The sequence below is a fragment of the Prochlorococcus marinus CUG1433 genome (genome assembly GCA_017644425.1).
Lineage (GTDB): Bacteria > Cyanobacteriota > Cyanobacteriia > PCC-6307 > Cyanobiaceae > Prochlorococcus_A > Prochlorococcus_A marinus_U.
In genome coordinates, this window is the sequence record JAEPLN010000001.1 from 1,087,594 (window position 1) to 1,144,396 (window position 56,803).

Consider the following 56,803-nt stretch of genomic DNA (forward strand, 5'->3'; position numbering starts at 1 on the left):
AGCTAGTTTATTAATGAATGCACAAAGAAAATTTTTTTAAATAAATTAAAAATCAAAAATTTTCGGAACCATAATAGTTTTGAAATTGACCTAAAAGAGCAAAGATTAATTGTTCTTGGTTCTAATGGTATTGGCAAATCAAATTTACTTGAATCAGTTGAATTTTTAAGTCAATTAAAATCTAATAGAGCATTGAGTGATAAAGATTTAATACAAAACAATAGTGATATGGCTGTAGTTTTAGGACAAATAGATTTTAGAGATGAATTAAAGTTGAATTTATTTCGAAAAGGTCCTAAAAAGATTTATGTCAATGAATCCATCTTAAAAAAGCAAAGTGAAATAAAAAATTACATTAGGAGTGTATGTTTTTGTTCTAATGATATTGATATTGTTAAAAGTGAACCCAGTTATCGGAGAATATGGATTGATAAAGTGGTTTCTCAGCTTGAACCAGTATATCAAGACTTGATAAATAGATTTAACAGGCTTTTAAAACAAAGAAGCCATTTTTGGCGTTCAGAAAGTTTCTTAAAAACTCAATCCTCAGATATTGTTGAAAGTTTTGACATCCAAATGTCAATAATAAGTACAAGAATTTTTAGGCGCAGAAGAAGGGCTTTATTAAAAATAAAACCATATGTTGAATATTGGCATAATCATTTGAGTAAATCTAAAGAGCAAATAGGCATAAATTATCTTTCTGGGATACAAAATATTAGTCCAGAAGAAGAGGAAGAGGAGGTTATTAGTAAGAAAATAGCAGAACAACTATTAAACCAGCGTTCTACCGAAGCATTGACGGGTAAATGTAATTTCGGACCTCATCGTGATGATATTGAGTTTTTAATTAATAATATTTCTGTAAGAAAATATGGTTCTTCAGGGCAGCAAAGAACTTTTATCTTGGCTTTAAAGATGGCTGAATTAGATTTATTAAATAAAACACTCAATGTCCCCCCAATACTTATATTGGATGATGTTTTGGCTGAATTAGATATAACTAGACAAAATTTGTTACTTAATTCTGTTGGCAAAGATAGTCAATGTTTTATAAGTGCGACACATCTGGATAAATTTAATCAATCTTTCTTAGGCTCTTCGCAAATAATTTATTTATAGTTTTAAAAGTAATGATTTTTAGCTAATCTTATACTCATATAAATTTCTTTAATGGTAGTTCCCAAAAAAAATCAAGTTTTACATTCGTTTAGTAATGATGAGAAATTAATTCATCAAAGTAAACACCTTTTGTTAGAACTTTATAGATGTGATTGCCAAAAATTAAATGATGAATCCTTTTTGCGCTGTACACTAAACAGGGCCGCGAAATTGGCAAAGGCAACAGTTTTGAATCTGATAAGCAATAAGTTTGAACCTCAAGGTGTGACAGCAATCGCATTACTCGCAGAATCCCATATTTCAATACATACTTGGCCTGAATCTAATTATTCTGCAGTCGATATCTTCACCTGTGGTCAAAATATGATGCCTGAACTGGCAAGTCAATACTTAATTGAATCTTTGAGAGCTGAAGAATATTCTTTGCGTATTATCGAGCGGAATCCGCCTGGAGGCGTGTTTAATGAGATTAGATCTTTTGTTTAACTTGCAGTAATTATCTATTTAATTTTCCGCTTATTAGGCCTTCAAGATCTAAACTTGTGCAATTAAAACCTAAAAGAGAAAAATATTCAACTAATTCACTAAAATTAAACTCGTTAAAAAAATTCTTTAATTCATTTTTGGGAATTTCTATTCTCGCTGTTGAGCCTTGGCATCTAACTCTAACCTCCGATAATCCACCCTCTTTCAGATATTCTTCTGCTTTTTCAACCATTTTTAGTCTCTCACTGGTTATCTCGTGACCATAAGGAAACCTTGATGATAAGCAAGGTTGAGCAGGTTTATCCCACCAAGGAAACCCTAATGCTCTGGATACATCTCTAATATCTTGTTTCGAGAATCTAAATTCTGCAAGTGGAGATACAACTCCTGCGTTTTTTGAGGCTTGTATACCTGGTCTGAAGTCTTTAAGATCATCCACATTTACTCCATCTAAAACAATCTTGTAATTCAGTTTTTTAGATAAGTAAGTTGTGTGTTTGTGAAGCTCCTTTTTGCATGCAAAGCATCTGTTCTTGGGATTTTTACTGTAACTTTGTTGGTCTAATTCTGATGTTTTAATTTCTAAATGCTTCACTCCGATCCATTTCGCTTGACTTCTCGCTTCTTCACGAAGAGTATTCGCTAATGCAGGAGAAATACCAGTAATTGCAATTGCTTTGCTACCTAATTGCTCAAATGCTAATGATGCTACCAATGTACTGTCTACACCTCCTGAATAAGCAATGCAAACACCATCAAGATTCTTAATGTATTTTCTAATTTTATAAAGCTTTTCACTTTGTTCATCAGAGAGGATTTCTAGTTGATTGAACATGCTAATTACTTTAAAATTCAAATTACCTATGAATAGGTTGAATTTATTATTAAATTTTTAATAATATTCTAATCTATATCTTAGATTAAATTTAATAACTTTGTTCAATTGACGAATACAAGTAGAAATAGAGGAATTGGAATTGTCACAGCAAGTGACAGCCAAGAGAGATCTAAAGGTCAATTACATATTTATGACGGAGAAGGTAAGGGTAAAAGTCAAGCTGCTTTAGGAGTAGTTCTTAGGACAATAGGTTTAGGAATATGTGAAAAAAGACAGTCAAGAGTTTTACTTCTAAGATTTTTAAAAGGTCCTGAGAGGTCATATGATGAGGATTCGGCCATAGAGGCTTTGCAAAGAGGCTTTCCACACTTAATTGACCACGTAAGGACAGGAAGATCTGAATTCTTTACTGCTGATGAAGTGACAAGATTTGATATTGGTGAGGCTGAGAGAGGTTGGAATATTGCCAAAGGAGCAATTGCCAGTTCTCTTTATTCTGTAGTTGTACTAGATGAGTTGAACCCAGTGCTTGATTTAGGAATGCTTGATATCGAGGAAGTAGTTGATTCTCTGCAAAGTCGTCCAGATGGATTAGAAATAATTATTACTGGAAGGGCAGCCCCTCCTTCTTTGGTGAGAATTTCGCAACTCCATTCGGAAATGAGACCACGTTTGACAGGAGACCTATCAAAATCAACTAAACAAAGTAGTTCTAGTGGTGGAATTGAGATATATACAGGTGAGGGAAAAGGTAAATCCACAAGTGCACTTGGGAAGGCTCTTCAAGCTATTGGCAAAGGAATATCTCAAGATAAAAGTCATAGAGTTTTAATATTGCAGTGGTTAAAAGGTGGGAATGGTTATACCGAAGATGCTGCCATAGAAGCTTTGAGAGAAAGTTATCCACATTTAGTAGATCATTTGCGCTCAGGCAGAGATGCGATCGTATGGAGAGGTCAGCAACAACCTATTGATTATGTTGAAGCTGAAAGAGCATGGGAAATTGCTAAAGCCGCTATTTTGTCTGGTTTGTACAAAACAATTATTTTGGATGAATTAAATCCAACTGTTGATTTAGAGCTGCTACCTATGGAATCAATACATCAAACGCTTTTAAAAAAACCAGCAGAAACCGAAGTTGTTATTACTGGGAGATGTAAAAATGAACCTTCGTACTTTGAACTAGCTAATGTTTACTCTGAAATGGTTTGTCATAAGCACTATGCAAATGTTGGAGTTGATTTAAAAAGAGGTGTAGATTACTAAATATTTTTAAAATTATTAATTGGACAATATTTTCTTTATCTTTTCAATTCCGCCTTCAATAGATCTTGACTGAATTTTAAATTGAGACAAGATTCTTGACGCTTTTTTAGAACGTTTCCCCGATTTACATATAGTGAAAACATCTTTACTTAAACTTTCTTTTTGAATAAATTTTAAGTCAGAATCTCTGTTCAACCTGCTTAAGGGAATTGATATAGATCCCTCTATTGCAGAAGTAGAAAATTCTTCATTTTCTCTAACATCAATTAAAAGAATTTTGTTTGGTTTTGCTTTGTATAAACTATAAAAGTCATTAGCATTAATAATTTTGATTTCATTATTTTTCTCACAATATTCATTGTTACTATAAAAGCCCTCAAACTGAGACAGATGTTTTATTTGTCTATTTAAAGGATCACATTTGAGATGTAATTTTTTCATGTTCATATTCAATAGATCAAAAATTAAAATCTTCCCATCTAAAATTTCACCTTTTTTCAAAATGATTTTGATAATTTCATTAACTTGAAGAATTCCTATTAAACCTGTTGAAACGCCTACAACCCCGTATTCTGCGCAACTAGGTGCAGCATTTTTTGACGGTGATTCAGGAAGTAAATCCCTCAAATTAGGACTATTTTTATTTAAATTAAAAACGCTAACTTGCCCTTCAAAGCCTTGGACACTTCCAAAGACTAGGGGTTTATTTAATATCAAGCATGAATCATTTATTAAATATCTTGTACCAAAGTTATCCGAGCAATCACAAATGACATCAAACCCCTTTATTGTTCCAAGAGCATTTTGAGGATTTATTCTCTCTGAAAAAGTTAATATTTCACAATTAGGGTTGAATTTTTTAATTCTTTCCCTGGCAGAATCAATTTTAAGATTGCCAATAGTATTTGTTTCATGAATAATCTGCCTTTGGAGATTAGACTTTTCCACTTGATCGTTATCAATTATTCCAATTCTCCCAATTCCTGCTGCTGCTAGATAAAGTAAAACTGAAGAACCAAGCCCACCTGCTCCAATGCATAATACTGAGCTGTTTTTAAGATTTAGTTGCCCCTCATAACCTATCTCTTTGAGATTGAAATGTTTTTGATATCTTTCTTCTTCATCAGAGTTTAAGAAATTAAATTTGATATCTTTGGACATTTCGATCCTTTAATTTTTGCAAGCTAAACTATGAAATCATAATAATTAAAATAAAAATTTTTAGCCTTTTAAAATTTTTTTATTACTGAGATTTATTAATGTTTTTGTTAGAACTAGATGATATTGTGAAGTTTTTATAAATCAATTTTAAGTTTAAATATCTTCAGAAACCATATATACCAAAGCTTCTAAAAAAATACAAAATGTTTCGGTTCGGAACTTTGCACAACAAAAAGGTAGTCAACAGACGTTTTTTCCGATACTGTCTGGTTCATATATTAAGTTTACTGAATTCATGAGTGATAACACTCCAGAGTCAAACCAAGACTCCGGCTCCGATACAAGCTCAGAAACCAAAAGTTTTTCAGAGAAGTACTCTGATGTTATGGGAAAAGTCAACGAAACCCTTGGTAATGTTGATTGGACTCAAATGGGTAAGTACGGCAAGGCGGCAGGCATAATTGCTGTTGTCGTGATAGCTCAGATTATAATTAAAGTTGTCATTGACACGATAAACTTTTTCCCAATTCTTCCTGGTTTACTAGAACTACTAGGCGTCATTGTCGTCGGTCAATGGAGCTGGCAAAATCTTCGTACCAGTGAAAATCGTGAAGCTGTTCTAGATAAGGTACAAAATCTTAAGAAGACATATTTAGGTTAGTTAAAATTACATATTAAGAATTGCTTTTACGTAATCTTGAACTTGTTTTAAGTACCCTCCTCCAAACATATTGGCGTGATTCAATATGTGATAAAAATTATAAATAATAATTCTTTTTTCAAATCCGTTTTTTATAGGAAAAATTCTATGATATTCTTCATAAAATTCTTTTCTAAAACCTCCAAATAGTTTTGTCATAGCTATATCTACTTCATTATCTGCCCACCAAGATGCAGGGTCAAATATAACCCCCTTTCCATTTTTGTCCATTCCTGCATTTCCTGACCATAAATCACCATGAACTAGTGCATTAATTGGTTTGTGATTTAGTAATTCTGATTTAATTTTTTCTTTAACTTTATTTATGATTTCTTTATCTAAAGTCTTTGATTTAAGACTTAATAATTGAGGTATTATCCTTAAGTTTAAAAAACAATCTACCCAATTATCTTCCAAGCCTTTTTTCTGACCTGTTGTACCGATAAAACCCTCAACTGGAAACCCAAACATTTTGGGATTAGATTCAGCTGATTTTAAGTGCAATTCACCTAAACCTTTTCCAAGCTTTTTTTGGTCAAAGTTATGCATATCTATCCATTCAATTAAAAGAATCTCTATATTTTTTATATTTTTATATGCAATAACTTCAGGAATAACTAAATTTTCTTGATTAATATATTTTCTCAAATTTTGAAGACAATATTTTTCAAATTCAAGAAATTTTTTGTTTCTTATGTTTCTTTTAAGAAATAACTTTTTGTTTGAAAAATCTATTCGCCAGGAACTATGAATATCACCACCATGGACTTGTTCAATACTTTTTGGATAGGTTTCACCTAATTCTTCACAAATTTCGTTAATTTCAATAGGTGATAATTTTTGCATTTTAATGAGAAAGTCTGAAGTTATTGTTGTAGGCGCTGGTATAGCAGGACTAACTTCTGCAGCGATTTTATCAAAGCAAGGCGTATCAGTGACTTTAATCGAATCTCATACTCAAGCCGGAGGATGTGCAGGTACTTTTAAAAGAAAGAATTATATTTTTGATGTTGGTGCAACTCAGGTTGCGGGTTTAGAGAAGGGAGGAATACATTCTAGAATTTTTGATTTTTTAGATATTCCATCCCCAGAAGCGACAATTTTAGATCCTGCTTGCATCGTTGATTTGAATGATGGTAGTAATCCTATAACTATTTGGTATGAAAAAAGTAAATGGATAGCTGAACGAGAAATGCAGTTTCCGGGGAGTCAAAGGTTTTGGAAACTTTGTACCCTCATACATGAAAGTAATTGGATATTTGCTAATAATAATCCTGTGTTACCAATCAGGAATTTTTGGGATTTTTCTCAACTTTTTAAAGCACTAGCACCTTCAAACCTTGTTACGGGTATTTTACTTAAATCTACTATTTATGATTTATTGCGGATATGTGGATTATCTAAGAATGAGCGCTTGATTAAATTCTTAAATCTTCAACTTAAACTTTATTCTCAAGAGGATGTTTATAATACAGCAGCATTATATGGATCTACTGTTCTTCAGATGTGTCAACAGCCACATGGTCTGTGGCATCTTAAAAAATCTATGCAGTCTTTAAGTGAATCATTAGAAAGTTCATTAATTAAAACTGGAGTAAATATAATTTTTGGACAAGAAGTTAATTCTATAACTTTTGACGATGTAAAAATGTGTTGGCAAGTATCTGCTAATTCGAAAAATAAATCATTTATTTACCAAGCAAAAGATGTGATTTATACCGCGCCTCCACAATCTTTGCTCAAGCATTTAAAACATCCTTTAGAGAGAAAAAAAAATTATAAAAATCGACTTAATAATTTGCCTGATCCAAGTGGAGCTGTAGTTTTTTATTCAGCTTTAAAAAAGGAACATATTCAAAAAACATTCTCCAATCATTATCAATTTGTTTCGAAAGAATTTTGTTCTTTATTTGTATCAATTAGTGATGATGGTGATGGAAGAGCGCCAGAAGGTGAGGTTACTTTAATTGCGAGTATCTTTACTAAGACTAAAGATTGGTTTGATCTAGATAAACAAACTTATTTAAAGAAGAAAAATGATTTCATGAAAAAAATATCGCTTGAATTGGAAAGTCAATTTGATATTGATCCTGAAAAATGGCTACATAGGGAATTAGCAACTCCATTGGGCTTTGAAAGATGGACAAAAAGACCTAATGGAATAGTAGGTGGGCTTGGTCAAAATCCAGATATTTTTGGTTTATTTGGATTATCAAGTAGGACACCTTTTGAAGGTTTATGGTTATGTGGAGATTCGATTTATCCAGGAGAGGGAACTGCAGGTGTTAGTCAGTCTGCATTAATGGTTTCAAGGCAAATTTTAGCTTCCAAAGGTATAGAAAATTTTAGTTTATAAAATTTTGTCTGTTCTCTTTTGCTTCAGCAAGTTTGTTAGAAAGTAACTCCCAATTATTTTCTTTAATAAGAGATTCCAATATATTCAGCTTATTTTTAAAACTATTTATGGAATTTAAAATATTAATTTGATTATTAATAGCTAAATCTAAGCCTAGTTGTTCATTGCCTCCGCCAACTCTCGAAGTGTCAGCAAATCCTGTAGCAGCTAATTTTTGCGTGAGATCTAATAAAGATTGATTATTTTTTGTTTGCGCAGTTTCAATGAGGGCAGAAGCTAAAAATATAGGCAAATGAGAAATTAGAGATACTGCTTCATCATGCTCTTTTGGCGAAGCTTGGCAAATTTCACAATCCATTGATTTTATGAGCTCGGAAATAGTTCTGATTGAATTTAAATCACTATTTTGTGTCGGGGTAATAATCCATTTTGCATTTTTAAAAAGACCTTCAAAACCTGAATCAACTCCTTTTTTTTCTGTCCCTGCCATTGGATGAGATCCAATAAATAGAGGATGTAAATTTTCCCATGTACTTACAATTGGTTCTTTTACAGAGCCTACATCAGTTAATATTGTTTCTTGAGGTATTGAAGCTACTAATTCTTTAGAAGGACTGATCAAATCTTTTAAAGGCAATGCCAAAATTATTAGCTCACATTTTTTTAATAAGCTCAGATCGCAGCTAACAAAATTTGCAAGTTTTTTATCCTTAGCTTTTTTTTCATTAAATTCATTATTTGCTATTCCATAAATTGTATGATTTAGAGTCTGGAGTTTTAATCCTAATGAACCGCCAATTAAACCTAATCCTACTATTCCAATTTTCATAGATTGATTAATTCAAGACCCTGTTATATTGATATCAATTTTTTTGTATATTAGGTTCATAAATTTTGTATTTATTAGATATTAAATTAATTATAAATGCTTGAAATTTTAAGTCATCAATATTTGAAAAATTTTTTGAGAGATCAAAGTATTAGTTGGGAGCACATATATTCTTTTGGGAGAATAATTTCTAAATGTATTGAAAATGATTCTACATATTTAATTAATTCAGAAATTTTCTCTAGCTATGATTGGTTACCTCCAATTTTGATTTCTTTATTTTTAAAGGAAGAAGATTCAACTTTTATTTTATCTAAAGAAAAAATTCAATTTATAAACCAATTTCAGATTGATTTATTGAGAAATTTAGGTTTTAATTTTATTTTGAAAAATGACCAATTTATTTTTGCTAATCATCATGTTCGTTTGATAACAATCCAAAATTTACTTAATGATCCTAATTCTCTTAATCTTAGAAATCATCGTATAGTTTATTCTGGAATTGAGGATATAAAAAAAGATTTAAAAGATCATTTTAGGATTTCTTTATTTAAAAAGGATTGGACAAAAGATTTTCAAGAATTTGAACTAATCAATCAAAAATTTATAAAAGTATATGATTCGTTGAAGAAAAAGTTCTTGATGAGAAAGGTATTAGGAAATAGTTATATCAATTTAAATGAAAATGAAATTAGTTTTTTTTCAAACTTTTTTCATGAAAATTCTTTTTTTTCGGATAAATTTTTAAGCGTTAACAAAGCATTATCTAAAGGTTGGGCATGCTGGGTAAAGTTAAACGATACAAATTTAGATTGGAACTTATATTTGCAGCCAATAGATGAACTTTCTCAAATTAAGGAATTTTTTTCAAATAATAAATTTGCTTTTTTATCAGCATTGAGAAAAGATAATTTTTTCCAAATGTATTTTAAAAAGCATAGTTTAAATATTGACTTGGTTATTAATTTTAAAAGTAATTTTGAAGAGAAAAAGATTTCATTATATATACCCTCTAAACAGTTGCTTCCAAATAATCCTCTTTATACCAGTTCAATCTTGGATAAATGCAAAAAGTTAATACTTTTTAGAAAGGGTTTAACTTTAGTTTTGTCTGATGATATTGATTTAAAAACTAACATTGCTACAGAGTTAGCTTCTGAGTACGGGAAGAGGGTATTACTAGAGACAATTCCTTCTGGTAAAAATGAAATTCTTTGCTCTAGTTATGACTGGTGGATTATTAATTCTTATTTAATTCAAATTCCAGAACAAATTATCATTCCTTTACTTCCGATTCCAAATTTGTCAGAACCTATTAATGCAATTACAGTCTCTCACAAAAAAAAGCTTTCTCAAGATTGGTTTAGAGACTTCCTTCTTCCTCAAGCTAGAATTAAACTTGAAAGATCTATTTCTCCTTTAAGAAGAAATTCCGGTAAATTAATAATTCTAGATGGAAGAGCAAATAAAAGAAACTGGGGAAGATTACTTTTGCAAAACATTCAACCCTCAAAACAAATTAACTATATGCTACCTTTTGATTAGGTTATGATTTTGTAAATAACTAAAGAAATATGGGAGAAGCAAAAAGACGAAAAACACTTGGGTTGCCTCCAAAAAAAAATAATACTAAAACTAACATTGATGACTCTCCAAAATTATTTGAATGGCTTCCCTTTACAGTCAATCAAAGAGATAACCTAATTAAATTAAGTATTAAGGCCAGTTGGTTTGGCATCGGAGGGTTAGTAATCTTATGGATTGTAGTGAGATTTATAGGCCCTGCTGCTGGGTGGTGGACTTTAGCTGATTCTTTATAAATCTAGGCTACTGTTTTTATATCATTAACAGCGATTGTATTAGCAGGATTGCTATTTAGAGCTTTCATTGAATTAGAACTGACTTCAGTCCCTTCTGTTAATTTATCTTTAACTATTGATTCTACTTTGTTCCTGATTTCTAAGTTTTGATCAAGCCAAATAATTGTATTATCTCTTCCTTGCCCAATATTTTCTCCTTCATAACTATACCAAGCCCCTCTCCTTATTATGATATTTGTCTCTTCTGCTAAATCTAATAAACATCCTGTTGTACTAATACCTTTTCCGAAGAGAATATCAAATTCTGCAATTCTAAATGGTGGTGCAACTTTGTTTTTTGCTACTTTCACTTTTGCTCTTATGCCATATTCTTCAGTACCTCTTTTAAGAGTTTGAATTCTTCTGATATCAAGTCTCACTGAGGCGTAAAATTTTAATGCATTACCTCCTGTGGTTGTTTCTGGATTGCCATATGTAACGCCAATTTTTAGGCGTAATTGGTTTAGGAATATTACCGTACATCCAGATTTGCCAATATTTCCTGTTATTTTCCTCATTGCTTGGCTCATTAGCCTTGCTTGGCTTCCAATTACATGATCTCCCATCTCTCCTTCTATCTCGGCTCTCGGGGTTAATGCCGCGACTGAGTCGACAACTACAAGATCTACTGCACTCGATCTTATAAGTTGATCAACTATTTCTAGCGCCATTTCACCTGTATCTGGTTGTGAAACCAACAAATTTTCAACATCAACTCCTAAAGAGGCTGCATAAACTGGATCGAGTGCATGCTCAGCATCCACAAATGCTGCTACTCCTCCATTCTTTTGGACTTCCGCAATCGCGTGAAGCGTTAATGTAGTTTTCCCTGAACTTTCTGGCCCGTAAACTTCTACTACTCTTCCTTTTGGATAGCCTCCTCCTAGCGCTAAATCTAAGGTGAGCGCTCCAGTAGATATTGTTTCTACTTTCATTCTTGAGGCGTCACCAAGTCTCATTATTGATCCTCGTCCAAAATTTCTTTCTATTTGACCTAAGACGAGACTCAGTGCCTTATCTTTTTCTTTTGATTCAGTTTTTTTCTTTTCTTCAAGGCTCATTGTTTAATTTATCGGTTAAAGTTCTTGTAGTTATTCTAAATTTGGAAATTTTTATTTAAACCAAACTTCATAAATACAAACTATAGTACATCTGTACTCTAGCTGATTATCTTTAAATTGCAACTAATTCTTCAAGGTTACATAATTTCAATAATTTGATTTCATTACTTAAATTATACTTATCTGTTTCTTTTAAATATCCCCAATCAGCTAGGAAGCATGGAATGTGAGAAGTTAATGAATTTTGTTTGATATCTATTAGAGTTTTTTTTCTATCTTCTATAAAGCCTAAAATTTCATAAGTTTCTGCAAGATTTTCAGCTATTTTGACTTTTGTCCCAGATTCATAACCGAAAGTGAATTCTGGAAAAATATTTAATTGTTGAAGAATTTTTTCTGCAAATATTTTACCTTTAGTTGTTATAACTCCAGTTTTTATTTCTCTTTTCTTTAATTCTTTCAAAAAATTTATAACTTCAAAAAATGGATTATGTAAATTTACCCACGATTTAAAATCTTTATCAATTTGGTACTTGCGAGACTTATCTAATATTTTTTGTAAATCTTCGGCAATCCATGAATTTTCATTTAATATCCTCTGGCAATTTTGATGATAATTATTAATGAAAATATCTTTATTATCATGTTTTAATGGATTTTCTGTTTTTATAATTTCGTGCACAATTAGAATCATTTCCCAACCGTATTTAACCCAAGGCCTAATTTCTTTGAAAGAAAATGGTACTGTTTTATAATGTTTTTGATCAACAGAGATGTAGGGTGAATTTAAATATTTTTCACAGGCTAATAAAGAACTATGCCAATATTCTTGCATTCCATCAACTATTACTCCATCAAAATCAAATAGAAATATTTTTTGAGAAGACACCGATTGATTATTAGAACTGGGCCGCTAGGATTCGAACCTAGGAATGTCGAGACCAAAACCCGATGCCTTACCACTTGGCGACGGCCCATTGATTTTTTATTTTAATACATGAAAAGATTTTTTTCTATCAAAAAAATTACAAAGTTTGTATAAACACGGGCATGTCTTTAAAAATAAAAAATTATTTGAATGAGCTCGATTTCCATGGCTCTAGAAATTTCTTAGCTTTTTTAATTGCTAAAGCCATTCTTTCAGGATACTCATAGAGTTTTTTGTTATTTTTGTGAGCAAATTCAATAAGGGGTTGCATAATTTTTCTTGCTGCACTTCCAAATGCTATTCCGTCTGGAAGATTTTTTGAATTCAAAAATTCATGAGTTTTTTCATTTGTTCCTCCTGCTAATTGAATTAATCCTGGAGGAAGATCTGAACCGATTTTTTCGAACAATTTAACAGCATCTCTACTTGTTGTAGGAGCAAGATCTCCAGACATTGGCCTTCCATCTAGCTGCCAAATAATTGGAATATCTAGCTCATTCAGAATTTCATATCTTTCCCAAAGTGCTTTCAAAAGATCTTCGGGCTCTTGTGCTTTTTTTAAAGATTGATTTAATCCACAACTAATAGATATCTTGTCTAATTTAATTCCAGAACTTTTAAGAATATTGACAACTTTTGTAAAAGAATCTAGGCGATTGATTTCTGTATGAATTTCTACTGCATCAGGCCTTATTTTTTGAAGTGTTGATGCTAAATCATTTTTTGATAAATTATATTCATATTCACTAATTAGATTCAGAGGACAACTATTTAAACATCTTCCACATCCATAACATTTACTCTCTTTAACTCCGAAATTATCAATTGCAAAGGTGGGGCATACCTTTTCGCATGGTCTTGGACAACTAGGTGGACATTTCAACGGATCAAATTCTGCTTTTCGAAAGTGGATATCATTACCATCACTAATACTTATCATTAATCCAGGGGAATTTTTAAAACCTTTTTTTGCCCAATCGATTCCTTTTTTTGCTGCATGCACTATAGATTCTTCTGCTGCAACATCTATGTAGTCGACACCAGCAGCAGTATAAATTGCACATAAATCTTCAATGGCAACAATATCTTCATTACTGGCACCACAAATTAACTTAATCCATTTATCTTTTTTATTCTTGGTTTTAATCAAAAAATTTAACTTTCAAATTCATCCAAAATATAATTACTCAATGGTTTCCATTCAAGTTTTCTTGAACCCCCCATTTCAACAACTATTGTTAGTTTATTATCGTTAGTGCAAATTTCTATTAAGCTCTCCAATTCAGATTGAGACAATACTTGACCTTCTAATAACCAAAGTAATTTATTTTTATCATTTTCATTAAATAACTCGGAAGCTTGTGGGATTACTTGTTGAACTTCCCCAAGGGCTCCGTTTCTTCCTACACTTTGATGACCAAGGTGAGGTGGCCTAACGCCATGCAATTTGAGCAAGAAAACTTCTGGATCTCCAAGCCCTCTTGCTGAAGTTATAAAAGTTTTAAAGCCTTTTGCCCTCATTCTCCTCAAGAGACGAGTTTCATAACCACCTTCAAGAGGAGCAAAGATTGCGAGACATTTGTTAGTTTTTAAATCGTTATGAAACTTTTTCCCTGTGAGAAGTAATGGCATAAAAATTTCCTTTATTTATATTTTATTTTATTTTATGGTACTTGATGATGTACAATTGTAACTCAGTGAATTTTTAAGCTTGCAAGCTAGCCTAGCCTCTGAAAAATTTCACATTTTTTAGCGTTTCGTTAAAAAACTCAGGTGGGTTTATCCCGAGAGAAACTATCTATTTTTTCAGATAAGTCTCGACCTAACTAATTGTTTTTTATTAACTTCACCTTAATAACTAAAGGGTTTAGATAATTGAAAAATTATTACGAGCTAGCCTAACTTAGTCTTATGTCTATCGGAATTTTAGGAAAGAAATTGGGCATGTCCCAACTTTTCGATGATAAAGGTAATTCTGTACCAGTTACTCTTATAGAGGCTGGACCGTGCCGTGTCACTCAATTGAAAACAACTGCTTTGGATGGTTATACAGCCGTTCAGATAGGTTATGGCTTGTCCAAAGAGAAGCATATAAGCAAGCCTGAAAAGGGACATTTGTTGAAATCAGGTGAAGAACTTTTAAAGCATTTGAAAGAATATAGGGTTGAAGAAACTTCATCTTATGAAATCGGAAAACAAATAACTGTAAATAACTTTGAGGTTGGTCAAAAAGTTGATATCAGTGGCAAATCTATGGGTAGAGGTTTTGCAGGTTACCAGAAGAGACATGGTTTTAGCAGAGGTCCTATGAGTCATGGTTCAAAAAATCATAGAGCACCAGGATCTACAGGAGCAGGAACAACTCCGGGCAGAATTTATCCAGGGAAAAGAATGGCAGGAAGATATGGAGGAAAACAGATAACTACCAAAGGATTGTTAGTTCTAAAAATTGATGATCAGAAAAATTTGCTTGTAGTAAAGGGTTCTGTCCCAGGTAAGCCCGGTTCAATTGTCAACATTAAGCCAAATAATGTTGTAGGCAAAAAAGGAGGTGAAAAATCATGACAACACTCGAAACTCTAAAGTGGGATGGTAAAAAATCAGGCAAAGTTACTCTTGATTTAGCAGTTGCTAAAGAAACTTCTTCGGCAGACTTAATGCATAGAGCAGTCCTTAGACAGCTAGCAAATAAAAGACAAGGGACAGCATCAACTTTGACAAGATCTGAAGTGCGCGGCGGCGGAAGAAAACCATACAAACAAAAAGGTACAGGAAGAGCTCGTCAAGGATCAATAAGGACACCCTTAAGACCTGGTGGCGGAATTATTTTTGGACCGAAGCCACGTTCTTACAATCTTGATATGAATCGTAAGGAACGTAGATTAGCTCTTAGAACAGCACTCATGTCAAGAGTTTCTGATATGAAGGCTGTTGAAGACTTTGGATCTACTTTAAAGCAGCCTAAAACAAGTGACATCATTAATGGTCTTGCTCGATTAGGTATACAAAAAACTGAAAAAGTTTTGGTTATTCTTGATAGTCCTTCCGATATTATAAAAAAATCCATTAATAATATCGAGAAAGTAAAATTAATCGCCGCCGATCAATTAAATGTATTTGATATTCTCAATGCCAATAAATTGGTAATAGGTCAATCAGCGATAGATAAAATTCAGGAGGTTTATGCATCATGAGTAAATTATTCGATTCTCGTTTAGCCGATGTAATTCGAAAGCCTGTTATTACTGAGAAAGCTACGAATGCACTAGATCTTAACCAATATACTTTTGAAGTAGATCATAGAGCGGCTAAACCACAAATAAAGGCAGCTATTGAAGCCTTGTTCAGTGTTAAAGTCATTGGAGTTAACACTATGAATCCTCCTAGGAGAACAAGAAGAGTCGGGAAATTTTCCGGTAAACGTTCTCAGGTCAAGAAGGCAATTGTACGTCTCGCTGAAGGAGACAAAATCCAACTATTTCCAGAATCTTAAGGAGTTTTAATCATGGCAATACGTAAATTTAAACCTTATACACCTGGCACTAGGCAGAGAGTAGTTACTGACTTTAGTGAAATAACAAGTGCAAAACCTGAAAGATCACTAATAGTTTCAAAACATAGAGTTAAAGGCAGGAATAATCGTGGAGTTATCACTTGTCGTCATCGTGGAGGTGGTCACAAAAGGCAGTATAGATTAGTCGATTTTAGAAGAGATAAAAGAAATATCAACGCTAAAGTTGCAGCTATACACTATGATCCTCATAGAAATGCAAGGTTGGCACTTTTATTCTACGAAGATGGAGAGAAAAGATATATTATCGCTCCAGCAGGAGTAAAAGTCGGACAAAATGTCATTTCTGGAGAAAGTGTTCCAATTGAAGATGGAAATGCAATGCCGCTTTCTGTTATGCCATTAGGATCTAGTGTTCATTGTGTTGAGTTATACGCAGGTAGGGGTGCACAAATGGTCAGATCCGCAGGAGCTAGTGCTCAAGTTATGGCGAAAGAGGGAGATTATGTTGCTTTAAAACTCCCATCTACTGAAGTAAGACTTGTAAGAAAAGAATGCTACGCAACTCTTGGTGAAGTAGGTAATTCTGAAATAAGAAATACGAGCTTAGGTAAAGCAGGAAGAAGAAGATGGCTTGGAAGAAGGCCTCAAGTAAGAGGTAGTGTAATGAACCCATGTGATCATCCACATGGAGGAGGAGAGGGAAAAGCACCAATTGGTAGAGCAGGCCCAGTTACTCCATGGGGTAAACCAGCTCTTGGGTACAAGACACGTAAAAAGAACAAACCAAGTAACAAATTAGTTGTTCGAAGACGCCGTCGCGTTTCTAAGAGGAGTAGAGGAGGAAGAGACTCTTGATTACTTCATTTATTATTTCAATTTCTATTACATAATCATGGGACGTTCACTAAAAAAAGGACCTTTTATAGCAGATAGTCTGCTCAAGAAGGTAGAAAAACAAAATACTGATAATGACAAGTCCGTTATCAAAACTTGGTCGAGATCCTCTACGATTTTACCTTTAATGATTGGTCACACAATCGCCGTGCATAATGGCAAGACTCACATTCCAGTATTTATTACTGAACAAATGATTGGTCATAAACTTGGTGAATTTGCTCCTACACGCACTTACCGAGGTCATATAAGAGATAAGAAAGGAGCAAAATCATGACAAAAACACCTGAAACAACAAAAACAGCAATTGCTCATGGGAATTATGTTCGCGGTTCAGCCTCTAAAGTGAGAAGAGTTTTGGATCAAATAAGGGGTAGGTCTTATAGAGAGGCATTGATTATGTTGGAATTTATGCCTTACAGATCTACAGACCCCATCACTAAAGTTCTGAGATCTGCGGTTGCCAATGCCGAACATAACCTTGGAATGGATCCATCCACCTTAGTTATTTCTTCTGCATGGGCTAATAGTGGTCCAGTAATGAAAAGGTATAGGCCCAGAGCTCAAGGTCGAGCTTTTTCAATTAAAAAACAGTCTTGCCATATCAGTATTTCTGTTGAATCTGCTCCTACTCAAACTAATGCGGAGGTACAAAACTAATGGGACATAAAATACATCCTTCTGGACTAAGATTAGGAATTACACAAGAGCATCGCTCTAAGTGGTTTGCTACTTCTAAAACATATCCAATTCTTCTCCAAGAAGATTTTAAAATTCGTTCCTTTATACAAAAAAAATATGTAGCAGCAGGAATTAGCGATGTTTTAATAGCTAGAAAAGCTGACCAACTGGAACTTGAATTAAAAACAGCAAGACCAGGCGTTATAGTTGGAAGACAAGGAAGTGGGATTGAAGAATTAAGATCTGGCATTCAAAAAACTATAGGTGATAGAACAAGGCAAGTTAGAATAAACGTCGTAGAAGTTGAACGCGTAGATGCTGATGCCTTTTTACTAGCTGAATATATTGCGCAACAACTTGAAAAAAGAGTCGCCTTCAGAAGAACTATAAGGATGGCCTTACAAAGGGCTCAAAGGGCTGGAGTTTTAGGTCTTAAAATTCAAGTTGGGGGAAGGTTGAATGGTGCTGAAATAGCTAGAACTGAATGGACTAGAGAAGGTAGAGTTCCATTACATACATTGAGAGCTGAAATTGATTATGCAACACGTGAAGCTAATACAACTTACGGTGTTCTAGGCATTAAAGTTTGGGTTTTCAAAGGTGAAGTTCTTCCTAAAGAAGAACAAACTATCCCTGTGGGTGCGAGCCCTAAGAGGAAAGCTAGTAGAAGACCTCAGCAATTTGAGGATCGTTCAAATGAGAATTCATAGGAGGTATAAAAATGCTTAGTCCAAAACGTACTAAATTCCGTAAACAACATAGAGGCAGAATGAGGGGTGTGGCCTCAAAAGGTAATACTATCGCATTCGGTCAATTTGCTCTCCAAGCTCAAGACTGTGGCTGGGTAACTGCACGTCAGATTGAAGCAAGCAGAAGGGCAATGACCAGATATATCAAACGTGGTGGTCAAATCTGGATAAGAATATTTCCTGATAAACCTGTAACCATGAGACCTGCAGAAACCAGAATGGGTTCTGGTAAAGGTAATCCAGAGTTTTGGGTCGCAGTTGTAAAACCTGGAAGAATACTTTTTGAAATGGGTGGTGAGGATATCACTGAGGAAACTGCAAAGGAAGCTATGCGTCTGGCTCAATATAAACTTCCTGTAAAAACTAAATTTATCTCTATTGATAAAAATCAAGAAAATTCCTCCCAAGAAAATACAAAAAATAGTAAAAAATCTCAAGAGGAGGTTAAACAATGAAAAACTCAGAGTCACTTAAGGAATTTAAAAAATTAAATTCTGAACAAATTACTGAAAAGATTGACCAATTACGAAAAGATCTTTTTGATTTGAGATTCAAGCAAGCTACAAGACAGCTCAATGAAACTCATAAATTTAAAATTATCAAGAAACAAGTTGCGCAATTACTCACTCTCAGTAAGAGTCAATCTGCTTCTAAAACAACTTCTGATTAATTATTAGTTATGGCACTTAAAGAAAGAATTGGTACTGTTGTCAGCGACAAAATGGATAAAACAGTTGTTGTTGCGGTTATTAACAGATATCCACATCCCACTTATAAAAAAATTGTAAGTAGAACTACACGATATAAGGCGCATGATCCAGAAAATACATGTGTTTTAGGTGATCGAGTTAAAATTAGAGAAACTAGACCGCTCAGTGCTCATAAAAGATGGGCAGTTGAAGAGATTCTCAATAAAACAATTCAGGCTAAGGAGGTTAAAAAATGATTCAACAAGAAACTTATTTAACAGTTGCCGATAATAGCGGAGCAAAAAGACTCCAATGTATTAGGGTTTTAGGTTCTAATAGAAGGTATGCGCATGTCGGAGATGTAATCGTAGCAACTGTAAAAGATGCACTACCTAACATGGGAGTTAAGAAATCTGAAGTTGTTAAAGCTGTTATTGTCAGGACTAAAGCAACATTAAGAAGAAATACTGGTAATTCAATCAGATTTGATGACAATGCAGCAGTATTGATTAATGAAGATAAGAATCCAAAAGGTACGAGAGTCTTTGGTCCTGTAGCCAGAGAACTGCGGGATAAAAATTATACAAAGATTGTTTCTCTTGCTCCGGAGGTGATTTAAATGTTGGATTCATTAAAGCAAAAGAAAAATTTCCAGAGAATAAAAATGAGAATTAAAACTGGAGATTTGGTAAAAGTAATTAATGGCAAAGAAAAAGGGAAAACTGGTGAGGTTTTAAAAACTATCCCTCTTGAAAATAGAGTAGTTGTAAAAGGAATTAACCTTAGGACTAAACATGTCAAACCAACTCAGGAAGGAGAAACTGGAAGAATACTTACAGAAGAAGCATCTTTACATGCATCAAATGTAATGTTCTATTCAAAGGATAAAAATCTTACAAGTAAGATTGAATACTTTATTGATAAAGAGGGGGTTAAGAAAAGAAGATTGAAGAAAACTGGTGAAGTAATTGATTAATTTTTCATCAGAAACCGGATTTCAACTTTTTCTAATTTATCAATTCTGACAAAGACCAGAATTAACAAAAAATTATGACTCTAAAAAATCGCTACAAAGAATCAATAAGACCAAAACTTTTAAAGGACCTTGGTCTTAAAAATATTCATCAAGTACCTAAAGTTGTCAAAGTCAACGTTAACAGAGGACTTGGTGAGGCAGCTTCAAATTCGAAAGCTCTAGAAGCCTCTTTAAATGAAATGGCAACAATTACAGGACAAAAGGCCCTTGTAACTAGGGCTAAAAAAGCTATCGCGGGTTTTAAAATTCGTGAGGGCATGCCGATTGGTTGTACTGTCACTTTAAGAGGAGACAGGATGTATTCCTTTTTGGAGAGATTTATAAATCTAGCTCTACCAAGAATAAGAGACTTCAGGGGAGTTAACCCAAAAAGTTTCGATGGTAGAGGGAATTATACCGTTGGAGTGAAAGAGCAATTGATTTTTCCTGAAATCTCTTTTGATAAAATAGATTCAATAAGAGGTATGGATATAACTATTGTCACTAGTGCAAAATCAGATCAAGAAGGTAAAGCTCTTTTGCAGGAGTTAGGAATGCCTTTTAGTAAGAATTAAATTAAAACTATGTCAAATCACGATCCTATTTCAGATATGCTTACTCGAATTAGAAATGCGAGTCAAAAAAAGCATACAACCACAGCAATCCCAGGTTCAAAAATGTCCTTAAGTATCGCCAAAGTGCTTCAAAAAGAGGGATTTATTTCTGATATTAATGAGGAAGGTGAAGGTTATAAATCACAAATAATACTCGGTCTCAAATATAGTGGTAAAAATAAATTTCCTACTATCCGATCTATGCAAAGAGTTAGTAAACCTGGTTTGAGAATATATAAAAATACTAGAGGTTTACCAAAAGTCCTTGGAGGTCTTGGAGTTGCCATAATTTCAACTTCTAAGGGCGTTATGAGTGATCGCGATGCTAGAAAGCAAGGTATTGGCGGTGAAGTCCTCTGCTATGTTTATTAAGGAGAATTAATCATGTCAAGAATCGGAAAAACACCAGTACTTATTCCAGAGAAAGTTACAGTTGATTTTGATGGATTAACAGTTACAGTGAAGGGCCCAAAGGGTGAGTTAAAACGTCTCATGCCTGAGGGAGTTAGTTTTGATAAGAAAGATAACACTGTTGTCGTAAGTCCTACTACAACCAAAATATATTCAAGGCAGAGACATGGTTTATGTAGAGCCTTAATTGCAAATATGGTTGAAGGGGTTACTCAAGGTTTTTCAAAGAAACTAGAAATTGTTGGCGTTGGATCAAGAGCACAAGTAAAAGGTAAAAACCTAGTTGTTAGTGCAGGATATAGTCATCCTGTAGAAATGATCCCCCCTGATGGTATAACATACAAAGTTGAGAGTAATACAAACGTTACCGTATCTGGAATTGATAAGGAAATTGTTGGTAATGAAGCAGCAAAAATCAGATCAATTAGACCTCCAGAGCCATATAAAGGAAAAGGAATTAAATACCATGACGAGAGAATTCTCAGAAAAGCTGGTAAATCTGGCAAAAAATAATTGAATTAAAAAAATGACCAAACTTTCCAGGAAATTACAAACCCAAAAAAGACATAGAAGATTAAGGAGATTCTTAATTGGAGATGCAACGCGTCCTAGATTATCTGTTTTTCGCTCTAATAACCATATTTATGCTCAGGTCATAGATGATAGCTCTCAAAAAACTATTTGCTCAGCTTCAACTATTGATAAGGAACTGAGAGAAAAATCTGAGAAATTATCTGCTGATTGTAATTCTTCTTCCATTGTTGGAAAATTATTAGCAAAGAGAGCGATAAAAAAAGGTATTAAGCAAGTAATTTTTGACCGTGGAGGTAACTTATATCACGGTAGAGTAAAGGCACTTGCAGACGCTGCTCGTGAAGCTGGCCTAGAATTCTAACTCTTAATTTTTTACTATGACTGACACTCCAACCAAACAAGAAATTCAATCCAAGAACGATAACGTTCCTGGAGCTATGCCCGTAGAACAAAAAAAGAATAATCGTAATGATAGAAAAAGAGGTAGAAAAGGTGATTCGAAAAATCTAGAGAGAGATTCTGATTGGCAAGAAAGGGTTGTTCAAATTCGACGCGTTTCTAAAACTGTTAAAGGTGGAAAAAAAATGAGCTTTAGAGCAATTGTTGTTGTGGGAAATGAGAAAGGCCAAGTTGGAGTTGGAGTTGGTAAAGCAGGGGATGTCATAGGTGCGGTGAGAAAGGGAGTTTCAGATGGCAAAAAGAATCTTGTTAGGGTTCCTTTAACTCCAAATAATTCAATACCTACTTTATCTAAGGGTCGAGATGGTGCTGCTAATGTACTAATTAGACCTGCTGCCCCAGGTACAGGTGTAATTGCTGGTGGTTCAATAAGAACAGTTTTAGAATTAGCCGGCATAAAAAATGTCTTAGCAAAAAGATTGGGTAGTAAAACACCATTGAATAATGCAAGAGCTGCTATGGTGGCTCTTTCTCAATTAAGAACACACAAATCCGCCTCAAGGGAAAGAGGCATCTCACTTGAACAGCTCTATTCTTGAAAATTATGACTTCAACATTAAATACACTTAAATCAAACTCTGGTTCGAGAAAGAAAAAATTAAGAAAGGGAAGAGGTATTGCAGCCGGTCAGGGTGCATCATGTGGTTTTGGAATGAGAGGACAAAAGTCACGTTCTGGCAGACCTACACGCCCAGGTTTTGAAGGAGGTCAAATGCCTCTTTACAGAAGAGTTCCAAAATTAAAGCATTTTGAAATAATTAATCAAAAGAATTTTTCGATAATTAATTTAGAAAAATTAAATGAATTCAAAGAAAACGATACTGTTAACCTAGACTCATTAGTGAAGAAAGGATTGATCTTCAAGCCAAAATTTCCTTTAAAAATTCTTGGAAATGGAAATATTAATGTAAAACTAAAAGTCCAAGCTCACGCATTCACAAAAGTCGCAAAACAAAAAATTGAGGACGCTGGTGGATCCTGCGAGCTTATAAATAGTAAATAAATTTATTAAAAATATGAGAAAGCTTCAAAATGTTTGTCAACAAAAGTAGAAATCCTAACGCTTCTGAAATACTCTCCCAGTTATTTTTAAATAAAGAGCTAAGGAGTAGAGTTTTAACAACTTTAGGTCTTCTTCTTTTAGTAAGACTTGGCATCTACATTCCTATGCCTGGTATTGACAGAGTTGCTTTCAAAAGTTTCATAGATCAAGGTGGTCAATTAATAGGTTTTTTAGATATTTTTACTGGCGGAGGAATTTCAACCTTAGGAATATTTGCATTAGGCATACTTCCTTTTATTAACGCATCAATTATTATTCAGCTTCTCACAGCTTCATTGCCTGTTCTTGAAGATTTACAAAAAAATGAAGGAGAAGCGGGTAGAAGAAAAATTGCTCAGATAACTAGATATGTGTCTTTGGGGTGGGGTTTTTTGCAGAGTATTATTTTTTCTTTAATTCTTAGACAATATGCTATTCAGGGTATTAGTGAAACTACATTTGTTTTGCAAACATCCATTGCCCTAGTTACTGGCTCAATGTTGGTTATGTGGTTTAGTGAGATTATCACTGAGAAAGGGATAGGTCAAGGAGCTTCATTAGTAATTTTTTTAAATATTGTTTCGACTTTACCCAAGGCTTTAAGTTCAACTATTGAAAAAGCTCAAACTGGCGATCGAGGAGATGTTTTAGGGATAGTGGTTTTGCTTGGAGTGTTTTTATTGACAATTGTTGGGATAATTTTTGTCCAAGAGGGAGCAAGACGTATTCCTATTGTTAGCGCAAAAAGGCAAATAGGAAATTCAACATTACTTCCAACTAGACAAAGTTATTTGCCTTTGAAATTAAATGCAGGAGGAGTTATGCCCATTATATTCGCATCTGCTTTAATTTTTTTGCCAATAACTATTGCAAATGTTACGGGTAATCCAGTTTTAATCAAATTAGCGAGTAGTTTAAATCCTGGATCATCTAATCCATGGCCATATGCTTTGACATTCTTCTCCTTAATTTTGGGATTCTCATATTTTTATGCATCTCTAACAATTAATCCAGTAGATGTAGCTTCAAATTTAAAGAAAGGAGGAGTAGCTATACCGGGAGTAAGACCTGGAACTAATACAGCCAAGTACTTATCTGGGATACAAAATAGATTGACTTTGTTAGGAGGATTATTTTTGGGATCAGTAGCTATAATTCCAGCTGCAGTTGAGAGAGCTACGAATGTCCAAACTTTTCAAGGATTAGGGGCAACTTCGCTACTTATTCTTGTGGGTGTTGCTATTGATACTGCTAAGCAAATTCAAACTTATGTTATTTCTCAAAGGTATGAGGGATTAATTAACAATTAATGAAAAAACATTTATTATTTTTAGGAGCTCCTGGCGCAGGGAAAGGGACTCAGGCGGAATTACTAAGTCAAACTAATTCTTACTTGCACTTATCTACAGGTGAATTATTAAGAAAAGAAATAGAAATGAATACTCTTCTTGGTAAACGAGTAAAAGATATCATTAATCGGGGGGAACTAGTTAGTGACGAACTTGTGTTAAAAATAGTAAAACAAAATTTAGATAAGGATAATAATGGTTGGATTTTAGATGGCTATCCAAGAAATTTATCCCAAGCAAATTCACTAAATAAGGTCTTAATTGAAATAAATCAACCTTTAGAAGTTGTTTTTTACTTAGATATTCCCGAAGAAGTTTTAATTAAGCGCTTACTTTTAAGAGGGAGAAAAGACGATACTGAAGAGACCATTAGAACAAGAGTTGAAATATATAAAAAAACTACTGAACCATTAATTCAATATTTTAAAGATCTTTCACTGCTTGAGTATATTGATGCAGATAGAGATTTAAAAACCATTTCTCATGAAATCAAACTAAAAATGGCTTGATGATGATGTAGAATAAAGTATTAACGTTTTATTTGTTAAACCCCTATGAAGGTCAGATCTTCAGTCAAAAAAATTAGTCCTGACGATCAGATCGTGAGGAGAAGAGGTAAAATCTATGTTATTAACAAGAAAAGACCTCGCAATAAACAGCGTCAGGGTTAACTTTAAACCCTCATAATTCAAACTTTAACTTACTCAAAACACGTGGCCAGGATTGCAGGAATTGACATACCTCGCGAAAAGCGAGTTGAAATTGCACTTACATACGTATATGGAATTGGTTTAACAAGATCAAAGCAAATTCTTGTTAATGCAGGGGTAAACCCAGATGTTCGTGTCAAAGATCTTTCGGATTCTGATGTGCAAAAACTTAGAGGTGCTTCAGAGGAATTCACTTTAGAGGGAGACTTAAGAAGAAAAGAGGGAATGGCACTAAAAAGACTTCAAGATATAGGGTGCGTAAGAGGAAGAAGGCATAGAATGAGTCTTCCAGTAAGAGGTCAAAGAACTAGAACTAATGCAAGAACAAGAAGGGGTTCAAGGAAAACAGTTGCTGGAAGAAAAAAATAATTAACTAAATCTATTAACAAACTGAATTATTAAATTTCATCATCATGGCAGCCACAGTAAAAAAAACAGGTTCAAAGAAATCCAAACGTAATGTACCAAATGGTGTGGTACATATTCAAAGCACATTCAATAATACTATCGTTTCAATTACTGACACCTCTGGTCATGTTATCTCTTGGTCTTCTGCAGGTGCCAGTGGATTTAAGGGGGCTCGGAAAGGTACTCCTTTTGCTGCTCAAACAGCAGCTGAAGCTGCGGCTAGGAGAGCACTTGATCAAGGCATGAGACAAATAGAAGTATTAGTTAGAGGTCCTGGCTCAGGTAGGGAAACGGCCATAAGAGCTTTACAAGTGGCCGGTTTAGAAATAACTCTAATAAGAGATGTAACTCCGTTACCTCATAATGGATGTAGAAGACCGAAACGGAGACGCGTTTAGGTCTTAACTATTCTCCAAACCCCCCCCCCCAAAAAAAAAACAACTTTCAACCTCATTTTTTTCCGTGTTGCAATACCAGATTGACAGAATCGACCATCAAATTTCAGATGATCGCTCCCAAACAGGAACTTTTTTAATTGGACCTCTTGAAAGAGGACAAGCTACAACTTTGGGTAATTCTCTTAGAAGAGTCCTGATGGGAGGACTTGAAGGGAGTGCAGTGACTGCAGTAAGAATAGCAGGAATTAATCATGAATATGCCACTATTCCAGGAGTTAGAGAGGACGTTTTAGATATTCTCCTCAATTGTAAGCAACTATCAATTAATAGTTCTAATCCAGAACTCGAAATTGGTAGGTTGGTGGCAACTGGTCCAATGGAGGTGAAGGCGAATGATATTCAATTCTCATCTCAAGTTGAAATTGTGGATGGCGAAAAACCGATCGCCACTATCCAGGAAGGCCATAATTTAGAGTTGGAAATCCATGTTGAAAGAGGTGTTGGATATAGACCTGTCGATCGTAAGAATGAAGAGACAACTGCTATTGATTTACTTCAAATAGATGCTGTATTTATGCCAGTGAAGAGAGTTAATTTTACGATTGATGAAACTGCTGTAGCAGAGGGCGGTACAGGTAGAGAAAGATTAAAAATGGAAGTTGTAACAGATGGATCAACAAGTCCTGATGATGCTATTGCTGAAGCCGCAAATCAATTAATTGAACTCTTTCAGCCCCTTGCTACTGTTACAATGGTTGAGGAAATTCCTGAAGAACCAGAACCATCTCCCGAAGCTCAAATTCCTCTTGAAGAACTAAACTTGTCCGTTAGAGCATATAATTGTCTAAAAAGGGCACAAGTTAACTCGGTTTCAGATTTAATGGGCTTTAGCTACGAAGATCTTCTTGAAATTAAGAACTTTGGCTCTAAATCTGCGGATGAGGTTATTGAAGCTCTTGAGCGTATCGGAATTTCAATTCCACAAAGTAGGACCTCTGTTTAACAATTTTTAAGATTATGCGACATCAACTTAGAATTCCATTATTGAGTAAACCTGCTGACCAGAGGAAAGCACTTTTAAGAGGTTTGACTACACAACTAATTAGAGAAGGTAGAGTAACTACTACAAAAGCGAGGGCAAAAGCTTTAAGAAACGAAGCTGAAAGGATGATTACTCTCGCTAAAGAAGGTACTTTGGCTTCTAGGAGAAGAGCTATTGGATATATTTATGATAAAAAACTAGTTCATTCATTATTTGAAAAAGCAAAGGAAAGATATGGAGATAGAAATGGTGGTTATACAAGAATAGTTAGAACCGTTTCTAGAAAAGGTGATAACGCTCAGATGGCTATTATTGAACTTGTTTAAGTTATTCAATACAAGTTTTTTAAATAGAAAATAATTTTTGAAAAGGGTAGCATTACTAATCCAATACGATGGATCTTGTTATTCGGGCTGGCAAAGGCAAAAAAATGCAACAACAGTTCAGGGAATTCTGGAGGAAGCCCTTTTTAAGATTACTCAGCAAGTCGTAAAAACTTTTGCTTCAGGGAGAACTGATGCTGGGGTCCATGCATCAGGTCAAGTAGTACACTTTGATACTGATTGGGTTATTCCTAGCTATAGTTATTCCGATGTCCTAAATAGTCTTTTACCCTCAACAATTAGAATATTGGAATCAGTTGAGGTTAAAGAAAGTTGGCATGCATGCTATTCAGCAAAATATAGACATTATAGATATGTCATTAATAACAGTAAATTACCAAATTTGTTCATCAATAATTGGTCATGGCATAGATACCAAAAAGTATTAGATGAGGTTTTAATGTTAAAGGCATCTAAGACAATGGAAGGAGAACATGATTTTTTTGCTTTTCAGAAAAGTGGAAGTAATAGGATAAATTCTATTACAAAAATAAAGAATATAGATATTAAAAGAGTGGAGGATTTAGTTTTAGTTGATATTAAAGCAACTGGTTTTCTTTATGGAATGGTCCGTTTAATTGTTGGTCAATTAGTGTTGGTTGGAGAAAAAAAAATTTCTCCAGAAATTTTTACAGATAGATGGGTAAACAAAAAGAAAAATGATGTTAAAGAATCTGCTCCAGCTAAGGGGTTATGTTTTGTAAATGCTGTTTATGAAGAAAATGTTTTTAAAAAGATTAATAATAATGATTTTTTTCCTGTATTTTTAATTAAGGGTTTTTCTTAAGAAAAATTTAATTAAGCGAATTTTTTGTTTAAATCATTCAAAACTGTTGTTTTATATTCCTTCCATAAGGTAGAATTTAAGACTAATTTAAATTTTATTTGCAGAAACTTGGTAAATGAATAAAACAATTACTCCATCTTTAGAGACAATCGAAAGAAATTGGTTTTTAGTTGACGCAAAAGATAAGACTCTTGGTAGACTTGCTACGGAAATTGCAACTGTCTTGAGAGGTAAGAATAAACCAACATTTACACCTCATCTAGATACTGGAGATTTTGTCATTGTAGTAAATGCCGAGAAAGTTGAGGTAACAGGTAAAAAATCATCACAAAAATTGTACAGGAGACATTCTGGAAGACCAGGAGGAATGAAAATTGAAAAATTTGAGTCTTTACAACAAAGAATTCCTGAAAGAATCATCGAGCAAGCTGTTAAGGGTATGCTGCCTCATAACTCTTTAGGAAGACAGCAATTTAAAAAACTAAAAGTTTATAAAGGTGCTGATCATCCTCATGCTGCTCAGAATCCTGTATTATTAAATAGTTAATTTATCAAAATGAATAGTCAAATAAAAAACAAAGCTGTGTATTGGGGAACTGGAAGAAGAAAAACTTCAGTAGCTAGAGTTCGCTTGATTCCAGGAAATGGAATAATAAAAATTAATGGTCGTGCTGGAGATGATTACTTAAACTTCAATCCTCTGCACTTAAATTCAATAAAAGCACCTTTGCAAACATTAGGCCTTGAAAATTCTTATGATATTTTAGTAAATGTTTTCGGCGGTGGATTGACTGGTCAAGCAGATGCTATAAAGCAAGGTGCAGCTCGAGCACTTTGCGAATTATCTCCTGACAATAGGAAACCGCTAAAAACGGAAGGCCATCTCAGTAGAGATCCTAGAGCTAAGGAAAGAAGAAAATATGGTCTTAAAAAAGCAAGAAAAGCTCCTCAATTCTCTAAACGTTAAAGGAAATTTAAATTATGCCAAAATCAGAAATACACCCAAAATGGTATCCAGATGCAAAAGTTATTTGTAATGGAGAAGTTGTAATGACTACTGGCTCCACTCAGCCTGAATTACATGTTGATGTTTGGAGTGGTAATCATCCCTTCTTCACTGGAACTCAAAAGATTCTTGATACAGAAGGTAGGGTTGATAGGTTTATGAAAAAATATGGAATGGGTTCAGCTAATTCAGCCACATCAAAAGATCAAAAAGAAGAAAAAGATTCTAAAAAATAGAATTTTCAAAATTAAGCTCAACTTCATTTGGAATACTCAACATTAATTGCAAGGTTGAAAACTGCTTCAGAAAGTTTTGAAAATTTGGAAGTGCAACTTGCAGATCCTGATATAGCTAATGATCCAAAAAAATTAGAATCTATAGCAAGAGAAAGATCAAAATTGGAACCTTTGGTGATTGATTTTAATAAGTTGCTTGATACTGATAAAGAAATTGAAGATTCAAAAAATTTATTGAAAGAGAATAGAAATGATAAAGAAATGGAATCTTTGATAAATGAAGAGTTAATAACTCTTGAGGAATTTAAGAGTGAACTGATTCAAAAAACCACAATCGCCTTATTGCCAAAAGATCCAAGAGATGAAAGAAGTGTAATGTTAGAAATAAGAGCCGGTGCTGGAGGTAACGAGGCTTGTATCTGGGCGGGTGACTTAGCAAGAATGTATGAAAGATATGGACAAAAAATTGGATGGTCTGTAAAACCTGTTAGTGCTTCCGAGTCAGATATGGGTGGATTTAAGGAGTTGGTTATCTCCGTTAAGGGAGATGCTGTATATAGTCAACTTAAATTTGAGGCTGGTGTGCATAGAGTCCAAAGAGTTCCAGCTACTGAATCTCAAGGTAGAGTTCACACCTCTACTGCTACAGTTGCCGTTATGCCTGAGGCTGATCCTGTTGAGGTTAAAATTGATCCAACAGATCTAGAGGTTGGAACAGCAAGATCAGGAGGTGCAGGAGGACAAAATGTTAATAAGGTAGAAACAGCCATTGATCTTCTCCACAAGCCTACAGGAATAAGAGTTTTTTGTACTCAAGAGAGATCACAATTGCAAAATCGCGAACGAGCAATGGAAATTTTAAGAGCTAAATTGTATGAAATTCAAATAAAAGAAGCCAATGCAAAAGAGAGATCACAAAGGCTTTCCCAGGTTGGAACAGGTGATAGAAGTGAAAAAATCAGAACTTATAATTTTAAAGATAACAGGACAACTGATCATAGATTAGGTTCTAATTTTTCTCTTGAGCCAATTCTTGCTGGTCAATTAGAAGAAGTGATTAATGCATGCATAGCGCAAGAACAAAAAAGAATGATGGAAGATTTTAATAAAGAAGTAAATTAAGATTTTTTTATTAGATTGCAACCCCTATTACGTATTTACTCCATTCTTTATGCTTGCCAGAGTCAATTTGTCTTGTGGCTTCAAAATTTAGATTACTTAATGGACGGTAAGGCTTACGTTTTAAGGGCATATTCGCCTCTTCGGGGGTTCGATTACCTTTTTGTACATTACACCTGAGACATGCAGTAGTAACATTTTCCCAGTTATCTGTTCCACCTCTGCTTCTCGGTAAAACATGATCTATTGATAGGTCGCTACCTCTATAGTTACAATATTGGCAAGAATTATTATCTCTCAGAAGAATATTTTTTCTTGTTAAAGAAACCTCTCTAAAAGGAACTTTGACGTAGTAACGAAGTCTTATAACTGTCGGCAACTTTTTCCCGCTATGAATTGAATATGTTTTATCTTCCTCTAAGCTTTCTGCTTTACCTTTAATCATCAAAATTACTGCTCTTCGCCAAGAAGTGATGTTTAAAGGTTCATAAGATGCATTTAAAACTAGAGTCTGGCCCATGCCAAAATACAATTTACATGTCATGCTAACTGTATATTTCAATAAGCGCATATATTTGTGCAAAGTTAATGCAAAATAGGCAAACAAATCAGGTATTTAATTTTGATAAATTTCAAAATTTTGAAAAAGATATAGATCTAAAACAAAGGGCATGGATTGAAGTTAAAGGTAAAGCAATAGAAACAAACGTTAGACAGTTAAGATCAAAATTAAGTAAAAATTGTCAATTTATGGCAGTCGTTAAAGCTGATGGATATGGACATGATGCAAAAGTAGTATCTGAATATGCTATTGAAGGCGGAGCTTCGGAATTAGGCGTTGCAACTTTAAAAGAAGGGATTAAGCTACGTTCTTTTGGGGTTAAAAAACCAATTCTTATTCTCGGAAATCTATATACAAAAAGAGATTTAATAATATCCTTTAAAAATGATCTTATGCCAACTATAAGTAGTCTAAGAGAGTGTTTAGTTTGTAATAATATCGGGAAGCACTTTGGGTTGAAATTTTCTCTACATCTTAAGGTTGATACTGGAATGTCAAGATTAGGATTTGAATCTAATAAATTTGTTCAGCAATTTGAAAAAATAAAATCTTTTGAGAACATTTCAATAAAAGGAATATATAGTCATTTATCTTCTGCAGATGAAGATAAAGCATTAGCTTCTCAAAGTATTACACAATTACAAAGACTGAAGTTTAATAAATTATTAAAGCAAATTAAGCTTGATAGCAGTAATCAAATTAAGATTCATTTGGCTAATTCAGCGGGAATGCTTCTTAGCAAAGATTTTCATTTCAATATGGTGCGTGTTGGGCTTTCTATGTACGGATACAGTCCTCTTGCTAAAATAGATAAAAATTTATTACTTAATCCAGCTTTATCTTTGAAGGTCAAAGTAGCTTTTATAAGAACTATTGATAAAGGTGTAAGAGTAAGTTATGGAGGCAAATTTGTAAGTCATAGAAAAACTAAGTTAGCTATATTAAGTATTGGTTATGCAGATGGTGTACCAAGAAATCTTTCAGGAAAAATTAACGTTATCCATAATAATAAATTTTATCCTCAAGTTGGATCTATAACTATGGATCAAATGATGGTAGACATAACAGATTCTAATGAAATTAAAGTTGGTACTACCATGTTATTACTAGGATCTGATGGAGATAAAACAATTTCTCCTCTTGAATGGGCAAGAAAATCTAATACTATACCTTGGGAAATTCTTTGTTCTTTTAAAAATAGATTACCGAAAGTTCAAGTAGATTAGACATTTCGATTAAATAAAAAATTTTGAATGTTTGCAGAAAAATTGATAATGTATAAGAACTGGAGAGGTGGCTGAGTGGTTGAAAGCGGCTCCCTGCTAAGGAGTTACAGGAGGTAACTTTTGTCGAGGGTTCGAATCCCTCCCTCTCCGTAATTAATTAAGAAACTTTTTAGTTTTTATTTTTTTTAAAATAAGTCAAGATTTATATCTTTAAGGTCATAAATAGAATTTAAAATCAAGTCAGCGCCTGCATTTCTAAGATTTGTTTCGTAAGAATTACGTTCTTTTAATCGAGAATTTAAATGTAAATGAGGGGGAGCTATTCCGATGCTTATGAATTTCTGAGATGGTATTTCTTTTCTGGCATTTATAACTGTATTTATATCTGCAATAGTATCTCCTACGTATGCAATAGGAATATTTGATTCGCCGAGTTTATCTGCTAGAAGCTTTTTTGATAAGTTAATAAAACCCCTTGGATTAGGCTTGTCAGGTGCATCTCCCATAGAAATTAATGGTGGCGATTTTAGCCCAAGTCTTTTTTCTAAAACAAATTTTGCAGAGGCAGACTCTGCACCACTTACAAAACCCCAAATTATTCCATTGCGTTTAATTAAATCAAAAAACTTTTTATCAACTAACAACTCCTCATTTGTTATGTATCCAGACCAATATTTACTATCTTTATTTGGATCTCCACCAAAGTAAAACTCCTCAAAACATTTTACTATTACTTCTCTTGAGGGGATTTTAAGGTTTAAGTTCTCTTTTTTTATTCTTCTTTTTATAAGCTCTAAACTTAGATCCCAGTCATTATTCCATATCCCCTCATTTTTTGCATTATCAATATCTAGATAACTTGGCTCCCATCCGGAAAAGTTGTAAACTGTTTTTTTTAATGAAAGCCTATAACTATTTTCTACGCTTCGGATTACCCCATCAATATCAAATAAAATTAAACCAATATTTTTCAATTAATTTTTTTAATTCTTTTATAAAAGATTAGTATTCTTATTAGAAAAAAGCAAAAAAGATATTTTCTTTAAAAATGAATTATCTAAGCTTAATGTTGTAAATATCCTCTTGGAGTAAGAAATATTTCATCTATTAACGTGGTTTGAGAATTACCAATAATAATTATTGATAACATATCAATTTCTTCAAAAGGAATTGTTTTTAAAGTGGAAAATTTTTTAGATTGATTTTCTCTACCTACTTGTCTAGCTATTAAAACGGGAGTATCCCCTTTCCTGGTTTTTAAACATAGATCAATTGCACTTTTTAGTTGCCAATTTCTTTCAATGGATTGAGGATTAAATAAAGCTATTACAAAGTCACCCAAAAGAGCTCCTTCAATTCTTTTTTCTATTAAGGACCATGGAGTTAATTTATCGCTTAAGCTTATTGAACAAAAGTCATTCATTAGTGGTGCTCCACTAATCGCAGCGGCTAATTGCACACTACTTATACCTGGATGTACTTGAAAGTAAGGTCTGTATTTTTTTTTGATTTTTTGAAGTAATTCTAAAAGTAAACCAGCCATGCCATAAAATCCAGACTCACCTGAAGAAATTAAAGCCACTTTTATACCTTCCTCGGCTAATTTAATTGCTTTACTACACCTCTCTTTTTCTTCAGTAAGTTTACTTTCAATTAAAACTTGGTCACTCCTTTTTAAGGGCTTAATTAAATCTAAATACATTTTGTATCCGATCCAAACAGTACTTCTTGAAAGTGCCTGTTTTGCATTATTGGTTAGGAAGGAGATATCACCAGGACCACTTCCAATAATATGAATTTCGCCATGGGTTGGATTATATTGAATTTTTGATTCTGCTACAGCAATAGTTACTGCCCCAGATTGATCTTTAAAAATTCTTTTTTCTTTTAATAATTTTGATTCTTTTCCTGCTGCTAGTAAGCAAGAGGCTTCTGCTACGGAAGGTGTGCCAATTTCCTTGTGAACGACATTTGATGGATTTGGAACAATTATTGTTGAAAGATCTTCTTTACTAAAAAACTTTATAGGCAAGTTTTTTTCTTCAGAAAGCTCCAAAATTCCTTTCTCATCTTTTTTAATATCAATAGTTGCAAATCCTGCAATTGATTGCTGTGATAAATTTCCTGACTCCAAAAAATTATTTAAAGAATTTGCTATAAATTCTTTGCTTGTATTTCTTTCACATCCAATGCCAATCCATAATACGGGAGGATGCCAATTTCTTTGATTATTTTCGAATATACTTACATGAAATGTTGAATCTGGTTTTTCAATTTCATTTTTATTAATTTGATTAATAATCGCCCCTGATTTTGAAGTTTTCCATAAGCTATTGCCAGATAATTGTTTGCAAAATATTTCTTCGTTCTTGGCTTGTTTAATAACTAGTTTTGACCAATCCTTTATGTTGCCAGATCTTTTCCAACCCCATTGATTCCCAAATGCATCAAGATTTAAGAAGCTTTGATCATTGGAATTATTAGTTTCTATTATTTCGCCACCAAGTAAATTAGCAATTTGACATGCAATATTTTGGGTATTTGACTGATGTAAGCCAATTAAAGGAACTATCTTGGAACATTTGTTATCTATAACGATTACACCTGGATCTTGATCTTTAGAGGTTAAAAAAGAATTTATTATGCGTATTGATGCAGCAATTGAGCCTATAAAAATTATTAAATCTATTTCCAGCCATTTTTTAAGTAAGATTTCTTTAGGTTTTTGTACTTCAATAAGTTCATTTTCCTTTCCATCATCTTTTGAAGAACCTGCAATATATATATCTTTGACAAATTCTGTTTTTTTAAGCCTTTTTAAAATTTCTTTTGAATTATTAGATAGACCTATAGCAATTCCTTTCAAACCAGAAATTATTGATAGTTACTTTGAAATTATATCCTGTAGCTGGATTTAAAAATATTTCTTTGAAATATAAAAAAAAATTTAAGAAATTTAATTAAAATTTGAGTAAAAATACTTATAATTTAGTCATAGACTAGAATTTAACAAAATATTCATATAGTAACAATCATTAGAACATTTGTTACGTTAATGCATAACGAAAGAATCTTTGCCTTATTATTTTTGAAACGAATATTTAAAGATCCGTAAGATTCGTTTTCTTGAACATTATCATTAAAAATAAGTTCAAGATCCGATCAATCGGCTTTAATGTCAATTATTTTCGAGGTGCTAGATGACCATCAGCCCACCAGAAAGTGGAGAAAAAAACAAAAAAGTTTTGGAGGATCCTGTTAAGGCCGATCCAAGACCTATTGATTTTGCCAAATTAGATAAGCCAGGGTTCTGGTCAACTAAATTATCTAAAGGTCCAAAAACTACAACTTGGATCTGGAATTTGCATGCTGATGCACATGATTTCGATGTGCATACAGGTGATGCTGAAGAAGCAACAAGAAAAATCTTTTCAGCTCATTTTGGACATCTTGCAGTTATTTTCATATGGATGAGTGCTGCATTTTTCCATGGAGCAAGATTTTCTAATTATTCAGGTTGGTTAGCTGATCCAACTCATGTCAAACCGGGAGCTCAGCAAGTATGGGCCATTGTTGGTCAAGAAATGCTTAATGCTGATCTTGGTGCTAACTATAACGGTATTCAAATCAGTTCAGGGATATTCCACATGTGGCGAGCATGGGGAATTACTAACGAGAGTGAATTGATGGCTTTAGCAATAGGTGCTGTAGTAATGGCTGCACTTATGCTTCATGCAGGAATTTTTCATTATCATAAAGCAGCTCCAAAAATGGAGTGGTTCCAAGATATTGAGTCTATGCTTAATCATCATATAGCTGGTTTAGTGGGACTAGGATCTTTAGCATGGGCTGGCCACTGTATTCATATCGGAGCTCCAACAGCAGCTCTCTTAGATGCAATTGATGCAGGTTCTCCTTTAGTCATAAATGGTAAAGAAATAGCAACTATTGCAGATATGCCTATGCCTCATCAACTCTGTGATCCACAAATTATCGGTCAGATATTTCCAGGATTAGCAAGTGGTACAGGTAATTTCTTCAGTTTAAACTGGTTAGCTTTCTCAGACTTCCTTACTTTCAAAGGTGGACTTAACCCTGTGACAGGTAGCTTATGGATGACTGATGTTTCCCATCATCATTTAGCTTTTGGTGTAATAGCAATTATTGGTGGTCATATGTACAGAACCAATTACGGTATTGGTCATAGTATGAAAGAAATATTAGATTCTCAGCAAGGAGACCCAATATTATTCCCTGCTCCTAAAGGTCATCAAGGACTTTTTGAGTTCATGGCAGAAAGTAGACATGCCCAGCTTGCGGTAAACCTAGCAATGCTTGGATCAATAAGCATACTTGTATCTCATCACATGTATGCGATGCCTCCATATCCATATATAGCTACTGACTATATGACAGTTCTTGGATTATTTACTCATCACATGTGGATTGGTGGATTATTCATAGTAGGTGCAGGCGCTCATGCAGGAATTGCAATGGTTAGAGATTATGATCCAGCAAAACATATTGATAACGTACTAGACAGAATCCTCAAAGCAAGAGATGCCTTAATCAGTCACTTGAACTGGGTATGTATGTGGTTAGGATTCCATAGTTTTGGACTCTATATTCACAACGATACTATGAGAGCTTTGGGTAGACCCCAAGATATGTTTAGTGATTCTGCAATCCAGCTTCAGCCAATTTTTGCTCAATGGGTACAGAGTATTCAAGCTTCTGCTGTTGGAACTTCTCTTTTAGCAGGTACTGCTGAAGCTTTACCTCACAAAGCTTTAAGTGAGGTTTTCAATGGAAGTTTAGTAGAGGTTGGTGGAAAGGTTGCCATAGCTCCAATTCCATTAGGTACAGCTGATTTAATGATTCATCATATTCATGCTTTCCAAATTCACGTAACTGTTTTGATACTTCTCAAAGGAGTACTTTACGCAAGAAGTTCAAGGTTGATCCCTGATAAAGCTTCTTTAGGATTTAGATTCCCTTGTGATGGACCTGGAAGAGGTGGTACATGTCAAGTTTCTTCATGGGATCACGTTTTCTTGGCACTTTTCTGGATGTATAACTGTTTATCAATAGTTATTTTCCACTTCTCTTGGAAAATGCAGAGTGATGTTTGGGGACTTACTGGCGGTAATTTCGCACAAAGCTCTATTACTATTAATGGTTGGTTAAGAGATTTCCTTTGGGCGCAAGCTTCTCAGGTATTAACAAGTTATGGTGAATCCATAAGCATGTACGGTTTGATGTTCTTAGGAGCTCACTTCATATGGGCATTTAGTTTAATGTTCCTCTTTAGTGGACGTGGATATTGGCAAGAATTGTTCGAATCAATTGTTTGGGCGCATAACAAACTTAAAGTTGCTCCAACCATTCAACCAAGAGCTTTATCTATTACTCAGGGTAGAGCGGTAGGTGTAACACACTTCCTTGTCGGTGGTATAGCTACCACATGGGCTTTCTTCCATGCTCGCCTTTTCGGCCTGGGCTAATTACCTGAACTTCACCTTTTTAATTCAATGGCAACAAAATTTCCATCATTTAACCAGGGTCTAGCTCAGGACCCTACAACCCGACGAATTTGGTACGGAATAGCTACCGCTCACGACTTTGAAAGTCATGATGGTATGACCGAAGAAAAGCTTTATCAGAAGCTTTTCTCTACACATTTTGGTCATTTAGCAATAATCGCCCTCTGGGTAGCTGGTAACTTATTCCATATTGCTTGGCAAGGTAACTTCGAGCAATTTGTACTTGATCCAACTCACGTTCGTCCTATTGCTCATGCTATTTGGGATCCTCATTTTGGATCTGGTATCACAGAAGCAATGACACAAGCTGGAGCCAATGGTCCGGTAAACATAGCTTACTCAGGTCTCTACCATTGGTGGTACACAATTGGAATGAGAACTAATGAGCAACTCTTCCAAGCTTCAATATTCATGAGTATTTTGGCTTGTTGGACTCTATTTGCAGGTTGGTTACACTTACAGCCAAAATTCAGACCATCTCTAGCATGGTTTAAAAATGCAGAGTCAAGATTAAATCATCATTTAGCTGTCTTATTTGGTTTTAGTAGTATCGCTTGGACTGGTCATTTGGTTCATGTTGCAATACCTGAGTCAAGAGGTCAACATGTAGGTTGGGATAACTGGTTAACAGTGCTTCCACATCCCGCAGGATTAGCGCCTTTCTTTACTTTAAACTGGGGAGCATATGCCCAAAATCCTGATTCTCTAGACCAAGTATTTGGAACAGCTGAGGGAGCTGGTACAGCAATCTTTACTTTCTTGGGTGGTCTTCATCCTCAAAGTGAAGCACTATGGCTTACTGACATTGCACATCACCATATTGCAATTGGTACAGTTTTTGTAATTGCTGGTCATATGTATAGAAATACTTTTGGTATTGGTCATAGCCTCAAAGAAATTACAGAAGCTCATAATACAAGACACCCTAATGATCCTCATAAAGGTAGCTTCGGAATTAACCACGATGGAATATATGAAACTGTAAATAACTCATTACATTTCCAACTTGGATTAGCTTTAGCATCACTTGGTGTTGCAACTTCTCTTGTAGCCCAACATATGGGTGCACTTCCCTCTTACGCTTTTATTGCCCGTGACTACACCACACAATCCGCTCTATATAGTCATCATCAGTACATAGCTATGTTCTTGATGGTCGGTGCTTTTGCACACGGAGCCATTTTCTTTGTGAGAGATTACGATCCTGAATTAAATAAGGATAATGTACTAGCAAGAGTACTTGGAACAAAGGAAGCTTTGATTAGCCACCTTAGTTGGGTAACAATGTTGCTAGGATTCCATACTCTTGGAATTTATGTTCACAATGATGTTGTCGTAGCTTTTGGTAATCCTGAAAAGCAGATTCTAATCGAGCCAGTATTTGCTCAATTCGTTCAAGCTGCTCAAGGTAAGATGATGTACGGCTTTAACGCTTTGTTATCTGATCCTACAAGTTCAGCAACTCTCGCAGCTAATTCATTACCAGGTAATCATTACTGGATGGATCTTATCAATAGACAAGATGCATTAAGTGCTTTCTTACCTATCGGGCCAGCAGATTTCTTGGTTCACCATGCTATAGCTTTAGGTCTTCATACAACTGCTTTGATCCTTATCAAAGGTGCACTTGATGCTAGAGGAACAAAATTAATTCCTGATAAGAAAGATTTAGGTTATGCTTTCCCTTGCGATGGACCTGGACGTGGTGGTACTTGTGATAGTTCATCTTGGGACGCTATGTACTTAGCTATGTTCTGGGCATTAAATTTAATAGCATGGGTAACTTTTTACTGGCATTGGAAACACCTAGCAATTTGGCAGGGTAATGTAGCGCAATTTAACGAATCAGGAACTTATCTAATGGGTTGGTTTAGAGATTATCTCTGGTTAAACTCTGCGCAACTTATTAATGGATATAATCCATTTGGAGTAAATTCTCTATCTCCTTGGGCTTGGATGTTCCTATTCGGTCATTTAGTTTGGGCTACTGGTTTCATGTTCCTAATATCATGGCGTGGTTACTGGCAAGAGTTAATTGAAACATTAGTTTGGGCGCATCAGCGTACTCCAATTGCTAACCTTGTTGGCTGGAGAGATAAGCCAGTTGCACTTTCAATTGTTCAAGCTAGATTAGTTGGACTAGCACATTTCACGATTGGAAACATACTTACATTTGGTGCATTTGTTATCGCATCCACTTCAGGTAAGTTTGGTTAAATTTCCCTTAAATAATTTAAATCACCACGTTTGTGGTGATTTTTTTTGTTTAATTTTAATGTTATAAATTAAGTTAAAATTGTGTAATTATTATTAAATATAAATGTCAGATATAAAACAATTAATTTCTATTATCGTCCCTGTTTTCAATGAAAGCGAGAGTATTGGGCTTTTATTGGATGAAGTTATAAATGTAATGTCATCTCATAAATTTAATTTTGAATTGATTGTTGTAAATGATGGTTCTAAAGATAATACTCATCAAGTATTAAAGCAACTAACTCACAAAATCAAGGAATTGTCAGTAATTTCCCTTCGCAAAAATTACGGTCAAACAGCAGCAATGTCAGCTGGCTTTGATAATTCTAAGGGCGATATTGTTATTACTTTGGATGGTGATTTACAGAATGATCCAAATGATATTCCTTTATTAATTTCAGAAATTAATAATGGTTATGATTTGGTTTGTGGTTGGAGGTTTGATAGAAAAGATAAATTAATTAATAGAAAGATACCATCAAAAATAGCGAATAAGTTAATAGCTCACGTAACAGGTTTAAAGTTGCATGACTATGGTTGCTCATTAAAAGCTTTTAAGAAAGAAATAATAGAAGATATAAAGTTATATGGGGAACTTCACAGGTTTTTGCCAGTTTTAGCAAATATTGAAGGTGCAAGAATCAAAGAAATTAAAGTAAATCATAGGAGCAGGCAATATGGATCTAGTAAATATGGAATTGATAGAACTTTTAGAGTTTTAATGGATTTACTAACTGTTTGGTTTATGACAAAATTTTTAACAAGACCGATGTATGGATTTGGTTTTGTTGGAATTATAAGTATTTTCTCTAGTCTTGCGATAAGTTCTTATTTGATAGTTTTAAAAATAATGGGTGAGGATATTGGAAATCGTCCGTTGCTGATGTTTGCATTAATATTAGGAATTGCTGGTGTTCAATTATTTAGCTTTGGATTATTGAGCGAACTTTTAATTAGGACTTATCATGAAAGTCAAAGTCGTCCAATTTACAGAATTAGATCAATAAACAGTGCTAAGCAAAATTAATTGTTTACTTGAACTGTCTTATTAATAAAGCTGAAATTTCAACGACTTCAGGAGAAATATCTCTCAAGCCTTTTCGTAAAATTGGTAATGTTGATTTATCAGCCAATTCTTTCGCAATTTTTAATGCCTTTAATTTATTTTCTTTATCACCCTGAAAAAGACTAATCATTTTATTTCTTTGAGATTTTTTATAAAATACTGAGTAATTTTTTTCTTCGTGATTGTATAAATAACTATTTTTTTTAGATAGAAATTTATTATTACTTTTTTTATTTTTCTTTAATTTAATAGAATTTAAATTGCTTTGATTTATTAACTTTTTAAAGCTTCTTTTTTTAAAAACTAGAAGTAATATTCCTATAAAAATAATAAGTAAAATTGCGAAAAAATTTAACATGTAAAAAGTTAATAATTTTTATATCATCCAGTAATAAAATTAACATTATTTCGCTGATAAAGACTAAAGTGTTTAAAGATGTTTAAAGAACTATGCCATCTGATTTACCAAGTCTTTTACCCTCAATTTTTGTTCCATTAATTGGTATAGCAATGCCTGCTGTTTTTATCGTATTGATTGGAAGATTAATTACAGCAACTGAATAAATTATCAAACACTTAACTATTAAAAAAATGAGCGACTTTCAAAAATCATTCTCTGAATCAACAAGTTCTATTAAGTTTGATGAGAAATACATAGATACTTCTGTTCAACCAAATGATATTGGTGTAGCAGAACAATGGGCAGTAAAAACAGTTGCTGATCCCTTTGTAGGTAATTTAGCTACTCCAGTTAATAGTGGTTATTTTACAAAAGCCTTCATAAATAATTTACCTTTTTACAGAGAAGGTATTTCTCCTAATTTTAGAGGTTTAGAAACTGGAGCAGCTTTTGGGTATCTTCTATATGGACCTTTTACCATGACTGGCCCATTAAGAAATTCTGAATTTGCTCTAACAGCTGGACTTCTCGCTACTATTGGAGCTGTTCATATTTTGACAGCACTTTTTGTTCTATACAATGCACCTGGTAAAGCACCTAATGTTCAACCTCCGGACGCGACTGTTAATAATCCTCCAAAGGACTTATTTACAAGAGCTGGTTGGGCTGATTTTACTAGTGGATTTTGGTTAGGAGGATGTGGAGGAGCTGTTTTTGCTTGGTTACTTGTTGGGACATTACACTTAGATACCATAATGCCAATCATTAAAAATATTTGGACTGCTGGTTAATTTCTAAATAAAAGAATAAGTAATATTTTGATTTAATTTAAAATTTAATGGTGAGCTCTATTACCTAACGTATAGTGCGGTCCCATCTATAATTTCTAACTACTCTTCCTGCCGAAATTAGTTTAGATTTATAATGCAAGGATATTTTATCATTAGACTTTTTTAGCGTATCTAATCCTATTCCATTTCTGCCAAAATCTATTCCAGAACTATGGTAATAGTTTCCGTCTCCTTTGTAGATTCCAATATGATCACATTTTTCTTCATTTCCAAAAAATAATAGATCGCCAGGTCGTAGAGCCGCATACGATTCTTTGTAATAAAAAAGGTGCTTACAAAAACTTTTTATTTGAAAAGAGTCTCGGGGTATATAAATTTGATGCTTTAAAAAAGCAGTCTGAATTAATCCAGAACAATCAAAATTGGGTCCTAATGTACCTCCCCAAAGATATTCATTATTTAACTCAGATTGATTTTTGATCCATTTTAAAATTGAGTTAACTTTATCTTTTATAAAGAAGTGTTCATTTCCCAAACTGTTATTTTTTTTGAATTCGTATTTCTCAATAATTAATCCATCTAAATTTATCCAGCAGACGTATCCATCTTCATATAGTTGAACTAGTATTCTTGAAGATTTATGGTTGTTTTGATAATTATTTGGATAAATCAGCCTAAAAATTCTATCTTTAAATATTTCAGTCACTAATTTATCTTCTGTTTCATTTTGATATCCAGAAATATTAACTTTTAATTTCCACCAAATAGTTTTTGAAAAATTAGTTTGTTTAAATAGTGAGATAGGATTTTTATAACTTTCCATACAATGTCCTTTTACCATTTAAGTAGAGAGATGGGTATAGCCTTAAATGATATTTTAAGGAGAGTGTGCTCTTATGATAAAGATTTTTCAAGAGAAGATATTTCGATAACTTGGATTAATTATAAAAGTGAAAATAAAAGTGTATTTAAAGGTTTTGGAACTGGTATTAATAATAAAAAAATGGTTTACCCTGCCAGCATAGTCAAGTTAGTTTATGGCCTTGCTACATTTTATTGGATTAAAAAAGGAAGTTTATCATTATCAGATGAAATTATTGATGCTGTAAGGAAAATGTTGTCTTTTTCCAGTAATAATGCAACAAGCTTTTTAATTGATTTACTTACTGGAACAACAAGTGGACCTCGCATTGAAGGCGAACTATGGGAAAATTGGAAATATCAAAGAAGGATAATTAATGATTGGATAAATGATTTAAATTGGGAAGAATTGGATGGTATAAATTGCTGTCAGAAGACCTGGGACGATGGACCATTTGGTCGTGAGAAAGAATTTTATGGACATCATAATAAAAATAGAAACGCTATGAATTCTGATTCAGCTGCAAGGGTACTAGAGGAAATTATGATTCATATTGATTATCAAGAAAATGATTTAAATTTGCGAAGTTTTTTAAAAAGAAATTTAAATAAAATTGTTCTTAAAAAAGATTCTCTCAATCAAATAGATGGTTTTTTGGGTGCAGGATTACCAGAAAGCATTAATCTTTGGAGTAAAGCAGGCTTAATGTCTGAAGTTAGACATGATTCAGCCTGGTGGACTAATAGTCAATCTCTACACACTTTATTAGTCGTTTTTTGTAATGGAGAAAAATATTCTAAAGATACCTCCTTCTTACCATTAATAGCCAAAGAAATATATGAATTTAATAAGAGTTATCCGATTTGAGGATTTAAGTCAATCGTCTAAGTAATTAGAGTCTAATTTATCAGTATAGGCTTCATAAGGTAACATCATTACTTCCTCAAAATCTAAATCATTCATAATCCATTCTCTATATTCAGCTAACAAACTTTTTCTATCTTCATTATCTAATTCATAAATACGCAACGCTGTATCTTTGAAATTTTCTTTAATTAAATTTTCAATTTCTTTCCTCTTCATTTTATATTAATTCTCCTTCCAAAATCACTCTTCTTATTGTTGATAATGCAATTCCTGTTTGTGATCTGATTGATCGATATGAATATCCTTCATTGCGTAATCTGATTACCAAAGATTCTTTTAAAGGACTTATTTTGGGCCTTCCTCCCAGATTATTCCCAGATAATTTTCTTCGTAATAGTTGTTCTTTTTTTCTTTCTCCTAAACTTTTGTCTTCTAAATTATCTAATTCATATAAAATTTTAAAAATTGAGGAAATTTCATTAGAGGATTCATTAGCAGCAAAAAAACCAGTCAAAGTTCGCAATTTAATATCCTTATTAATTAATTTATTTATTGTCCGCAAACATTCTTTTTTATTTTTAAAGGCTCGGTCAAGCTGAGTTATTATTAATTGATCACCTCTAAATAAGCAATTTATAGCTTTATTGAGTTGGGGTTTGATTTCTTCATCTAAACTTATAAATTCAGAGAAAACTAAACTGCAACCCTCTTTCTTTAAAATTTTTATTTGCTCTTCTAAATATTCATTTTCATTATGAGCAGCTCTGGCATAACCTATCGCTTTAGAGTTTTTATTTTTTTCAGATAGTAAAAGACGTTTTCTTTTAAATTTAAAAGTCAATGTTTTATTACATATATTTTTTAATGTATCAATAAATTTTAAAAAAAACACTTTTTAGTACAAATAAATTCAATAATTACAATCTATTTATTAATTTAGAGTTTTATTATAATGTTCTAATATCTGTATTAAAAATAACGTTTCAAATACTGTTTTTTTTTAGTTGATGAAACAAAAATATTGTGTAATTATTAACTTTAATTTGGATTTTTAAATTATCGATGGACTAGTTAAATTCATTTATTTCTTGACTTCCATGTTTAGGCATCATTTTTGAAATTATTAATAGTTAATTCATCTTGTTTTTAGTAAAATAAGTTTACAGGTCAGAAACACTTAATTTGACAAATAATCCTAATAGTTTAATTTCAAAACCTGATTGGTTAAGAGTAAAAGCTCCGCAAGTTGAGAGAATTGGGAATACGGCAGCTTTGTTAAATGATTTAAAGCTCAATACTGTATGTCAAGAAGCAAGCTGTCCAAATATTGGTGAATGTTTTGCTAGTGGAACTGCCACTTTCCTTATAATGGGTCCTGGCTGTACTAGGGCATGTCCATATTGCGATATTGATTTTGATAGATCAAAAAGAGAATTAGATCCAACAGAACCATATCGTCTAGCCGAAGCAGTTTTTAGAATGAAGCTTAAACATGTTGTAATAACATCGGTAAATAGAGACGATCTTGAGGATGGTGGTGCATCTCAATTTTTTGAATGTGTTTATCAAGTAAGAAAAAAATCTCCTGAAACTACTATTGAGCTTTTAATTCCTGATTTTTGCGGTAACTGGAAAGCGCTTGAAAAAGTTCTTGATTCAAATCCAAACGTTTTAAACCACAATATTGAGACTGTGCCTTCACTATATAAAAAAGTAAGACCTCAGGGTAAATATGAGAGAACTCTTGAGTTACTAAAAAGAACCAGAAACTATTCTCCCAAAGTTTATACAAAGTCAGGCTTTATGCTTGGTCTTGGAGAAAAAGATGAGGAGGTCTTAAGTCTTCTTGAGGATTTAAAAAGTAATTTCGTCGATATTGTTACTATTGGGCAATATTTATCTCCTGGCCCAAATCATTTACCTGTTCAAAGATTTGTGAGTCCTTCAAAATTCAATTATTTTAAAGTTTTCGGGGAAAAAAATTTGGATTTTATGCAAGTAGTTAGTTCTCCTTTAACTCGAAGCAGTTACCATGCTGAAGAGATTCAAAAACTTATGAAAAAATATCCAAGATAGTAATTTTCATTTATTTGAATCTACCCACTCATTTAATGTCCATTCAACTAGATCATTTTTAATCATTGGATCATTCTTAATTATTTTTAGTGCATTTTCATAATTATTTATTTCAATAATTAGTAAGCCTCCAGCGCCTGGCCTCTTTAACCCATCTACTAAAAAACCACTTTTTATATTAATTCCATCTTTTTTTAATTTTTTAATCCATTCATAATGTTCTTTAATTACTTTTCGTTTTAAATCATTATTAACTAGGTATTCTTTTTTTATAATTTCAGTTTTTACAAAGAAAGGCATTTACATTTTCTTTATGCCAAGCATCTCTTCTTCACTTGGGGGAACAATTAATTTGAAAGTATTCTTGAAATGAGACCAATTTTCAATTATTTTGGCGGCCTTTAAGCTATTTGTTTTTGCTCGATATTCTCTAATAATTTCCAATAAGATATCTTCCTGCCTTGATGAAGTTATTTTATGAATGCTTACTATTTCCATATTAACTTTATTATTTAAATCATTATTCTCATCGATTATGAAAGCTATTCCACCAGTCATACCTGCACCAATATTTCTTCCTGTGGAACCTAGAATAACTACTTTCCCACCAGTCATGTATTCACAACAATGATCTCCTGCTCCCTCTGTTACTGCAGTGGCTCCACTATTTCTTACTGCAAATCTTTCTCCTGATTTTCCTAAAGCAAATAATTTTCCACCTGTTGCTCCATAAAGGCAAGTATTTCCTAAGATAACTTGTTCGGAGGATATTTCATCTATTTTTGGTGGAATTATTGTGAGTATTCCTCCATTCATTCCTTTACAAACATAATCATTAGCTTCTCCGATTAATTGAACATTCATTCCCTTCAATAAAAAGGCACCAAAGCTTTGTCCCGCATATCCTTTGAAATTTAAGTTAAGTTCGCCATTGAAGCCGGTGTTTCCATGAAGTTCTGCGATTTCACCAGATATTTTCGCACAAACACTTCTATCTGTATTTTTTATCTCAATTTCTTTGGTTAATATTTGGTGATTTTTAATTGAATCTATAAATTCAGTATCAGACAAAAACTCGTCCTCTAATACATAACCATTACTATGAGCATTTTTTGAATGTTTTAACCATGATCTATCAGGGGTTGAGTGTTTATTTACTAAAGAAGAAAGATCAATATTAGAAGTTTTGGGAAGATCGATATTTCTTGCAGAAAGAAATTCTTGATTACCAATCAGTTCTACCATATTAGAAACACCGATTTTACTCATAATCTGTCTTACTTCTTCAGCAATATAAAGGAAGAAATTGACAACATTTTCTGGAATACCTTTAAATCTTTTTCTTAATTCTTCTTTTTGAGTGGCAACTCCAACTGGACACTTGTTTGTATGACAAACCCGAGCCATTATGCATCCTTCAGCAATCATCGCCACAGAACCAAAACCGTATTCTTCAGCACCTAGTAAAGCTGCAATAACTACGTCCCAGCCTGTTTTAAGACCTCCATCAGTTCTCAAAATTACTCTATCGCGTAAGTTATTCTCTAAGAGAGATTTATGAACCTCAGCAACACCTAGTTCCCATGGTAAACCTGCATGTTTAATAGAACTCAGGGGTGAAGCACCTGTACCTCCGTCATGACCTGATATTTGAATTACATCTGCATTAGCTTTGCTTACTCCAGCAGCAATAGTGCCTATACCAATTTCAGAAACAAGTTTAACGCTTACTTTCGCTTTTGGATGAACTTGGTGTAAGTCGTGGATAAGTTGGGCTAAATCTTCAATTGAATAAATATCATGATGCGGGGGAGGAGATATTAAAGCTACTCCAGGTTTACTATTTCTTAGTTTTGCGATGTAAGAGTCAACTTTTGGACCAGGTAATTGTCCACCCTCTCCAGGTTTTGCACCTTGAGCCATTTTAATTTCGAGTTGTTTACCACTTCTTAGATATTCAGGTGTCACTCCAAATCTTCCAGATGCTATTTGTTTAATAGCTGAGCATGCGGTGTCTCCATTCTCTAAGCCTTTAATAAATGGCAACGTCGCTGACTGAGTATTTTCATCGATATCATTTAAAACATTAAAACGAGCTGGATCTTCTCCCCCTTCTCCACTATTACTTTTTCCACCAATTCTATTCATTGCAACTGCTAAAACTTCATGCGCTTCTCTGGATAAAGCTCCTAAACTCATTCCTCCAGTACAGAACCTTTTGCAAATTGATTCAACACTTTCAACTTCCTCTAGTGGAATACTTTTTCTGGTTGAATTAATTGTTAGTAAATCTCTAAGAGATGTTGTCGGTCTATTCCTAATAAGTTTTTTGTAAGTTTCAAAATGATCGTATCCTGGCCCTTGTTTTACAGCTGAATGCAAAACTTTGGACATCTCTGGATTATTGGAATGATATTCTCCATTATTTCTAAATTGTACAAATCCTAAAAATTCTAATTTCTTTAAATCGATCTCTGGATAGGCTTTCGTATGTATTGAAAGTGTTTCATTAGTTAATTCTTTTAATGTTATGCCAGCGATACGACTTGTTGTACCATCAAAAGCAATTTTTATTAAGTCAGATCCAAGGCCTACAGCTTCAAAAATTTGTGCTCCATGGTAACTAGATAAAAGTGAGATACCTATTTTTGAGAGAATTTTTCTTAGACCGTCTTCTAAAGCTTTTTTAATATTTTTTTGAACATCAACTATTGATAATGGATTTATTTTTTTGCTATCAATGAGTTTTTGTGTTTTTGGATGTTTTAACCAGTGTCTACCTGCTTCGAAGGTCAACCAAGGGCAAACTGCACTTGCTCCATATCCAATTAAACAAGCTAAATGATGTGTGCTCCAACATTGACCAGTCTCAATTATTAGAGAAGCTTTTAGCCTGATTTCTTTTTTAAGAAGATAATGATGAATTGCTCCAACAGCAAGTAAAGGAGGTATAAAAGTCTTTTTAGGATTAATTCCCTTATCAGAAATGATAATTATAGAGCAACCTTCTTTTATAGAAAGCTCACTCTGTTTACAGATTGCATTTAATTGGTTCTCTAAGCCTTGAACACCTTCCTCTAAATCAAACAAACTTGAAATTGTCTGAGATTTAATTTTTGATTTTTTGATAGAAATGAGTTCTTCTTCATTAAGAATCGGACTTTGTAAATGAACAGAGGGTTTAGCATCTTTAATTTCAAATGGTGTACATCTTTCTCCTAGATGCATCTCTAAACTCATTACAAGTTTTTCTCTTAGAGGGTCAATAGGTGGATTAGTAACTTGCGCAAATCTTTGCTTAAAGTAGTCGTATAAAATATGTGGCTTAGATGAAAGAACTGCTAATGGGATGTCGTCGCCCATGCAATAAGTAGGCTCTTTAGCTAATGAAGCCATTGAATCTAAGATAAGGTCATTATCTTCCGCTGAAAAACCGTATGCAGTTTGTTGTTGCAACAACTCAAGGTCTTTTAGTTTGCAGTCTTTAACCCATTCGTTATTTTCAAATTTTATAGTTCTATTACTGAGTAGATTTTTATAATCATGTCTTTGAGCGGCTTCAGATTTTACTTCCCAATTTCTTAGGATTCTATTCTGATGAAAATCAACTGCCAACATTTGTCCCGGTCCTAATCGACCTTTTTCTATTACTCTTTCTTCTTCAAGATCTACTACTCCTGTTTCAGAACCCATGATTACAAAACCATCATTTGTAATTGAATATCTTGCTGGTCTTAAGCCATTTCTATCAAGCGTTGCACCGACAAAATTTCCATCAGCAAATACAAGGAGTGCTGGACCATCCCAAGCTTCTTGTAGGCTTGCAGAATATTCATAAAAAGCTTTTATATCTTCTCTCTGCTCAAGTTCTGGTTGATCTCTAAATGCTTCAGGAACAAGTTTTAATAATGAATCAGTAATGGGCTGACCTGAACGAATATTGATTTCGAGGGTTGCATCAAGATTTGATGAATCACTTTTGTTTACATCTACAATAGGCTTGATTTCATTAGATAACTCTCCCCAAAAATCGTCTATATGTGTTTCTGAAGCTTTAGCCCAGTTGATATTACCTAAGAGAGTATTTATTTCGCCATTATGACCCAAAAATCTCATGGGTTGAGCTAGCGGCCATTTTGGAAGTGTATTAGTACTAAATCTACGATGATAAACAGAAAATGAAACTTTAAAACTCTCTTCTTTTAGATCTTGATAAAACTCGGATAATATTTCAGAGCGAACCATACCTTTATAAACAACTGTTTGAGAACTTAGTGAGGCAAAATAAAATTCACAATCCCCAACATCGTTTTTGAAAGTTTCTCTTATTTTTTTCTCAATTCTTTTCCTTAATTGAAATAAAAGCTTTTCAACATCCTGATGGTCTTTTTTATCTATTAATAAAATCCACTGACAGATGAATGGAGCATTTGCTTTAGCTAAAGGACCTAAGATTTCATTATTTACAGGTACTTTTCTCCAAAATGTTTTGTTGACTTTTAATTTTTCTGCTTCTTGATCACATATTGATTTACATACTTCGATTTTTTCTTTTTTATTAGGCATAAAAACCATGCCTAAACCTCTATTAAATTCTTGATTATTTTTTAGATTAATTTCCTCTTCTAGATATCCCCATGGAATTGAACATAAAATGCCCGCTCCATCTCCTGAGTCACTATCTCCTCCACAACCTCCTCTATGCTCCATGCAGTTAAGACCCTTTAGTGATTGCTTAAGGATCCAATTACTTTCTACCCCTTTAATATTTGCTATGAAACCAACTCCACACGCATCTTTCTCCCCAATTATTCCTTTTGGGGAATAACTATCTTGATATGGGCCAACGATTCTTTTGATACTCTCTCCCATAGATTATTTAATTCTATTTAGTTATTTATGTATTTCTATTATAAAAATAAATATGAAAATAAATCTAAAGATAATGAATATTTACCAAAGAATTTTAATTTGACAAATTTTGAAAAAATATTAATTAAAAACTTTTAGTTGGTGCTCGTAAAAGGTTATGATAGTTAAATATTTATTTTTATCTAAGTTTTAATAGATGCCCACCATCTCGCAATTAATAGGTTCAGAAAGAAAACGTCTGACTAAGAAAACGAAATCTCCTGCATTAAAAGCCTGCCCTGAAAGAAGAGGGGTGTGTACAAGAGTTTATACATCAACACCTAAAAAACCTAATTCAGCTTTAAGAAAAGTCGCAAGGGTGAGATTAACTTCTGGTTTTGAAGTAACGGCTTATATCCCTGGAATTGGACATAATCTGCAAGAACACTCTGTAGTTTTACTTAGGGGTGGAAGAGTTAAAGATTTGCCAGGAGTTAGATATCATATAATAAGAGGAACTTTAGATACGGCTGGAGTCAAAGATAGACGTCAATCCAGATCTAAGTATGGAGCAAAAGCTCCAAAAGATTAATTTGTAAACATTACTTTTAAAAAAATGTCACGTCGTAACGCAGCAGTAAAAAGAACAGTTCTTCCAGATCCTCAATTTAATAGTCGTCTTGCTTCAATGATGATTTCTAGATTGATGAAACATGGAAAAAAATCTACAGCTCAAAGAATATTGTCTGATGCTTTTTCTTTAATAAGTGAGAGAACAGGGGGTAATGCAGTCGAATTATTTGAAACAGCCGTAAAAAATGCTACTCCTCTTGTAGAGGTGCGAGCTAGGAGAGTTGGTGGTGCAACATATCAAGTACCTATGGAAGTCCGCCAAGAGAGGGGTACAGCTATGGCACTAAGATGGCTTGTTACATTTTCACGTGCAAGAAATGGCAAAAGTATGTCCCAAAAACTAGCTGGTGAGTTGATGGATGCAGCAAATGAAACTGGTAGTGCAGTTAAAAAAAGAGAAGACACTCATAAAATGGCTGAAGCTAATAAAGCTTTTGCACATTACAGATATTAATTTCATCAAAAGGTACTTAAGTAGTTTATTATTATTAAAGTTTGCTTTTAGAGCGAACTATACTTATCAAAAATTATTTTATTTGGAGCTTTAAAATTGGCACGCGACTTTCCCCTAGAACGAGTAAGGAATATAGGTATAGCTGCCCATATTGATGCAGGGAAGACCACAACTACTGAAAGAATTTTATTTTATTCAGGTGTTGTTCATAAGATAGGAGAAGTTCATGATGGTGCTGCCGTAACAGATTGGATGGCGCAAGAACGCGAAAGAGGAATAACTATTACTGCTGCTGCAATATCCACTAGTTGGCAAGATCATAGAATTAATATTATTGATACTCCTGGTCACGTTGATTTTACTATCGAAGTGGAAAGATCAATGCGAGTCTTGGACGGAGTAATAGCTGTGTTTTGTGCAGTTGGTGGAGTTCAGCCTCAATCAGAGACTGTTTGGCGTCAAGCAGATAGATACTCTGTCCCAAGAATGGTTTTTGTAAATAAAATGGACAGGACTGGTGCAGATTTTCTGAAAGTTAATAAGCAAATTAAAGATCGACTAAAGGCAAATGCACTCCCAATTCAATTACCTATTGGAGCTGAAGGTGATCTTACAGGCATTATTGATTTAGTCGCCAATAAAGCATATCTTTATAAAAATGACTTAGGTACTGATATTGAAGAAGCACCAATTCCATCTGACATGAAGGAGCAAGCAGATGAGTGGAGATTCAAATTGATGGAAAGCGTCGCTGAAAATGATGAAGAGTTGATTGAGGTTTTCCTTGAAACAGGGGAATTATCCGAGGAACAACTGAAAAAAGGTATTAGAGAAGGTGTTTTAAATCATGGATTAGTTCCTGTTCTTTGTGGTTCAGCATTTAAGAATAAAGGTGTTCAACTTGTATTAGATGCTGTTGTTGATTATTTGCCAGCTCCAGTTGATGTGAAACCAATACAAGGAGTTTTACCAAGCGGAAAAGAAGATATTCGACCTTCAGATGATAATGCCCCTTTCAGTGCATTAGCTTTCAAAGTGATGTCAGATCCCTATGGGAAATTAACTTTTGTAAGAATGTATTCAGGCGTTCTCTCGAAGGGAAGTTATGTAATGAATTCCACGAAGGATGCTAAAGAAAGAATTTCAAGATTAGTGATTTTAAAGGCTGATGAAAGGGAGGAGGTTGATGAATTGAGGGCTGGCGATTTAGGTGCTGTATTAGGTCTTAAAAACACCACAACTGGTGATACTTTATGTAATACAGAAGATCCTATAGTTCTCGAGACATTATTCATTCCAGAACCTGTTATTTCAGTTGCAGTTGAGCCAAAAACTAAAGGTGATATGGAAAAATTGTCAAAAGCTTTAACAGCCTTATCCGAAGAGGATCCAACTTTTAGGGTAAGTACAGATCCTGAGACAAATCAAACTGTAATTGCGGGTATGGGTGAATTGCACTTGGAAATCCTTGTTGACAGAATGTTGAGAGAATTTAAAGTTGAAGCCAACATTGGAGCTCCTCAGGTTTCCTACAGAGAGACGATTAGGTCAAGTTCTAAAGGTGAAGGTAAATATGCAAGACAAACTGGAGGGAAAGGTCAATATGGTCATGTAATAATTGAAATGGAACCTGCCGAAGTTGGTAAAGGTTTTGAATTTGTCAACAAAATTGTTGGCGGAGCTGTACCAAAAGAGTATATTGGACCTGCATCTAATGGAATGAAGGAAACCTGTGAATCTGGTGTTCTTGCCGGTTATCCACTCATTGATGTAAAAGTAACACTAGTCGATGGTTCATTCCACGATGTAGACTCATCTGAAATGGCCTTCAAAATTGCAGGTTCCATGGCTTTTAAAGACGGGGTTAAAAAATGCAATCCAGTCCTCTTAGAGCCTATGATGAAAGTTGAGGTCGAAAGTCCTGATGACTTTCTTGGATCTGTAATAGGTGATCTCTCCTCTAGAAGAGGTCAAGTAGAAGGACAATCTGTTGATGATGGATTGTCCAAGGTACAGGCCAAAGTGCCCTTAGCCGAAATGTTCGGTTATGCCACTCAACTCCGATCAATGACTCAAGGTCGGGGTATATTTTCAATGGAGTTCGCAAATTATGAGGAAGTTCCTCGTAATGTTGCTGAAGCTATCATTTCCAAGAATCAGGGCAGCTCCTGATCTCTAAACTAAAACACACTAAACCCTCGATTCTTTAATTCAAAATGGCTCGCGAGAAGTTCGAAAGGAACAAACCACATGTCAACATAGGTACTATCGGCCATGTTGATCATGGAAAAACAACACTAACTGCTGCTATTACAAATGTATTAGCTAAAAAAGGTCAAGCTCAAGCTCAAGACTATGGAGACATTGATGGTGCTCCTGAGGAAAGAGAACGTGGCATTACTATTAATACAGCTCACGTCGAATATGAAACTGAAGGCAGACATTATGCTCATGTCGATTGTCCAGGACATGCTGATTATGTAAAAAACATGATTACAGGTGCAGCCCAGATGGATGGAGCAATTCTAGTCTGCGCAGCTACAGATGGCCCTATGGCTCAGACAAAAGAGCATATTCTTTTAGCTAAACAGGTGGGAGTTCCTGCTCTTGTAGTTGCTCTCAATAAATGCGATATGGTCGATGATGAAGAAATTATTGAACTTGTGGAAATGGAAATCAGAGAACTACTAGATAGTTATGACTTTCCAGGAGATGATATTCCTATAGTTCAAGTTTCTGGTTTAAAAGCTCTTGAAGGCGATTCTACTTGGGAATCAAAGATTGAAGAATTAATGAAAGCAGTTGATGCTAGCATCCCAGAACCCGAAAGAGAAGTTGATAAACCATTCTTAATGGCTGTTGAAGACGTTTTCTCAATTACTGGTAGAGGTACTGTGGCTACTGGAAGAATTGAGAGAGGTAAAGTAAAAGTTGGAGAAGAAGTTGAAATAGTTGGAATTAGAGATACAAGGTTAACAACTGTTACTGGAGTTGAAATGTTCCGTAAACTTCTTGATGAAGGTATGGCTGGCGATAATGTCGGGTTACTTTTACGTGGGGTTCAGAAAGAAGATATTGAAAGAGGTATGGTGCTCGTCAAAAAGGGATCTATTACTCCTCATACACAGTTTGAAGGGGAAGTTTATGTTCTTAAAAAAGAAGAGGGAGGTAGACATACACCTTTCTTCGCTGGATATAGACCACAGTTTTATATCAGAACAACTGATGTAACTGGACAAATAACAGCATTTACCTCTGATGATGGATCTAATGTTGAAATGGTTATGCCGGGCGACAGAATTAAGATGACAGGAGAATTAATTTGTCCTGTAGCTATTGAGCAGGGTATGCGATTCGCGATACGTGAAGGTGGCCGTACTATTGGTGCAGGAGTTGTTTCAAAAATTCTCAAATAATTTTTTTGAATTTTAGAAATTTAACCTCAATCATCTAATATTAATAACTAGATGAGGGCCGTTGGTTAACAACGGCCTTTTACTAAATTACTCAAAATTATGACTGCATCAATTGCACAACAAAAAATAAGAATAAGACTAAAAGCGTTCGATAGGAGAATGCTTGATTTATCTTGCGACAAAATAATCCAAACTGCCGATACTACCGCTGCATCAGCAATAGGTCCAATACCTTTACCTACAAAAAGAAAAATTTATTGTGTCCTCAGATCACCTCATGTTGATAAAGATTCAAGAGAGCATTTTGAAACAAGAACTCATCGAAGATTAATAGATATTTATAGTCCTTCAGCAAAGACTATAGATGCCCTAATGAAGTTGGATCTTCCTAGTGGTGTAGATATAGAAGTTAAACTTTAAAAAATCCCGAAAAAGACTTAAATTGATTAATATAAATAGATATAAATGAGGTTTAAATGGGAGAGCTGTTAGTAAGGGAATTACCTTTATTTCCTCTGCCAGAAGTTGTTCTTTTTCCTCAAGAAGTATTACCTTTACACATTTTTGAGTCGAGATATAAAATAATGCTCAAATCTGTTCTTGAGTCTGATTCTATGTTTGGGGTCATAAAGTGGGATCCAAATACTAAAAGCATGGCTAATATTGGATGTTGCGCTCAAATTATCAAACATCAAACTGCAGAAGATGGCAGAAGCAATATAGTGACTATAGGACAACAAAGATTTCAAGTATTAGAGATTACACGTTCAACTCCTTTCTGTTCGGCGATGGTAAGTTGGATTAGTGATGAAAATATTGATAACTTTCAAAAATTAGACGCCCTCAAAGATTCAGTTACAGAAGCACTAAATGACGTTATAAATTTAACAGGCAAATTAACTAATTCCAAAAAAAACTTACCCGATAAGTTACCCAAGAATCCTATGGAATTGTCTTTTTGGATTGGAGCTCATTTGGGCGGCCCTGTTGCAGAAGAACAGCAAAGACTTCTAGAGGAAAGAAATACTTATACCCGCCTGCAGAGGGAATATGAAATGCTTGATCACACAAGAAAACAACTTGCAGCAAGGACGGCCTTGAAAGAAAGTTTTCCTGATATCAAAGAAAATTAAATGTTTGAATTGTTATCAACC

The 56,803-nt window shown here is 33.9% G+C and carries 69 protein-coding genes and 2 tRNA genes (1 of these 71 cut by a window edge); 53 read left to right on the top strand and 18 right to left on the bottom strand.

Going from position 1 to position 56,803, the window contains the following annotated elements; all coding sequences use genetic code 11:
- Positions 1 to 30: 30 nt before the first annotated feature.
- The gene (gene recF / locus JJ842_06135) at positions 31 to 1,122 is read left to right on the top strand and encodes a DNA replication/repair protein RecF (GenBank protein ID MBO6971488.1); all 1,092 of its coding nucleotides are present in this window, start codon (positions 31 to 33) and stop codon (positions 1,120 to 1,122) included.
- Positions 1,123 to 1,173: 51 nt separating this feature from the next.
- Complete coding sequence (locus tag JJ842_06140; protein MBO6971489.1) at positions 1,174 to 1,608, top strand: adenosylmethionine decarboxylase; 435 nt, start codon at positions 1,174 to 1,176, stop codon at positions 1,606 to 1,608.
- 10 nt (positions 1,609 to 1,618) lie between these two features.
- Here the strand turns inward: JJ842_06140 and larE are convergent, their stop codons facing one another.
- Positions 1,619 to 2,443, bottom strand: coding sequence for an ATP-dependent sacrificial sulfur transferase LarE (larE, locus tag JJ842_06145; GenBank protein MBO6971490.1), 825 nt, complete (start codon positions 2,441 to 2,443; stop codon positions 1,619 to 1,621).
- 108 nt (positions 2,444 to 2,551) lie between these two features.
- Here larE and JJ842_06150 point away from each other — a divergent pair, with 108 nt between their 5' ends.
- Positions 2,552 to 3,712: a cob(I)yrinic acid a,c-diamide adenosyltransferase gene (locus JJ842_06150; protein MBO6971491.1), complete on the top strand. Its 1,161-nt coding sequence runs from the start codon at positions 2,552 to 2,554 to the stop codon at positions 3,710 to 3,712.
- A 15-nt stretch (positions 3,713 to 3,727) separates the two neighbouring features.
- On the opposite strand, the gene JJ842_06155 is transcribed toward JJ842_06150, so the two are convergent.
- Positions 3,728 to 4,873, bottom strand: coding sequence for a ThiF family adenylyltransferase (locus tag JJ842_06155; GenBank protein MBO6971492.1), 1,146 nt, complete (start codon positions 4,871 to 4,873; stop codon positions 3,728 to 3,730).
- A 295-nt stretch (positions 4,874 to 5,168) separates the two neighbouring features.
- Between JJ842_06155 and JJ842_06160 the strand changes: the two genes are divergently transcribed.
- Positions 5,169 to 5,534: a CAAD domain-containing protein gene (locus JJ842_06160; GenBank protein ID MBO6971493.1), complete on the top strand. Its 366-nt coding sequence runs from the start codon at positions 5,169 to 5,171 to the stop codon at positions 5,532 to 5,534.
- 6 nt (positions 5,535 to 5,540) lie between these two features.
- Here JJ842_06160 and JJ842_06165 read toward each other — a convergent pair whose 3' ends face one another.
- A complete protein-coding gene (locus JJ842_06165) occupies positions 5,541 to 6,419 on the bottom strand; it encodes a fructosamine kinase family protein (GenBank protein MBO6971494.1) in 879 nt (292 codons plus the stop codon).
- A gap of 4 nt (positions 6,420 to 6,423) precedes the next feature.
- Here JJ842_06165 and crtD point away from each other — a divergent pair, with 4 nt between their 5' ends.
- Positions 6,424 to 7,929, top strand: coding sequence for a C-3',4' desaturase CrtD (gene crtD / locus JJ842_06170; GenBank protein MBO6971495.1), 1,506 nt, complete (start codon positions 6,424 to 6,426; stop codon positions 7,927 to 7,929).
- Here crtD and JJ842_06175 read toward each other — a convergent pair.
- Entirely contained in the window at positions 7,919 to 8,758 is an 840-nt protein-coding gene (locus tag JJ842_06175) for a prephenate/arogenate dehydrogenase (GenBank protein MBO6971496.1), read from the bottom strand. The two genes, crtD and JJ842_06175, sit on opposite strands and share 11 nt — an antisense overlap.
- Before the next feature lie 96 nt (positions 8,759 to 8,854).
- On the opposite strand from JJ842_06175, the gene JJ842_06180 reads away from it, so the two are divergent.
- Both JJ842_06180 and JJ842_06185 read left to right on the top strand, forming a co-directional pair.
- The gene (locus JJ842_06180) at positions 8,855 to 10,303 is read left to right on the top strand and encodes a DNA helicase (protein MBO6971497.1); all 1,449 of its coding nucleotides are present in this window, start codon (positions 8,855 to 8,857) and stop codon (positions 10,301 to 10,303) included.
- 29 nt (positions 10,304 to 10,332) lie between these two features.
- A complete protein-coding gene (locus tag JJ842_06185; protein MBO6971498.1) occupies positions 10,333 to 10,578 on the top strand; it encodes a DUF2839 domain-containing protein in 246 nt (81 codons plus the stop codon).
- Positions 10,579 to 10,580: 2 nt separating this feature from the next.
- On the opposite strand, the gene recA is transcribed toward JJ842_06185, so the two are convergent.
- The 5 genes from recA to JJ842_06210 form a co-directional block, all read right to left on the bottom strand.
- On the bottom strand, positions 10,581 to 11,678 hold the full coding sequence (recA, locus tag JJ842_06190; GenBank protein MBO6971499.1) for a recombinase RecA: 1,098 nt from the start codon (positions 11,676 to 11,678) through the stop codon (positions 10,581 to 10,583).
- Positions 11,679 to 11,790: 112 nt separating this feature from the next.
- Positions 11,791 to 12,567 carry an HAD family hydrolase gene (locus JJ842_06195; GenBank protein MBO6971500.1) on the bottom strand — a complete coding sequence of 259 codons (777 nt, stop codon included), beginning with the start codon at positions 12,565 to 12,567 and terminating at the stop codon, positions 11,791 to 11,793.
- 16 nt (positions 12,568 to 12,583) lie between these two features.
- Positions 12,584 to 12,655 (bottom strand) — tRNA-Gln (locus JJ842_06200).
- Positions 12,656 to 12,748: 93 nt separating this feature from the next.
- Positions 12,749 to 13,756 carry a Fe-S cluster containing protein gene (locus JJ842_06205; protein MBO6971501.1) on the bottom strand — a complete coding sequence of 336 codons (1,008 nt, stop codon included), beginning with the start codon at positions 13,754 to 13,756 and terminating at the stop codon, positions 12,749 to 12,751.
- Positions 13,757 to 13,761: 5 nt separating this feature from the next.
- Positions 13,762 to 14,238, bottom strand: coding sequence for an NAD(P)H-quinone oxidoreductase subunit N (locus JJ842_06210; GenBank protein ID MBO6971502.1), 477 nt, complete (start codon positions 14,236 to 14,238; stop codon positions 13,762 to 13,764).
- A gap of 279 nt (positions 14,239 to 14,517) precedes the next feature.
- Between JJ842_06210 and JJ842_06215 the strand changes: the two genes are divergently transcribed.
- The 30 genes from JJ842_06215 to prfA all read left to right on the top strand — a co-directional run bounded on the left by JJ842_06215 (position 14,518) and on the right by prfA (position 30,649).
- Complete coding sequence (locus JJ842_06215; protein ID MBO6971503.1) at positions 14,518 to 15,171, top strand: 50S ribosomal protein L3; 654 nt, start codon at positions 14,518 to 14,520, stop codon at positions 15,169 to 15,171.
- On the top strand, positions 15,168 to 15,800 hold the full coding sequence (gene rplD, locus JJ842_06220) for a 50S ribosomal protein L4 (GenBank protein ID MBO6971504.1): 633 nt from the start codon (positions 15,168 to 15,170) through the stop codon (positions 15,798 to 15,800). The genes JJ842_06215 and rplD overlap by 4 nt, the downstream gene beginning before the upstream one ends.
- Positions 15,797 to 16,099 (top strand): 50S ribosomal protein L23, encoded by a 303-nt coding sequence (locus JJ842_06225; GenBank protein MBO6971505.1) that lies wholly within the window; start codon positions 15,797 to 15,799, stop codon positions 16,097 to 16,099. Before rplD ends, JJ842_06225 begins: the two co-directional genes overlap by 4 nt.
- 12 nt (positions 16,100 to 16,111) lie before the next feature.
- Positions 16,112 to 16,975, top strand: a complete 864-nt coding sequence (gene rplB / locus JJ842_06230) for a 50S ribosomal protein L2 (protein MBO6971506.1) — start codon at positions 16,112 to 16,114, stop codon at positions 16,973 to 16,975.
- A 37-nt stretch (positions 16,976 to 17,012) separates the two neighbouring features.
- On the top strand, positions 17,013 to 17,291 hold the full coding sequence (gene rpsS, locus JJ842_06235; protein MBO6971507.1) for a 30S ribosomal protein S19: 279 nt from the start codon (positions 17,013 to 17,015) through the stop codon (positions 17,289 to 17,291).
- On the top strand, positions 17,288 to 17,674 hold the full coding sequence (gene rplV, locus JJ842_06240; protein MBO6971508.1) for a 50S ribosomal protein L22: 387 nt from the start codon (positions 17,288 to 17,290) through the stop codon (positions 17,672 to 17,674). Before rpsS ends, rplV begins: the two co-directional genes overlap by 4 nt.
- Entirely contained in the window at positions 17,674 to 18,405 is a 732-nt protein-coding gene (gene rpsC / locus JJ842_06245; protein MBO6971509.1) for a 30S ribosomal protein S3, read from the top strand. The genes rplV and rpsC overlap by 1 nt, the downstream gene beginning before the upstream one ends.
- Positions 18,406 to 18,416: 11 nt before the next feature.
- Positions 18,417 to 18,899 carry a 50S ribosomal protein L16 gene (gene rplP / locus JJ842_06250; protein MBO6971510.1) on the top strand — a complete coding sequence of 161 codons (483 nt, stop codon included), beginning with the start codon at positions 18,417 to 18,419 and terminating at the stop codon, positions 18,897 to 18,899.
- Entirely contained in the window at positions 18,896 to 19,114 is a 219-nt protein-coding gene (locus JJ842_06255; protein ID MBO6971511.1) for a 50S ribosomal protein L29, read from the top strand. Before rplP ends, JJ842_06255 begins: the two co-directional genes overlap by 4 nt.
- 9 nt (positions 19,115 to 19,123) lie before the next feature.
- A complete protein-coding gene (rpsQ, locus tag JJ842_06260; GenBank protein ID MBO6971512.1) occupies positions 19,124 to 19,390 on the top strand; it encodes a 30S ribosomal protein S17 in 267 nt (88 codons plus the stop codon).
- Complete coding sequence (rplN, locus tag JJ842_06265) at positions 19,387 to 19,752, top strand: 50S ribosomal protein L14 (protein ID MBO6971513.1); 366 nt, start codon at positions 19,387 to 19,389, stop codon at positions 19,750 to 19,752. Before rpsQ ends, rplN begins: the two co-directional genes overlap by 4 nt.
- Positions 19,753 to 20,109, top strand: coding sequence for a 50S ribosomal protein L24 (locus JJ842_06270; protein MBO6971514.1), 357 nt, complete (start codon positions 19,753 to 19,755; stop codon positions 20,107 to 20,109). It begins immediately after the preceding gene.
- 74 nt (positions 20,110 to 20,183) lie between these two features.
- On the top strand, positions 20,184 to 20,723 hold the full coding sequence (gene rplE, locus JJ842_06275; protein ID MBO6971515.1) for a 50S ribosomal protein L5: 540 nt from the start codon (positions 20,184 to 20,186) through the stop codon (positions 20,721 to 20,723).
- A gap of 9 nt (positions 20,724 to 20,732) precedes the next feature.
- Entirely contained in the window at positions 20,733 to 21,134 is a 402-nt protein-coding gene (gene rpsH, locus JJ842_06280; protein MBO6971516.1) for a 30S ribosomal protein S8, read from the top strand.
- A 12-nt stretch (positions 21,135 to 21,146) separates the two neighbouring features.
- Positions 21,147 to 21,686, top strand: coding sequence for a 50S ribosomal protein L6 (rplF, locus tag JJ842_06285; protein ID MBO6971517.1), 540 nt, complete (start codon positions 21,147 to 21,149; stop codon positions 21,684 to 21,686).
- 13 nt (positions 21,687 to 21,699) lie between these two features.
- Positions 21,700 to 22,068, top strand: coding sequence for a 50S ribosomal protein L18 (locus JJ842_06290; GenBank protein ID MBO6971518.1), 369 nt, complete (start codon positions 21,700 to 21,702; stop codon positions 22,066 to 22,068).
- 16 nt (positions 22,069 to 22,084) lie between these two features.
- Positions 22,085 to 22,705, top strand: coding sequence for a 30S ribosomal protein S5 (rpsE, locus tag JJ842_06295; protein ID MBO6971519.1), 621 nt, complete (start codon positions 22,085 to 22,087; stop codon positions 22,703 to 22,705).
- A gap of 5 nt (positions 22,706 to 22,710) precedes the next feature.
- Entirely contained in the window at positions 22,711 to 23,169 is a 459-nt protein-coding gene (locus JJ842_06300; protein ID MBO6971520.1) for a 50S ribosomal protein L15, read from the top strand.
- A gap of 29 nt (positions 23,170 to 23,198) precedes the next feature.
- Positions 23,199 to 24,518, top strand: a complete 1,320-nt coding sequence (gene secY, locus JJ842_06305) for a preprotein translocase subunit SecY (GenBank protein ID MBO6971521.1) — start codon at positions 23,199 to 23,201, stop codon at positions 24,516 to 24,518.
- Positions 24,518 to 25,066 carry an adenylate kinase gene (locus JJ842_06310; protein ID MBO6971522.1) on the top strand — a complete coding sequence of 183 codons (549 nt, stop codon included), beginning with the start codon at positions 24,518 to 24,520 and terminating at the stop codon, positions 25,064 to 25,066. The genes secY and JJ842_06310 overlap by 1 nt, the downstream gene beginning before the upstream one ends.
- 45 nt (positions 25,067 to 25,111) lie before the next feature.
- Complete coding sequence (rpmJ, locus tag JJ842_06315) at positions 25,112 to 25,228, top strand: 50S ribosomal protein L36 (GenBank protein MBO6971523.1); 117 nt, start codon at positions 25,112 to 25,114, stop codon at positions 25,226 to 25,228.
- Between the two features lie 42 nt (positions 25,229 to 25,270).
- Positions 25,271 to 25,636: a 30S ribosomal protein S13 gene (rpsM, locus tag JJ842_06320; protein ID MBO6971524.1), complete on the top strand. Its 366-nt coding sequence runs from the start codon at positions 25,271 to 25,273 to the stop codon at positions 25,634 to 25,636.
- 44 nt (positions 25,637 to 25,680) lie between these two features.
- Positions 25,681 to 26,073, top strand: a complete 393-nt coding sequence (gene rpsK, locus JJ842_06325; protein ID MBO6971525.1) for a 30S ribosomal protein S11 — start codon at positions 25,681 to 25,683, stop codon at positions 26,071 to 26,073.
- A gap of 64 nt (positions 26,074 to 26,137) precedes the next feature.
- The gene (locus JJ842_06330) at positions 26,138 to 27,076 is read left to right on the top strand and encodes a DNA-directed RNA polymerase subunit alpha (GenBank protein ID MBO6971526.1); all 939 of its coding nucleotides are present in this window, start codon (positions 26,138 to 26,140) and stop codon (positions 27,074 to 27,076) included.
- A 14-nt stretch (positions 27,077 to 27,090) separates the two neighbouring features.
- Entirely contained in the window at positions 27,091 to 27,441 is a 351-nt protein-coding gene (rplQ, locus tag JJ842_06335; GenBank protein MBO6971527.1) for a 50S ribosomal protein L17, read from the top strand.
- Between the two features lie 37 nt (positions 27,442 to 27,478).
- Positions 27,479 to 28,285, top strand: a complete 807-nt coding sequence (gene truA / locus JJ842_06340) for a tRNA pseudouridine(38-40) synthase TruA (GenBank protein ID MBO6971528.1) — start codon at positions 27,479 to 27,481, stop codon at positions 28,283 to 28,285.
- A gap of 115 nt (positions 28,286 to 28,400) precedes the next feature.
- On the top strand, positions 28,401 to 28,832 hold the full coding sequence (gene rplM, locus JJ842_06345; GenBank protein MBO6971529.1) for a 50S ribosomal protein L13: 432 nt from the start codon (positions 28,401 to 28,403) through the stop codon (positions 28,830 to 28,832).
- Positions 28,833 to 28,841: 9 nt separating this feature from the next.
- Positions 28,842 to 29,252 carry a 30S ribosomal protein S9 gene (gene rpsI, locus JJ842_06350; protein ID MBO6971530.1) on the top strand — a complete coding sequence of 137 codons (411 nt, stop codon included), beginning with the start codon at positions 28,842 to 28,844 and terminating at the stop codon, positions 29,250 to 29,252.
- A gap of 14 nt (positions 29,253 to 29,266) precedes the next feature.
- Positions 29,267 to 29,527 carry a 50S ribosomal protein L31 gene (gene rpmE, locus JJ842_06355; protein MBO6971531.1) on the top strand — a complete coding sequence of 87 codons (261 nt, stop codon included), beginning with the start codon at positions 29,267 to 29,269 and terminating at the stop codon, positions 29,525 to 29,527.
- A 27-nt stretch (positions 29,528 to 29,554) separates the two neighbouring features.
- The gene (prfA, locus tag JJ842_06360) at positions 29,555 to 30,649 is read left to right on the top strand and encodes a peptide chain release factor 1 (GenBank protein MBO6971532.1); all 1,095 of its coding nucleotides are present in this window, start codon (positions 29,555 to 29,557) and stop codon (positions 30,647 to 30,649) included.
- Between the two features lie 10 nt (positions 30,650 to 30,659).
- Here the strand turns inward: prfA and JJ842_06365 are convergent, their stop codons facing one another.
- A complete protein-coding gene (locus JJ842_06365) occupies positions 30,660 to 31,217 on the bottom strand; it encodes an HNH endonuclease (GenBank protein MBO6971533.1) in 558 nt (185 codons plus the stop codon).
- Positions 31,218 to 31,234: 17 nt separating this feature from the next.
- Here JJ842_06365 and JJ842_06370 point away from each other — a divergent pair, with 17 nt between their 5' ends.
- On the top strand, positions 31,235 to 32,434 hold the full coding sequence (locus JJ842_06370; GenBank protein MBO6971534.1) for an alanine racemase: 1,200 nt from the start codon (positions 31,235 to 31,237) through the stop codon (positions 32,432 to 32,434).
- Positions 32,435 to 32,495: 61 nt separating this feature from the next.
- Positions 32,496 to 32,584, top strand: a tRNA-Ser gene (locus tag JJ842_06375).
- Positions 32,585 to 32,619: 35 nt separating this feature from the next.
- Here the strand turns inward: JJ842_06375 and JJ842_06380 are convergent.
- Positions 32,620 to 33,408, bottom strand: a complete 789-nt coding sequence (locus JJ842_06380; GenBank protein MBO6971535.1) for a TIGR01548 family HAD-type hydrolase — start codon at positions 33,406 to 33,408, stop codon at positions 32,620 to 32,622.
- A gap of 89 nt (positions 33,409 to 33,497) precedes the next feature.
- Positions 33,498 to 35,300 (bottom strand): precorrin-3B C(17)-methyltransferase, encoded by a 1,803-nt coding sequence (cobJ, locus tag JJ842_06385; GenBank protein ID MBO6971536.1) that lies wholly within the window; start codon positions 35,298 to 35,300, stop codon positions 33,498 to 33,500.
- 334 nt (positions 35,301 to 35,634) lie between these two features.
- On the opposite strand from cobJ, the gene psaA reads away from it, so the two are divergent.
- From psaA to JJ842_06400, 3 genes are all read left to right on the top strand, one after another.
- Positions 35,635 to 37,938 carry a photosystem I core protein PsaA gene (gene psaA / locus JJ842_06390; protein ID MBO6971537.1) on the top strand — a complete coding sequence of 768 codons (2,304 nt, stop codon included), beginning with the start codon at positions 35,635 to 35,637 and terminating at the stop codon, positions 37,936 to 37,938.
- A gap of 27 nt (positions 37,939 to 37,965) precedes the next feature.
- A complete protein-coding gene (gene psaB, locus JJ842_06395; GenBank protein MBO6971538.1) occupies positions 37,966 to 40,194 on the top strand; it encodes a photosystem I core protein PsaB in 2,229 nt (742 codons plus the stop codon).
- 103 nt (positions 40,195 to 40,297) lie between these two features.
- On the top strand, positions 40,298 to 41,260 hold the full coding sequence (locus tag JJ842_06400) for a glycosyltransferase family 2 protein (GenBank protein MBO6971539.1): 963 nt from the start codon (positions 40,298 to 40,300) through the stop codon (positions 41,258 to 41,260).
- Positions 41,261 to 41,264: 4 nt separating this feature from the next.
- On the opposite strand, the gene JJ842_06405 is transcribed toward JJ842_06400, so the two are convergent.
- Positions 41,265 to 41,657, bottom strand: coding sequence for an annexin (locus JJ842_06405; protein MBO6971540.1), 393 nt, complete (start codon positions 41,655 to 41,657; stop codon positions 41,265 to 41,267).
- A 92-nt stretch (positions 41,658 to 41,749) separates the two neighbouring features.
- On the opposite strand from JJ842_06405, the gene JJ842_06410 reads away from it, so the two are divergent.
- Together JJ842_06410 and JJ842_06415 are read left to right on the top strand one after the other, a co-directional pair.
- Entirely contained in the window at positions 41,750 to 41,863 is a 114-nt protein-coding gene (locus tag JJ842_06410) for a photosystem I reaction center subunit VIII (GenBank protein ID MBO6971541.1), read from the top strand.
- A 27-nt stretch (positions 41,864 to 41,890) separates the two neighbouring features.
- A complete protein-coding gene (locus JJ842_06415) occupies positions 41,891 to 42,490 on the top strand; it encodes a photosystem I reaction center protein subunit XI (protein MBO6971542.1) in 600 nt (199 codons plus the stop codon).
- A gap of 64 nt (positions 42,491 to 42,554) precedes the next feature.
- Here the strand turns inward: JJ842_06415 and JJ842_06420 are convergent, their stop codons facing one another.
- Positions 42,555 to 43,313, bottom strand: a complete 759-nt coding sequence (locus tag JJ842_06420) for a C40 family peptidase (GenBank protein MBO6971543.1) — start codon at positions 43,311 to 43,313, stop codon at positions 42,555 to 42,557.
- Between the two features lie 3 nt (positions 43,314 to 43,316).
- Here JJ842_06420 and JJ842_06425 point away from each other — a divergent pair, with 3 nt between their 5' ends.
- Positions 43,317 to 44,219, top strand: coding sequence for a serine hydrolase (locus tag JJ842_06425; protein ID MBO6971544.1), 903 nt, complete (start codon positions 43,317 to 43,319; stop codon positions 44,217 to 44,219).
- Positions 44,220 to 44,228: 9 nt separating this feature from the next.
- Here JJ842_06425 and JJ842_06430 read toward each other — a convergent pair whose 3' ends face one another.
- Entirely contained in the window at positions 44,229 to 44,435 is a 207-nt protein-coding gene (locus JJ842_06430) for a hypothetical protein (protein MBO6971545.1), read from the bottom strand.
- A gap of 1 nt (position 44,436) precedes the next feature.
- Positions 44,437 to 45,111, bottom strand: coding sequence for a recombinase family protein (locus JJ842_06435; protein ID MBO6971546.1), 675 nt, complete (start codon positions 45,109 to 45,111; stop codon positions 44,437 to 44,439).
- 290 nt (positions 45,112 to 45,401) lie between these two features.
- Here JJ842_06435 and lipA point away from each other — a divergent pair, with 290 nt between their 5' ends.
- Positions 45,402 to 46,295, top strand: a complete 894-nt coding sequence (gene lipA / locus JJ842_06440) for a lipoyl synthase (GenBank protein ID MBO6971547.1) — start codon at positions 45,402 to 45,404, stop codon at positions 46,293 to 46,295.
- Positions 46,296 to 46,301: 6 nt separating this feature from the next.
- Here the strand turns inward: lipA and JJ842_06445 are convergent, their stop codons facing one another.
- Positions 46,302 to 46,595 (bottom strand): hypothetical protein, encoded by a 294-nt coding sequence (locus JJ842_06445; GenBank protein MBO6971548.1) that lies wholly within the window; start codon positions 46,593 to 46,595, stop codon positions 46,302 to 46,304.
- Positions 46,596 to 51,167 carry a glutamate synthase large subunit gene (gene gltB, locus JJ842_06450; GenBank protein MBO6971549.1) on the bottom strand — a complete coding sequence of 1,524 codons (4,572 nt, stop codon included), beginning with the start codon at positions 51,165 to 51,167 and terminating at the stop codon, positions 46,596 to 46,598. It lies immediately after the preceding gene.
- Between the two features lie 196 nt (positions 51,168 to 51,363).
- Between gltB and JJ842_06455 the strand changes: the two genes are divergently transcribed.
- The 7 genes from JJ842_06455 to JJ842_06485 form a co-directional block, all read left to right on the top strand.
- Positions 51,364 to 51,738, top strand: a complete 375-nt coding sequence (locus JJ842_06455; protein MBO6971550.1) for a 30S ribosomal protein S12 — start codon at positions 51,364 to 51,366, stop codon at positions 51,736 to 51,738.
- Positions 51,739 to 51,762: 24 nt separating this feature from the next.
- Positions 51,763 to 52,233 (top strand): 30S ribosomal protein S7, encoded by a 471-nt coding sequence (gene rpsG / locus JJ842_06460; GenBank protein ID MBO6971551.1) that lies wholly within the window; start codon positions 51,763 to 51,765, stop codon positions 52,231 to 52,233.
- 96 nt (positions 52,234 to 52,329) lie between these two features.
- Positions 52,330 to 54,405: an elongation factor G gene (gene fusA, locus JJ842_06465; GenBank protein MBO6971552.1), complete on the top strand. Its 2,076-nt coding sequence runs from the start codon at positions 52,330 to 52,332 to the stop codon at positions 54,403 to 54,405.
- Between the two features lie 44 nt (positions 54,406 to 54,449).
- Positions 54,450 to 55,649 carry an elongation factor Tu gene (gene tuf, locus JJ842_06470; GenBank protein MBO6971553.1) on the top strand — a complete coding sequence of 400 codons (1,200 nt, stop codon included), beginning with the start codon at positions 54,450 to 54,452 and terminating at the stop codon, positions 55,647 to 55,649.
- 99 nt (positions 55,650 to 55,748) lie between these two features.
- Entirely contained in the window at positions 55,749 to 56,069 is a 321-nt protein-coding gene (rpsJ, locus tag JJ842_06475; GenBank protein ID MBO6971554.1) for a 30S ribosomal protein S10, read from the top strand.
- A gap of 56 nt (positions 56,070 to 56,125) precedes the next feature.
- Entirely contained in the window at positions 56,126 to 56,782 is a 657-nt protein-coding gene (locus JJ842_06480) for an LON peptidase substrate-binding domain-containing protein (protein ID MBO6971555.1), read from the top strand.
- Positions 56,783 to 56,803, top strand: the beginning of a protein-coding gene (locus JJ842_06485) for a methyltransferase domain-containing protein (protein MBO6971556.1). The gene runs 915 nt beyond the window's last position; only the first 21 of its 936 coding nucleotides appear in the window; the start codon lies at positions 56,783 to 56,785; its stop codon lies off the right edge, out of view.

Coding starts and splice junctions, on each gene's coding strand:
- JJ842_06140 (MBO6971489.1), top strand. CDS start 1,174: ATGGTAGTTCCCAAAAAAAATCAAGTTTTACATTCGTTTAGTAATGAT.
- larE (MBO6971490.1), bottom strand. CDS start 2,443: ATGTTCAATCAACTAGAAATCCTCTCTGATGAACAAAGTGAAAAGCTT.
- JJ842_06155 (MBO6971492.1), bottom strand. CDS start 4,873: ATGTCCAAAGATATCAAATTTAATTTCTTAAACTCTGATGAAGAAGAA.
- JJ842_06160 (MBO6971493.1), top strand. CDS start 5,169: ATGAGTGATAACACTCCAGAGTCAAACCAAGACTCCGGCTCCGATACA.
- JJ842_06165 (MBO6971494.1), bottom strand. CDS start 6,419: ATGCAAAAATTATCACCTATTGAAATTAACGAAATTTGTGAAGAATTA.
- crtD (MBO6971495.1), top strand. CDS start 6,424: ATGAGAAAGTCTGAAGTTATTGTTGTAGGCGCTGGTATAGCAGGACTA.
- JJ842_06175 (MBO6971496.1), bottom strand. CDS start 8,758: ATGAAAATTGGAATAGTAGGATTAGGTTTAATTGGCGGTTCATTAGGA.
- JJ842_06180 (MBO6971497.1), top strand. CDS start 8,855: ATGCTTGAAATTTTAAGTCATCAATATTTGAAAAATTTTTTGAGAGAT.
- JJ842_06185 (MBO6971498.1), top strand. CDS start 10,333: ATGGGAGAAGCAAAAAGACGAAAAACACTTGGGTTGCCTCCAAAAAAA.
- recA (MBO6971499.1), bottom strand. CDS start 11,678: ATGAGCCTTGAAGAAAAGAAAAAAACTGAATCAAAAGAAAAAGATAAG.
- JJ842_06210 (MBO6971502.1), bottom strand. CDS start 14,238: ATGCCATTACTTCTCACAGGGAAAAAGTTTCATAACGATTTAAAAACT.
- JJ842_06215 (MBO6971503.1), top strand. CDS start 14,518: ATGTCTATCGGAATTTTAGGAAAGAAATTGGGCATGTCCCAACTTTTC.
- rplD (MBO6971504.1), top strand. CDS start 15,168: ATGACAACACTCGAAACTCTAAAGTGGGATGGTAAAAAATCAGGCAAA.
- JJ842_06225 (MBO6971505.1), top strand. CDS start 15,797: ATGAGTAAATTATTCGATTCTCGTTTAGCCGATGTAATTCGAAAGCCT.
- rplB (MBO6971506.1), top strand. CDS start 16,112: ATGGCAATACGTAAATTTAAACCTTATACACCTGGCACTAGGCAGAGA.
- rpsS (MBO6971507.1), top strand. CDS start 17,013: ATGGGACGTTCACTAAAAAAAGGACCTTTTATAGCAGATAGTCTGCTC.
- rplV (MBO6971508.1), top strand. CDS start 17,288: ATGACAAAAACACCTGAAACAACAAAAACAGCAATTGCTCATGGGAAT.
- rpsC (MBO6971509.1), top strand. CDS start 17,674: ATGGGACATAAAATACATCCTTCTGGACTAAGATTAGGAATTACACAA.
- rplP (MBO6971510.1), top strand. CDS start 18,417: ATGCTTAGTCCAAAACGTACTAAATTCCGTAAACAACATAGAGGCAGA.
- JJ842_06255 (MBO6971511.1), top strand. CDS start 18,896: ATGAAAAACTCAGAGTCACTTAAGGAATTTAAAAAATTAAATTCTGAA.
- rpsQ (MBO6971512.1), top strand. CDS start 19,124: ATGGCACTTAAAGAAAGAATTGGTACTGTTGTCAGCGACAAAATGGAT.
- rplN (MBO6971513.1), top strand. CDS start 19,387: ATGATTCAACAAGAAACTTATTTAACAGTTGCCGATAATAGCGGAGCA.
- JJ842_06270 (MBO6971514.1), top strand. CDS start 19,753: ATGTTGGATTCATTAAAGCAAAAGAAAAATTTCCAGAGAATAAAAATG.
- rplE (MBO6971515.1), top strand. CDS start 20,184: ATGACTCTAAAAAATCGCTACAAAGAATCAATAAGACCAAAACTTTTA.
- rpsH (MBO6971516.1), top strand. CDS start 20,733: ATGTCAAATCACGATCCTATTTCAGATATGCTTACTCGAATTAGAAAT.
- rplF (MBO6971517.1), top strand. CDS start 21,147: ATGTCAAGAATCGGAAAAACACCAGTACTTATTCCAGAGAAAGTTACA.
- JJ842_06290 (MBO6971518.1), top strand. CDS start 21,700: ATGACCAAACTTTCCAGGAAATTACAAACCCAAAAAAGACATAGAAGA.
- rpsE (MBO6971519.1), top strand. CDS start 22,085: ATGACTGACACTCCAACCAAACAAGAAATTCAATCCAAGAACGATAAC.
- JJ842_06300 (MBO6971520.1), top strand. CDS start 22,711: ATGACTTCAACATTAAATACACTTAAATCAAACTCTGGTTCGAGAAAG.
- secY (MBO6971521.1), top strand. CDS start 23,199: ATGTTTGTCAACAAAAGTAGAAATCCTAACGCTTCTGAAATACTCTCC.
- JJ842_06310 (MBO6971522.1), top strand. CDS start 24,518: ATGAAAAAACATTTATTATTTTTAGGAGCTCCTGGCGCAGGGAAAGGG.
- rpmJ (MBO6971523.1), top strand. CDS start 25,112: ATGAAGGTCAGATCTTCAGTCAAAAAAATTAGTCCTGACGATCAGATC.
- rpsK (MBO6971525.1), top strand. CDS start 25,681: ATGGCAGCCACAGTAAAAAAAACAGGTTCAAAGAAATCCAAACGTAAT.
- rplQ (MBO6971527.1), top strand. CDS start 27,091: ATGCGACATCAACTTAGAATTCCATTATTGAGTAAACCTGCTGACCAG.
- rplM (MBO6971529.1), top strand. CDS start 28,401: ATGAATAAAACAATTACTCCATCTTTAGAGACAATCGAAAGAAATTGG.
- rpsI (MBO6971530.1), top strand. CDS start 28,842: ATGAATAGTCAAATAAAAAACAAAGCTGTGTATTGGGGAACTGGAAGA.
- rpmE (MBO6971531.1), top strand. CDS start 29,267: ATGCCAAAATCAGAAATACACCCAAAATGGTATCCAGATGCAAAAGTT.
- JJ842_06365 (MBO6971533.1), bottom strand. CDS start 31,217: ATGCGCTTATTGAAATATACAGTTAGCATGACATGTAAATTGTATTTT.
- JJ842_06370 (MBO6971534.1), top strand. CDS start 31,235: ATGCAAAATAGGCAAACAAATCAGGTATTTAATTTTGATAAATTTCAA.
- psaA (MBO6971537.1), top strand. CDS start 35,635: ATGACCATCAGCCCACCAGAAAGTGGAGAAAAAAACAAAAAAGTTTTG.
- psaB (MBO6971538.1), top strand. CDS start 37,966: ATGGCAACAAAATTTCCATCATTTAACCAGGGTCTAGCTCAGGACCCT.
- JJ842_06400 (MBO6971539.1), top strand. CDS start 40,298: ATGTCAGATATAAAACAATTAATTTCTATTATCGTCCCTGTTTTCAAT.
- JJ842_06405 (MBO6971540.1), bottom strand. CDS start 41,657: ATGTTAAATTTTTTCGCAATTTTACTTATTATTTTTATAGGAATATTA.
- JJ842_06410 (MBO6971541.1), top strand. CDS start 41,750: ATGCCATCTGATTTACCAAGTCTTTTACCCTCAATTTTTGTTCCATTA.
- JJ842_06415 (MBO6971542.1), top strand. CDS start 41,891: ATGAGCGACTTTCAAAAATCATTCTCTGAATCAACAAGTTCTATTAAG.
- JJ842_06420 (MBO6971543.1), bottom strand. CDS start 43,313: ATGGAAAGTTATAAAAATCCTATCTCACTATTTAAACAAACTAATTTT.
- JJ842_06425 (MBO6971544.1), top strand. CDS start 43,317: ATGTCCTTTTACCATTTAAGTAGAGAGATGGGTATAGCCTTAAATGAT.
- JJ842_06430 (MBO6971545.1), bottom strand. CDS start 44,435: ATGAAGAGGAAAGAAATTGAAAATTTAATTAAAGAAAATTTCAAAGAT.
- JJ842_06445 (MBO6971548.1), bottom strand. CDS start 46,595: ATGCCTTTCTTTGTAAAAACTGAAATTATAAAAAAAGAATACCTAGTT.
- gltB (MBO6971549.1), bottom strand. CDS start 51,167: ATGGGAGAGAGTATCAAAAGAATCGTTGGCCCATATCAAGATAGTTAT.
- JJ842_06455 (MBO6971550.1), top strand. CDS start 51,364: ATGCCCACCATCTCGCAATTAATAGGTTCAGAAAGAAAACGTCTGACT.
- rpsG (MBO6971551.1), top strand. CDS start 51,763: ATGTCACGTCGTAACGCAGCAGTAAAAAGAACAGTTCTTCCAGATCCT.
- tuf (MBO6971553.1), top strand. CDS start 54,450: ATGGCTCGCGAGAAGTTCGAAAGGAACAAACCACATGTCAACATAGGT.
- rpsJ (MBO6971554.1), top strand. CDS start 55,749: ATGACTGCATCAATTGCACAACAAAAAATAAGAATAAGACTAAAAGCG.
- JJ842_06480 (MBO6971555.1), top strand. CDS start 56,126: ATGGGAGAGCTGTTAGTAAGGGAATTACCTTTATTTCCTCTGCCAGAA.